Source organism: Streptomyces sp. NPDC050422 (assembly GCF_044458665.1).
In the GTDB taxonomy this organism is placed as follows: domain Bacteria; phylum Actinomycetota; class Actinomycetes; order Streptomycetales; family Streptomycetaceae; genus Streptomyces.
On the sequence record NZ_JBITIE010000020.1, the window covers coordinates 158,327 to 199,584 of the forward strand.

Annotated in this window: 40 protein-coding genes (1 of these 40 cut by a window edge); 20 read left to right on the forward strand and 20 right to left on the reverse strand. The window is 70.9% G+C overall.

Annotated elements, in window-relative coordinates; all coding sequences use genetic code 11:
* Together ACIBJG_RS29635 and ACIBJG_RS29640 are read left to right on the forward strand one after the other, a co-directional pair.
* A protein-coding gene (locus tag ACIBJG_RS29635; RefSeq protein ID WP_326733838.1) for a cation acetate symporter crosses the window boundary here: on the forward strand, positions 1-524 show its final stretch. 958 nt of this gene lie to the left of the window's left edge; only the last 524 of its 1,482 coding nucleotides appear in the window; the start codon falls outside the window, past its left edge; the stop codon is at positions 522-524.
* Positions 521-1,711 carry a sensor histidine kinase gene (locus tag ACIBJG_RS29640; RefSeq protein ID WP_399312055.1) on the forward strand — a complete coding sequence of 397 codons (1,191 nt, stop codon included), beginning with the start codon at positions 521-523 and terminating at the stop codon, positions 1,709-1,711. Before ACIBJG_RS29635 ends, ACIBJG_RS29640 begins: the two co-directional genes overlap by 4 nt.
* A gap of 18 nt (positions 1,712-1,729) precedes the next feature.
* Here the strand turns inward: ACIBJG_RS29640 and ACIBJG_RS29645 are convergent, their stop codons facing one another.
* Positions 1,730-2,242, reverse strand: coding sequence for a hypothetical protein (locus tag ACIBJG_RS29645; protein WP_399312057.1), 513 nt, complete (start codon positions 2,240-2,242; stop codon positions 1,730-1,732).
* 124 nt (positions 2,243-2,366) lie between these two features.
* Between ACIBJG_RS29645 and ACIBJG_RS29650 the strand changes: the two genes are divergently transcribed.
* On the forward strand, positions 2,367-2,564 hold the full coding sequence (locus tag ACIBJG_RS29650; protein WP_399312059.1) for a zf-HC2 domain-containing protein: 198 nt from the start codon (positions 2,367-2,369) through the stop codon (positions 2,562-2,564).
* Here ACIBJG_RS29650 and ACIBJG_RS29655 read toward each other — a convergent pair.
* Both ACIBJG_RS29655 and ACIBJG_RS29660 read right to left on the reverse strand, forming a co-directional pair.
* Positions 2,498-3,067 carry a sigma-70 family RNA polymerase sigma factor gene (locus ACIBJG_RS29655; protein WP_399312061.1) on the reverse strand — a complete coding sequence of 190 codons (570 nt, stop codon included), beginning with the start codon at positions 3,065-3,067 and terminating at the stop codon, positions 2,498-2,500. The genes ACIBJG_RS29650 and ACIBJG_RS29655 overlap by 67 nt on opposite strands.
* 184 nt (positions 3,068-3,251) lie before the next feature.
* Positions 3,252-3,713 (reverse strand): universal stress protein, encoded by a 462-nt coding sequence (locus ACIBJG_RS29660; protein ID WP_399312062.1) that lies wholly within the window; start codon positions 3,711-3,713, stop codon positions 3,252-3,254.
* A 164-nt stretch (positions 3,714-3,877) separates the two neighbouring features.
* Here ACIBJG_RS29660 and ACIBJG_RS29665 point away from each other — a divergent pair, with 164 nt between their 5' ends.
* Complete coding sequence (locus ACIBJG_RS29665; protein WP_399312064.1) at positions 3,878-4,723, forward strand: polysaccharide deacetylase family protein; 846 nt, start codon at positions 3,878-3,880, stop codon at positions 4,721-4,723.
* Positions 4,724-4,774: 51 nt separating this feature from the next.
* On the opposite strand, the gene ACIBJG_RS29670 is transcribed toward ACIBJG_RS29665, so the two are convergent.
* On the reverse strand, positions 4,775-5,434 hold the full coding sequence (locus tag ACIBJG_RS29670) for a class F sortase (RefSeq protein WP_399312066.1): 660 nt from the start codon (positions 5,432-5,434) through the stop codon (positions 4,775-4,777).
* A 314-nt stretch (positions 5,435-5,748) separates the two neighbouring features.
* Here ACIBJG_RS29670 and ACIBJG_RS29675 point away from each other — a divergent pair, with 314 nt between their 5' ends.
* On the forward strand, positions 5,749-6,447 hold the full coding sequence (locus tag ACIBJG_RS29675; protein WP_399312067.1) for a hypothetical protein: 699 nt from the start codon (positions 5,749-5,751) through the stop codon (positions 6,445-6,447).
* Between the two features lie 94 nt (positions 6,448-6,541).
* Here the strand turns inward: ACIBJG_RS29675 and ACIBJG_RS29680 are convergent, their stop codons facing one another.
* On the reverse strand, positions 6,542-7,096 hold the full coding sequence (locus ACIBJG_RS29680; RefSeq protein ID WP_399312068.1) for a hypothetical protein: 555 nt from the start codon (positions 7,094-7,096) through the stop codon (positions 6,542-6,544).
* Between the two features lie 172 nt (positions 7,097-7,268).
* On the reverse strand, positions 7,269-8,036 hold the full coding sequence (locus ACIBJG_RS29685; protein WP_399312069.1) for a hypothetical protein: 768 nt from the start codon (positions 8,034-8,036) through the stop codon (positions 7,269-7,271).
* 713 nt (positions 8,037-8,749) lie between these two features.
* Between ACIBJG_RS29685 and ACIBJG_RS29690 the strand changes: the two genes are divergently transcribed.
* From ACIBJG_RS29690 to ACIBJG_RS29700, 3 genes are all read left to right on the forward strand, one after another.
* Positions 8,750-9,709: an SCO0930 family lipoprotein gene (locus tag ACIBJG_RS29690; protein ID WP_399312071.1), complete on the forward strand. Its 960-nt coding sequence runs from the start codon at positions 8,750-8,752 to the stop codon at positions 9,707-9,709.
* 202 nt (positions 9,710-9,911) lie between these two features.
* On the forward strand, positions 9,912-10,730 hold the full coding sequence (locus tag ACIBJG_RS29695; RefSeq protein ID WP_399312072.1) for an SAM-dependent methyltransferase: 819 nt from the start codon (positions 9,912-9,914) through the stop codon (positions 10,728-10,730).
* A complete protein-coding gene (locus ACIBJG_RS29700) occupies positions 10,727-12,901 on the forward strand; it encodes a putative bifunctional diguanylate cyclase/phosphodiesterase (protein ID WP_399312073.1) in 2,175 nt (724 codons plus the stop codon). Before ACIBJG_RS29695 ends, ACIBJG_RS29700 begins: the two co-directional genes overlap by 4 nt.
* A gap of 14 nt (positions 12,902-12,915) precedes the next feature.
* On the opposite strand, the gene ACIBJG_RS29705 is transcribed toward ACIBJG_RS29700, so the two are convergent.
* A complete protein-coding gene (locus ACIBJG_RS29705) occupies positions 12,916-13,842 on the reverse strand; it encodes a LysR family transcriptional regulator (protein ID WP_399312075.1) in 927 nt (308 codons plus the stop codon).
* A 95-nt stretch (positions 13,843-13,937) separates the two neighbouring features.
* Here ACIBJG_RS29705 and ACIBJG_RS29710 point away from each other — a divergent pair, with 95 nt between their 5' ends.
* Genes ACIBJG_RS29710 through ACIBJG_RS29720 form a run of 3 tightly spaced genes read left to right on the forward strand, consistent with a single transcriptional unit; the run spans position 13,938 to position 17,339 of the window.
* Positions 13,938-14,645: a succinate dehydrogenase gene (locus tag ACIBJG_RS29710; protein WP_399312077.1), complete on the forward strand. Its 708-nt coding sequence runs from the start codon at positions 13,938-13,940 to the stop codon at positions 14,643-14,645.
* A gap of 1 nt (position 14,646) precedes the next feature.
* Positions 14,647-16,596: a fumarate reductase/succinate dehydrogenase flavoprotein subunit gene (locus ACIBJG_RS29715; RefSeq protein ID WP_399312078.1), complete on the forward strand. Its 1,950-nt coding sequence runs from the start codon at positions 14,647-14,649 to the stop codon at positions 16,594-16,596.
* A complete protein-coding gene (locus tag ACIBJG_RS29720; RefSeq protein ID WP_399312080.1) occupies positions 16,593-17,339 on the forward strand; it encodes a succinate dehydrogenase/fumarate reductase iron-sulfur subunit in 747 nt (248 codons plus the stop codon). Before ACIBJG_RS29715 ends, ACIBJG_RS29720 begins: the two co-directional genes overlap by 4 nt.
* A gap of 69 nt (positions 17,340-17,408) precedes the next feature.
* Here ACIBJG_RS29720 and ACIBJG_RS29725 read toward each other — a convergent pair whose 3' ends face one another.
* Together ACIBJG_RS29725 and uvrA are read right to left on the reverse strand one after the other, a co-directional pair.
* On the reverse strand, positions 17,409-19,175 hold the full coding sequence (locus tag ACIBJG_RS29725; protein ID WP_399312082.1) for a glycosyl hydrolase family 18 protein: 1,767 nt from the start codon (positions 19,173-19,175) through the stop codon (positions 17,409-17,411).
* 235 nt (positions 19,176-19,410) lie between these two features.
* Complete coding sequence (gene uvrA, locus ACIBJG_RS29730; protein ID WP_399312084.1) at positions 19,411-21,834, reverse strand: excinuclease ABC subunit UvrA; 2,424 nt, start codon at positions 21,832-21,834, stop codon at positions 19,411-19,413.
* Positions 21,835-21,969: 135 nt separating this feature from the next.
* Here uvrA and ACIBJG_RS29735 point away from each other — a divergent pair, with 135 nt between their 5' ends.
* The gene (locus ACIBJG_RS29735; RefSeq protein WP_399312086.1) at positions 21,970-22,461 is read left to right on the forward strand and encodes a hypothetical protein; all 492 of its coding nucleotides are present in this window, start codon (positions 21,970-21,972) and stop codon (positions 22,459-22,461) included.
* Positions 22,462-22,476: 15 nt separating this feature from the next.
* Here the strand turns inward: ACIBJG_RS29735 and ACIBJG_RS29740 are convergent, their stop codons facing one another.
* Positions 22,477-22,692, reverse strand: a complete 216-nt coding sequence (locus ACIBJG_RS29740) for a dodecin (protein ID WP_359084072.1) — start codon at positions 22,690-22,692, stop codon at positions 22,477-22,479.
* A 202-nt stretch (positions 22,693-22,894) separates the two neighbouring features.
* Between ACIBJG_RS29740 and ACIBJG_RS29745 the strand changes: the two genes are divergently transcribed.
* The 3 genes from ACIBJG_RS29745 (at position 22,895) to ACIBJG_RS29755 (ending at position 26,048) form a co-directional block, all read left to right on the forward strand.
* Positions 22,895-24,151, forward strand: a complete 1,257-nt coding sequence (locus ACIBJG_RS29745; protein ID WP_399312088.1) for an extracellular solute-binding protein — start codon at positions 22,895-22,897, stop codon at positions 24,149-24,151.
* Positions 24,152-24,345: 194 nt separating this feature from the next.
* Positions 24,346-25,206 carry a GNAT family N-acetyltransferase gene (locus ACIBJG_RS29750; protein WP_399312090.1) on the forward strand — a complete coding sequence of 287 codons (861 nt, stop codon included), beginning with the start codon at positions 24,346-24,348 and terminating at the stop codon, positions 25,204-25,206.
* The gene (locus ACIBJG_RS29755) at positions 25,203-26,048 is read left to right on the forward strand and encodes a lysophospholipid acyltransferase family protein (RefSeq protein ID WP_399312092.1); all 846 of its coding nucleotides are present in this window, start codon (positions 25,203-25,205) and stop codon (positions 26,046-26,048) included. The genes ACIBJG_RS29750 and ACIBJG_RS29755 overlap by 4 nt, the downstream gene beginning before the upstream one ends.
* On the opposite strand, the gene egtD is transcribed toward ACIBJG_RS29755, so the two are convergent.
* The 4 genes from egtD to egtA are packed head-to-tail and all read right to left on the reverse strand — an operon-like array spanning position 25,991 to position 30,367.
* Complete coding sequence (gene egtD / locus ACIBJG_RS29760; protein ID WP_399312093.1) at positions 25,991-26,953, reverse strand: L-histidine N(alpha)-methyltransferase; 963 nt, start codon at positions 26,951-26,953, stop codon at positions 25,991-25,993. The two genes, ACIBJG_RS29755 and egtD, sit on opposite strands and share 58 nt — an antisense overlap.
* Complete coding sequence (egtC, locus tag ACIBJG_RS29765) at positions 26,950-27,705, reverse strand: ergothioneine biosynthesis protein EgtC (RefSeq protein WP_399312095.1); 756 nt, start codon at positions 27,703-27,705, stop codon at positions 26,950-26,952. Before egtC ends, egtD begins: the two co-directional genes overlap by 4 nt.
* Positions 27,705-29,054, reverse strand: coding sequence for an ergothioneine biosynthesis protein EgtB (gene egtB, locus ACIBJG_RS29770; protein ID WP_399312097.1), 1,350 nt, complete (start codon positions 29,052-29,054; stop codon positions 27,705-27,707). Before egtB ends, egtC begins: the two co-directional genes overlap by 1 nt.
* The gene (gene egtA, locus ACIBJG_RS29775; RefSeq protein WP_399312098.1) at positions 29,051-30,367 is read right to left on the reverse strand and encodes an ergothioneine biosynthesis glutamate--cysteine ligase EgtA; all 1,317 of its coding nucleotides are present in this window, start codon (positions 30,365-30,367) and stop codon (positions 29,051-29,053) included. Before egtA ends, egtB begins: the two co-directional genes overlap by 4 nt.
* A gap of 147 nt (positions 30,368-30,514) precedes the next feature.
* On the opposite strand from egtA, the gene ACIBJG_RS29780 reads away from it, so the two are divergent.
* Complete coding sequence (locus ACIBJG_RS29780; RefSeq protein ID WP_399312100.1) at positions 30,515-31,357, forward strand: TIGR02452 family protein; 843 nt, start codon at positions 30,515-30,517, stop codon at positions 31,355-31,357.
* Between the two features lie 131 nt (positions 31,358-31,488).
* On the opposite strand, the gene ACIBJG_RS29785 is transcribed toward ACIBJG_RS29780, so the two are convergent.
* Positions 31,489-31,956, reverse strand: a complete 468-nt coding sequence (locus ACIBJG_RS29785) for a type II toxin-antitoxin system PemK/MazF family toxin (RefSeq protein ID WP_399312102.1) — start codon at positions 31,954-31,956, stop codon at positions 31,489-31,491.
* A 177-nt stretch (positions 31,957-32,133) separates the two neighbouring features.
* Here ACIBJG_RS29785 and ACIBJG_RS29790 point away from each other — a divergent pair, with 177 nt between their 5' ends.
* Together ACIBJG_RS29790 and ACIBJG_RS29795 are read left to right on the forward strand one after the other, a co-directional pair.
* On the forward strand, positions 32,134-33,156 hold the full coding sequence (locus ACIBJG_RS29790) for a LacI family DNA-binding transcriptional regulator (RefSeq protein ID WP_399312105.1): 1,023 nt from the start codon (positions 32,134-32,136) through the stop codon (positions 33,154-33,156).
* A 57-nt stretch (positions 33,157-33,213) separates the two neighbouring features.
* Positions 33,214-33,702, forward strand: coding sequence for a hypothetical protein (locus tag ACIBJG_RS29795; protein WP_399312106.1), 489 nt, complete (start codon positions 33,214-33,216; stop codon positions 33,700-33,702).
* Positions 33,703-33,784: 82 nt separating this feature from the next.
* Here the strand turns inward: ACIBJG_RS29795 and trxA are convergent, their stop codons facing one another.
* A complete protein-coding gene (gene trxA, locus ACIBJG_RS29800) occupies positions 33,785-34,156 on the reverse strand; it encodes a thioredoxin (protein WP_399312108.1) in 372 nt (123 codons plus the stop codon).
* Positions 34,157-34,271: 115 nt separating this feature from the next.
* On the opposite strand from trxA, the gene ACIBJG_RS29805 reads away from it, so the two are divergent.
* Positions 34,272-35,711, forward strand: a complete 1,440-nt coding sequence (locus ACIBJG_RS29805; protein WP_399312109.1) for a dihydrolipoyl dehydrogenase family protein — start codon at positions 34,272-34,274, stop codon at positions 35,709-35,711.
* Positions 35,712-35,735: 24 nt separating this feature from the next.
* Here the strand turns inward: ACIBJG_RS29805 and ACIBJG_RS29810 are convergent, their stop codons facing one another.
* Genes ACIBJG_RS29810 through ACIBJG_RS29825 form a run of 4 tightly spaced genes read right to left on the reverse strand, consistent with a single transcriptional unit; the run spans position 35,736 to position 38,684 of the window.
* Entirely contained in the window at positions 35,736-35,936 is a 201-nt protein-coding gene (locus ACIBJG_RS29810) for a helix-turn-helix domain-containing protein (RefSeq protein WP_399312110.1), read from the reverse strand.
* Complete coding sequence (locus ACIBJG_RS29815) at positions 35,918-36,040, reverse strand: hypothetical protein (protein WP_399312111.1); 123 nt, start codon at positions 36,038-36,040, stop codon at positions 35,918-35,920. The genes ACIBJG_RS29810 and ACIBJG_RS29815 overlap by 19 nt, the downstream gene beginning before the upstream one ends.
* Before the next feature lie 26 nt (positions 36,041-36,066).
* Positions 36,067-37,092, reverse strand: a complete 1,026-nt coding sequence (locus ACIBJG_RS29820) for a PA domain-containing protein (protein ID WP_399312113.1) — start codon at positions 37,090-37,092, stop codon at positions 36,067-36,069.
* On the reverse strand, positions 37,089-38,684 hold the full coding sequence (locus ACIBJG_RS29825) for a S8 family peptidase (protein ID WP_399312115.1): 1,596 nt from the start codon (positions 38,682-38,684) through the stop codon (positions 37,089-37,091). The genes ACIBJG_RS29820 and ACIBJG_RS29825 overlap by 4 nt, the downstream gene beginning before the upstream one ends.
* A 551-nt stretch (positions 38,685-39,235) precedes the next feature.
* Here ACIBJG_RS29825 and ACIBJG_RS29830 point away from each other — a divergent pair.
* Positions 39,236-41,131 carry a glycoside hydrolase family 15 protein gene (locus tag ACIBJG_RS29830; RefSeq protein WP_399312116.1) on the forward strand — a complete coding sequence of 632 codons (1,896 nt, stop codon included), beginning with the start codon at positions 39,236-39,238 and terminating at the stop codon, positions 41,129-41,131.
* The last annotated feature ends 127 nt before the right edge of the window (positions 41,132-41,258 follow it).

The following is a 41,258-nucleotide window of genomic DNA, read 5'->3' on the forward strand; positions in this document are numbered from 1 at the left end:
CCGGCGGCGCCTTCGCCGCGTTCCTGTCGACCGCCTCCGGACTGACGATGGCCGTCGCCGGAGTCATCACCCAGGACGTCCTGCCCTCACGCGGCGTACGGCACTTCCGGCTGGCCACCGTCCTCGCCATCTCCGTCCCGCTCGCCGGTTCGCTGATCGTCAGCCGGGTACCGGTCGCCGACTCGGTGGGGATGGCGTTCGCCGTGTCGGCGTCCTCCTTCTGCCCGCTGCTGGTCCTCGGGATCTGGTGGCGCAGGCTCACCCCGCCCGGGGCCGTGGCGGGACTCGTCCTGGGCGGCGGGTCCGCGCTGCTCTCCGTCGCCATCACCGTCAGCGGGGCGGTGCGCCCGCCCGGCTGGCCGCACGCCCTGCTCGCCTGGCCCGCCGTCTGGTCCGTGCCCGTCGGCTTCCTCGCCATGATCCTGGTCTCGCTCGCCACGCCGGGCCGGATACCCGCCGGCACCAACGCCGCGATGACCCGCTTCCACCTGCCCGAGGCACTCACCGCCGGGAGGCACCGATGACCGGTGCCGGATACGCCGTCATCGTGCTCCTCGCCCTGCTGCTGTTCGGCGGCGGCCTGCTGACGGGCCGGCGCACCGCACGCCCCGTCCGCACCAGCGACGTCGGCACACCCGTCGAACACGCCACGTTCGAGACCCTGCACACCGCATCGCTCGCCGCGCCCCCGCTGCGCGCCGGACTGACCGAGGAGAGCGCCCGCAGATCCGCCCGCAGGCTCCGTTCGCTGCTCGGCACCGACGCCCTGTGCCTCACCGACCGCGACCGGGTCCTCGTGTGGGACGGCGCGGGCGACCACCACGGCCGGCACGTCATGGAGGAGGTGGGAGACCTCCTGGCCAGTGGCCGCGACACCGCCTTCCGCAGCGAGTGCGAGGACCTGGACTGCCCGCTGCGCTGGGCCGTCGCGGTGCCGCTCACGGTCGACCACCGGGTCCTCGGCACGCTGATCGCCTACGCCCCGCGCGAATCCGCTGTCCTGGCGAGGGCAGCGGGCGAGGTCGCCCGCTGGGTCTGCGTACAGCTGGAACTCGCCGAACTCGACCGCTCGCGCACCCAGCTCATCGAGGCCGAGATCAGGGCCCTGCGCGCGCAGATCTCCCCGCACTTCATCTTCAACTCACTGGCAGCCATCGCCTCGTTCGTCCGAACCGATCCCGAGCAGGCCCGCGAGCTCCTCCTGGAGTTCGCCGACTTCACCCGCTACTCGTTCCGCAGCCACGGCGACTTCACCACCCTCGCCGACGAGCTCCACTCCATCGACCAGTACCTGGCCCTCGTCCGGGCCCGGTTCGGCGAACGCCTCTCGGTCACCCTCCAGGTCGCCCCGGAGGTGCTGCCCGTGGCCCTGCCGTTCCTCTGCCTCCAGCCCCTGGTCGAGAACGCCGTCAAACACGGACTCGAAGGAGCCGTCACCTCCAGCCGCATCACCATCAGCGCGCTGGACGCCGGCTCCGAGGCCGAGGTCGTCATCGAGGACGACGGCACCGGCATGGACCCGGAGCGGCTGCGCCACATCCTGCGCGGGGAAGGCGGAAAGTCCACCGGCATCGGACTGCTCAACGTCGACGAACGGCTGCGCCAGGTGTACGGGGACGAGTACGGGCTCGTCATCGAGACGGGCATCGGCGCCGGCATGCGCATCACCGTACGGCTGCCGAAGTACCGCGCCGGGGTGCACGGCTCCTGAGCCGGCGGCGGGCAGGCGTCAGTACAGGTGGATCGAGAGGTGGCCCAGCGGCAGCCCCAGCTGCCAGGCGGGTGTCCACACCTGGGCCGCCGCCCCCTCGTCCTCCGGCTCACGGGGGCTTTCGGCCGGCTCCCACGGAGGCGGGCCGATCGCGTCCAGGTCGGCCGCCAGGAGTTCGGTGTCCTCCAGCCACCGCCAGGCCGCGAGGGCCAGTGCGAGGTCCGGGCCGGTGTCGCCCGCCGCCTCCAGCGCGTCGAGCCGTGCGCAGACCCAGCCGCGCCACGGGGGCCCGTACGCCGTCAGCAGCCGCAGCTCGTCCACCCGGGCGGCGGGCAGCGCCTCGGCCACCGCACCGTCGGAGAGGAACACGGTCAGGGCGAGCGCGTCGCGCCCCGCCCGGTACTCCAGCGTCGCCGGCTCCATCAGTTCGCCGGTCCGCAGCAGTTCGTCGGCGAGGTACTCCGCGTACATCCAGGCCATCGGGATCAGCAGCCCGCCGTCACTGGATCCGCCTTGACGTTCCGGACGCATCCGGTCTCGCCCCATTCCGTTCTCGGTACGGCCCTACACGCAGCATTGAACCGGGGGAGCGCGCCCCGCGTGGCCAGAAGGACAGGATCCGTCGGACCGGATCCGTCACAGACACGAGGTTGCGATGACCGCCGACCCAGGGGAGGGACCGCACATGCGGCAGTTGCTCGGCGCCTACGTCCTGCACGCGCTCCCGGACGCGGAGGCGTTCCGCGTCGCCCGCCATCTCCAGGACTGCGACCGCTGCGCCGCCGACTACGCGGCGGTCGTGGAGGCGGCAGACCTGCTGTCCCTGCTCACGGAGGAGGACCTGCTGGAATAGCCGGGCAGGTTGTGGGAGAGCAGACGCAGAGCGTAGTAGGAACGGGACTTCACCGTCCCGGCGGGTATCCCGAGCACCTCGGCGGTCTCGCCCACGCTCAGCCCCCTGAAGTAGATCTGGACGAGCACCGCCCGGTGCTCCGGGCTGAGGGTGCGCACAGCCTTCCGTACATCGAGCGCGGACACCGCGGACTCCGCGGTGTCCTCCCGGCCCGGAGCGCTCTCCAGCACCGCGTCACTGACCTCGGCCGGCCGGGCCAGCCGTGACCTGCGGGCGTCGATCGCCAGCCGGCGCCCGACCGTGAACAGCCAGGGCCGCATCGACTCGTACGGGCCGTCGAACGCCTCCGGGTGCTGCCAGGCCCGCACCAGCGTCTCCTGGAGGAGATCCTCGGCCCGCTGCCGGTCGCCGAACGTCAGGCCCAGCAGGAAATGGAACAGGGCCGGTCCGTGCGCACGCTGCAGATCCGCGAGTGCCCGCTCATCGGTCGTCGTCGTGGTCATGGTGAACGCCCTTCCCCGCGGAGGTCCCTGCCGCCTCGCTGCTGACTGGCGTATACGAACGCATTCACGCCCCGGGGAACAGGACAAACGCGGCCCTGTGCGACGAGCGGTCGCACAGAGCGGCGAGTGGTGCGGTGAACGGTCGGGCGGCGGTGACGGGGGGCCGGCGGGAGCGGGGGCGGCCCTACGGGACCACGGTGACGGGCCAGCGCCCGGCCTTCACCAGACGTACGGCCACCGAACCGATGAACCGGTGCCCCGCCGATTCGGACGCGCCCACCACGACGGCGTCCGCCTTGAGTTCGTCCGCCGCCGTCACCAGACCGTTGTAGGGATCACCGCGGAAGGTGTGGAACTCCCAGCGGACATCCCATATGTCCTTCATCCGCTCCGTCGACTCCCGGATCTCGCTCACCAGACCCTCCGCTACGTCCCCGGTCGCATCGCCGACCGGTGCGCCGAGTGCGGCACCCGCCGTCAGTACGGGCTGGACGTAGACGAGGGCGAGCATGGCCCGCTGCCGGCGGGCGAGACCTGCGGCGTACGCCGCGGCGCGCATGGAGGACTCGGAACCGTCGAGGCCCGCGACGATCACTTTCGGGCCGTCTGTGCCACGTTCGAACTGGTGGGGCTGCTGATCTGTCACGGCAGTGAGGCTATCGGCTCGCCCGGCCGGCCCCGGCCCGGGCTCCCGAGTGCCCCGGCGCGCTGCCGGCGGTCGCGCGGACGCGCTCCCTCCATTGGGTGCAAAACCCTCCGTAACCGGTGTCGTTGAGAAGGGAGACAGAGCGGATGTGCGAGCAGTTGGTCATGAAGAATGATCAGATGCCGCCGATGCGCAGAACGCTGCTGAGGCTGGCTGCCGGGCTGGGCGCCGCCACTGTCGTGCGCCTGGTCGCGGCGGACTCCGCCGGTACCCCGTTCCGGCGTCCCGCGCCGCCGTCGGCCGCCGCGGCCGGTCCGCAGGCAGCCGCCCTGCGGACCCGGCCGCTCGCCTACCGCCTGCGACCCATGACCGCGAACAACCCGCCCCACTACCGTCCGGCCGCGCCACCGGTCCGCACCCGCCCCTTCGAGGAACTGCCCGACATCGGCCGGGCCATGGTGCTGAGCTTCGACGACGGACCCGATCCCCTCTACACCCCGCACATCCTGGACACGCTGCACAAGCACGACGTACGCGCGATGTTCTTCCTCTGCGGGGAGATGGCCCACGACAACGAGGACCTGGTCCGCAGGATCTCCGACGAGGGCCACACCGTCGGCAACCACTCGTGGACCCACCCGCTGGTCACCAAGCTCTCGCGGGCCGGCGTGACCGACGAGCTGGGCCGTACCAGCGAAGTGATCGAGAAGGTGACCGGCGCCGCGCCGCTCTGGTACCGGGCGCCCTACGGGGCCTGGAACCGGAACTCGTTCGAGGTCGGGGCCGCGCTGGGCATGGAACCGATGGCGTGGACGGTGGACACCCTCGACTGGACCGTGCCGGGCACCGACAGCATCGTCCGCCGGGTCAGGGAGGGCGCGGCGCCCGGGGTCGTGGTGCTCTCGCACGACGCGGGCGGCAACCGTTCGCAGAGCGTGGCCGCGCTGCGCCGCTATCTGCCCGGGCTGCTGGACGAGGGGTACCGGATCACGGTGCCGGAGCGCCGCTGAGGGGGGCTGCGACTGCTGCCGGGGACGGGACAGCGGCCCCCGGCAGCAGCCTCAGCGAGTGGCGACCAGGCGGGCGAAGGCCACCACGTTGCCGTCGTAGCCGTTGGCCTTCGTGTATCCGCCGCCGCAGGTGATGACCCGCAGCTCCGCCTGTCCGGTGTCGCCGTACACGCGGGCGCCGGGGAAGTCGTTCTTGGAGAACACCTCGACGCCGTAGACCTCGAACACCGCGACCCGGTCGTCACTGCGGGTGACTTCGACGCGCTTGCCCTTCTTCAGCGAGCCCAGCCCGTAGAAGACGGCGGGGCCCGCCTGGTTGTCGACGTGACCGACGATGACGGAGGTGCCGATCTGGCCGGGCGCGATGCCGTTCTGGTACCAGCCCGCCAGGTTGGGGTCCTGCGGGGGCGGTGTCCCGATCCAGCCGTTCGCGTCGAGGTCCACATCGATGACCGGTGCGTCGACCCCGATCGAGGGGATGGCCACGCGTGCGACGGGCGCGTACGCCAGCGGCTTCACGGCCGGGCCGGCCACCGGGGCGCCCGGGGCGACCTTCTGGTGGCCCACCGAGGTGGCGGCGACCGGTTGCGGCGGCCCGGGTGAGAGGTCCGCGCCGTTCCGCATCAGCGCGAGACCGGTGAGCATCGCCAGCGCGAGTGCCCCCCACGGCGAGTGTCTGATCCGTTCGGGGCGCCAGTTGTCCCGGCCCATGGTTCTCCCTTCGTCGCGACGAGGGGAACGCTAGGCGGGGGGCGGTCGCGCGGCACTCAGGGAAGTGCGAACGGGTGGCGGCGACCGGGGGGACTGCTTATCGGAGTAGTAGCCGGATAAAAATTCTGACGCTCTGTGACCTGCGGGTCCATCAGGTTCACGGGTGTTTGCGCGGTGTGTCGGATCACCGGGGTGGAGCAGTCCCGAAATGCGCTGGATCAAGGATCTGGTGAGGGTTCGTCATGGGAGGCGTTCTCGTCGATCCATCCCGGTGCACAGAGCTCCGGGGGCGCTTCCCGCTGGAGGTTCGAACGATGCGTGCTACACGCGCTCTCGTTGTCGCCGCGACCGCCGTCGCCGCTCTCGGGCTCGGTGCCCCGATGGCCGCTGCCGGTGGAGACGTCGGGAACGGCCAGAACAACGGCAACAGCCAGAACGACTGGAACGACCCGGGCGACTGGGACAACGGCAACAGCAACGGCAACGGCAACGGCAACGGCAACGGCAATGGGAACGGGAACGGCAACGGCAACGGGAACGGGAACGGGAACGGCAACGGGAACGGGAACGGGAACGGCAACGGCAACGGGAACGGGAACGGGAACGGCCGTAACAACGGTCCGAACAACGTGACCGTCGACCCCGAGCGCGTGCACCAGGGTGCGGCCATGCAGGTCAGCGCCGAGGGCTGCGGCCGGGGCGGCAGCGTCTCGTCCAACGCGTTCCGGACCACCAGGCTCTCGGCGGGCCGGGTCGGCCACGCCCGGGTCCGGATCCTCAACGACGCGACGCCCGGCTCCTACAACCTGACGGTGCGCTGCGACGGCACCGACCGGACGGCCGGACACCGCTTCACCGTGCTCAACAGCCGCGGCGCGCAGGGCGGCTTCGGCGGCTCGATGGCCGCGAGCCCGACGGAGATGGGCGTCGGCGCGGGCCTGGTCGCCTCGGCGGCCCTCGGCGGAGGCATGTACGTCATGCGCCGCCGGAGGATGACCCATGGGGCGGTCTGACCGTAAGGACGCACCCACCGGCCCGATAACCGAAGTCGCCCCGAGTCCTCCAAGAGGACCCGGGGCGACTTTCGTTCCGCCGCAGCGGTGCCGGTCAGTGCGAGCGGCTCTCCTTGCGCCGCCGCACCACGAAGACGGTGCCTGCGGCGGCCGCCACGGCCAGCGCCGTGCCGGCCACGATCTCGCCGGAGTTCATGCTGTCGATGCTGCCGCCGAGACCACCCTGCACACCGGCCGGCGAGGCGGTGGACGCCGCGGAGCTCGTCGAGCTCGTGGTGGGTGTGCTAGTGGCCGCGCTGACGGTGAGGTTCACCTTCGCCGTGGAACTCGGCGAGGTGTTGCAGGTGAACGTCACCTCATAGGCGGCGCCAGGCTTGGCGTCCCAGTCGACCGTAGCCCTGCCCGTGCCGTCCTTGGGGATGGTGACGGTGTCGAACACCCCTGAGGACGCCGTCGCCGTGGTGGAGCAGCCCTTGGCCGCCAGGGTGACCTGGCCGCCGGGCGCGATCACCGAAGGCGTGACGGTGTATCCGCTCCCGCTGTTGGACGGACCACCCGTGGTAGCGGCATACGCGGTCACGGCCGGGGCGGTCAGGGCGAGTGCTGCGGCGCCGAGCAGAGCGACGGGAGTGACACGTATTGCGCGCATGGTGAATCCTCCGGGTCCCCGAGGAGCAGCTGCGGAACGGATTTCCACAAAGCGTCAGAAATGCACCTCGATGCGGGCAACGTTAGAAGTGGCGCATTTCGCCCGCGATCGGGGTGCGCCGCTCGGGGCACCGCTGTCCCTCGAGCGGCGCACCGCCCGGGGGACGGGGCGTCTATCCGCCCGTCGCATCCGGGAACAGATCCAGGAACGGTGCGGCGGTGGCCGAGATGCCCCGGCCGAAGGGGGAGTCGAAGTCCCAGATGAGGAAGAGGAGGAAGGCGATCAGCACACTGAAGAGGCCGGCCAGCAGGAGTTCGCGGAACGAACGACGGATCTGCAGGGTGAAGATCAGTCCGACCGTCACCAGCGCCCCCGTGATCAGTCCGAACCAGACGACCCCGGGCATCGTGGCGCCGGCGCTCTGCCCCCGTGCGTTGCGGGCGTCGTCCGCCGCCGCGACCTGGTCGACCAGCGGCTGGTAGGCCTGCCCCTCGTGATCCGTCTTCGGGCGGTAGTCCGTGACGTCGGCCCGTACCCGGTCCAGGAGCTCGGTGCCCCGGTCGCTGAGCGTCCCCTTCTTGCTCATGGTCCGCCACTCGTCGTGCACGACGTAGCTGACGTAGGCGTCGACATCGGCACGGATCCGGGTGCGGACCGCTGCCGGGTATACGGAGGAGCGCGCGCTGACCTCGTGCAGTGCCTGCGCCTCCTGGCGTACGTACTCCTGGGCGGCGCCGCGGCCCTCCCAGACGCCCGCGATGGCGAGGCCCAGCACGATCGCGTAGACCACTCCGATCATCATCGTCATGTACTCGATGACGTCAGGGGTCTCGGACGGGTCGTCGTCCTCGGGCAGCCGCCGATTGCTGAGTACGGCGATGGTCAGCACGACGGCGCTGGCCGCGGCCATGGCGAGGGTGAGAACAAGCCATTCCGACATGAGTGCCTCCGGAGGTCATCGGGAACGGGGCCGCAGCACGGCGACGGCGAACACTGCGGGCGCGGTGATCATCAAAGTGAGCGTGACCAGGGAGGTATGGCGTTCCGGCGCCTTCCGAACGGGTCTGCGGTACGAGGGAAGCGCCACGGGCGCGGGGGGCGCCGGGCGTGCGGACGGTGTGGGTGACGGGGACGGGGGCGGAGTGGGCGGTGGAGGGGGCGGTTCGGGCAGTGCTGGAGGGGGTGGCGGCGGAGGTGGAGGCGGGGGTGGCGGAAGAGGCGGAGGCGGGGGTGGGGGCTTCGGCTCAGGTTTCGGAGCCGGTGGGGGAGTCGGCTCGGGTTCCGGCCCCGCATAACAGTTGCCGTCGCCGCTGGCGGACACCGCCGCACCCCCGTCACCGTCGCCGATCGAGGCGTACGCGCAGTTGTCGGCCAGTGCGGGCGTCGGGGCGGTCAGCAGCCAGGTGAGTGCGACGGCCGCGGCAAGCCGGCCGATGAGTGATCCGTACACGAGGGGGAGCATGTTCCGGGCCGTGGCCGGGCACGCCGGACAGCCGTGGGATTCCCCTGATGGAGGGGAACTGGGCACATGGTGTTTGCGGCTCCGGAAGAATCTGCGTACGCATTGAACAAAGAACGGCCCGGCGCCCGTACCTAGGGCCATGAACGACGCGAACCCGCGTCGCAACTGGCTGAAGTACCACGGGAGTTGACATGAACACCTGGCGGAACGCCTCGTTCGCGGTGACCGCGGTGACCCTGTTGGCGCTGACGACGGCGTGCGGTCAGGACAAGGGCGACGAGTCACCCAACGGGCAGAACGTGGGCAACGCGAGTCCGGCCGGTCAGGCCGCCGACAGCTATGGATCGGACAGCGGATACGGCTCCGGTGCGACGACGGAGACCGTCTCGGCGAAACAGGCCGGTCAACTGGCGGTGTGGGACAGCAAGAAGCTCGGCAAAGTCGTGACGGACAGCGAGGGATTCACGCTCTACCGATTCGATAAGGACACCGCGAACCCACCCAAGTCGAATTGCGAAGGCGACTGTGCGAAAGCCTGGCCTCCGGTGCCGGCGGGCAATGTCACAGCGGCCGCCGGAACCGACGCCGCTTTGACCGGGAAGGTCACCCGCCCCGACGGCACGCAGCAACTCACCCTGGCGGGATGGCCGATGTACCGGTACGCCAAGGATGCCCGGCCGGGCGACGCCCAGGGGCAGGGAGTGGGTGGAACCTGGTTCGCCTCGGCGCCCGACGGCGAGAAGGCGGCGGTGAACGCGGACGGCCCTTCCGGTGCGGAAGCGGCCGGCCTTGCGGGACTCTCGGTACGCAAGGATCCGGAACTCGGCGATATCGTCGTGGACAAGCGGGGCATGACGGTCTACCGGTTCAAGAAGGATGTCGCATGGCCGATGAAGTCGGCCTGCGCCGGGGCCTGTCTCTCGAAGTGGCCGGTTGTCGCGCCGCTCGAGAAGAATGATGTGAAGGGCGTCACCACGAAGGGCTTTGTCACCTTCGACCGGCCCGACGGACTCAAGCAGCAGGCCATCGACTGCTGGCCCATCTACACCTTCTCCGGGGACGTCAAGCCCGGTGACACCAACGGCCAGGGTGTCGGGGGCACATGGTACGCGGTGTCTCCCAATGCCAAGCTCGTCGGTGCGCAGAAGTAGTTCCCGGCCGGCCGTCCTGCACCGTCCCGTCGCCGAATGTCACAGGCAGCGACGGGACGGTTGCACATGCCACGGGTGTGTGACCAATAACGGACCGCTAATTTCCGTTTCCGCTCGCTCTCCTGGCGGTGGATCAGTAGCCTCTGGTCAACACTGACCATGAACATGGCCGGATCGCCGTGGCGACTTGTTGGAGACATCGATGGAGCGTCCCGCCTGGGCACCGCAAGGCATTGACATTTCGGTGCCGAGCGTGTCTCGAATGTACGACTTCTATCTGGGCGGATCGCACAATTTCGAGGTGGACCGGGAAGCGGCCCGCAAGGCCATGGAGTTCATGCCGGGACTTCCCAAGATCATGCAGGCGAACCGGGCCTTTATGCGCCGTGCCGTGCGCTTCGCGCTGGACGAGGGCGTCACGCAGTTCCTTGACATCGGCTCCGGTATACCGACCTTCGGAAACGTTCACGAGGTCGCCCAGGCGATCGACCCGCAGGCCAAGGTGGCCTACGTCGACCACGATCCGGTCGCTGTCGCACACAGTCAGGCCGTGCTCGAAGGCAACGACGGCGCGGTGATCGCCGCCGCCGACCTGCGCCGGCCCGAGGAGATCCGCGACAACCCCGAGGTCGCAAAGCTCATCGACTTCGACCGTCCGGTGGCGCTGCTGCTCGTCGCCGTACTCCACTTCATCGAGGACGCCGACGACCCCCACACGGCCGTTGCCGCGCTGCGCGACATCCTGGCCCCCGGAAGCCTCCTGGTCGTCACCCACGCCTCGTACGAAGGGGTCCCGGTGACGAAGGAGGAGGCCGGCGGCGCGGTAGGGGTGTACGAGAACATCCGCAATCCGCTGGTCATGCGCTCCCGCGACGAGGTCGCCCGGTTCTTCGACGGCTACGGGATGGTCGAGCCCGGACTGGTGTCGATGCCGCAGTGGCGCCCCGAGGCCCCCGCAGGGCAGGAGAACGAAGACCCGTACGCCTTCTCGGGCTTCGCTGGAGTGGGACGCAAGGCGTGAGCATTCCCGCCCAGGCGTCCGGAGCTCCGGACGCGGAACCCGACGGCCCCGAGGACCGGCTCCGGAGGTTCGCCACGATCTGGAGCCGGGCGATCTTCCCGTCGACGGCCACCTCCATGACCCGGCCGGAGTTCGAGCAGCACCTGCTCCCGCTGGCTCGCGCGCTCAGCGACACGCTGCACGCCCGTCCGTTCGACCCGGCACCCGCGAGCGGGGTGGGCTCCGCCCTCGTCGAGGCTCACTGCACGGACCCGGACGCGCTCAGCTCCACGCTCGGCGTCGTCGACTCGTACCTGGTGCTCTACTGCGGAAGCAACGGACCGGCCACGCTCTCGACCGAGGACAGCCGGTCCCGTTGCGCACGGATCCAGCACGCGGTCGCGGGGGGCTTCTCCCAGGCGCTGCGCGAGCGGACCCTCGCGGAACAGGAGGCAATCGCCCGCTCGGCGCTCTCCGCACGCTCGCACGCCGAACAGGCGCTGCACGCGACGGAGGCGCGCTTCAGGGCCGTCTTCAAGGACGCGGCCATCGGCATCGGGATAGCCGACCTGGACGGCAACCTGCTGGAGATCAACGACACCCTCACCCGGATGTTCGGCGGCCTGGAGAACCATGTCCTGAGCCACCGCCTCAACGAGTGGGTCCATCCGGAGGACACCCCGCAGGTCTGGAAGTACTACAGCGAGCTGGTCCGCGGCGAACGCGAGCACTACCGGGTCGAGAAGCCGTACTACCGCAACGACGGCACCGTCCTGTGGACCAATCTGACGGTGTCGCTGCTGCGCGACCCTGAGGGCCGGCCGGAATACCAGCTGGCCCTGATGGAGGACACCACCGAGCGGCGGCTGCTCAACCTGCGGCTGCGGTACGAGGCCACGCACGACGCGCTCACCGGCCTGCCCAACCGGACGCTCTTCTTCGAGCGTCTCGAGAAAGCGCTCTCAGCAGGTGACGGAAGCCGGTTCGGCCTCTGCTATCTGGACCTGGACGGTTTCAAGGCGATCAACGACAGCCTGGGCCACGCGTCGGGCGACCGGCTGCTGGTCGAGGTCGCGGACCGCCTGCAGAGCTGCGCGACCGCACCCGGTGAGATGGTGGCGCGGCTCGGCGGCGACGAGTTCGTGGCGCTCACCACGGGACCCGACACCGCGGAGGAGGTCGACGAGCTGGCCTGCCGGATCCTCGGTGTGCTCGCCACGCCGATTCGCCTCGACGGGCGCGAGCTGACCGTCCGCGGGTCCATCGGCGTCGTCGAGGGCCCGGCCGGCGAACGCAGTGCCGCGGAGGTGCTGCGCAGCGCCGACATCACGATGTACCGGGCCAAGTCCGCGGGCGGCAACCGCTTCGAGCTCGCCGACGCGGAGGCGGATGCCCGCGCGATCACCCGGCACGGGCTGACCACGGCGCTGCCGGCCGCGCTGGAGCGTGGCGAGTTCTTCATCGAGTACCAGCCGCTGGTGCACCTGGACGACGGTTCGGTGCACGGTGCGGAGGCACTGGTGCGCTGGTGCCACCCCCAGCACGGGGTGCTGGGGCCCGACCGGTTCATCGCGCTCGCCGAGCACACCGGGCTGATCGTGCCGCTCGGCCGCTGGGTGCTGGAGGAGTCGGTACGGCAGGCCAACTTCTGGCAGGAGCGGCACACCGACGGCGGCCCGCTGCGGATCAACGTCAACCTCTCGCCGGCGCAGCTGCACCACCCGCGGCTGGTCGCGGAGACCGTCAACATCCTGGAGCGCTCGGGTCTCGAACCGGGGGCACTGTGCCTGGAGGTCACCGAGTCGGCGCTCATCGGGGCGGACGAGGACCTGCTGAAGCCGCTGCGGCAGCTGGCCGAGATGGGCGTCGACATAGCGCTCGACGACTTCGGCACGGGGTACTCCAACCTGGCGAACCTGCGGCGGCTGCCGGTGAGCGTGCTGAAGCTGGACCGTTCCTTCACCCAGGGGATGCAGCACCATCCGGCCGACCCGGTGGACCTGAAGATCGTCGAGGGGATCGTCTCGCTCGCGCACAGCCTGGACCTGGCTGTCACGGTGGAGGGCGTGGAGACGGGGGCCCAGGCGGAGCAGCTGCGCCGGCTGGGCTGCGACACGGCCCAGGGCTGGTACTACGCGCGCCCCGGTGCGCCGGACCGGATCCACTCGTTGCTGCTGGCCGACGCGGTGTGAGGCGGCCGGGCCCGTCAGCCGACGGACGGGTCCGGCGGCCCCGCGGGTCCGGCGTCCGCCCGGCTGGCCAGGAGCACGCGCTGCAGCTCCCGCGCCGCTCGCGGGGGAGCCACGTCGCTGCGGTGCGCCAGTGCGATCGTGCGGCGCAGTCCGGGCGGCGCCAGCGGTGTCGTCCGCAGGTCGTGGCCGGCCCGGGTGGCGACCATGCTCGGCACGACCGCGCTGCCCAGTCCGGCCCGGACGAATCCGAGTACGGCGTCCATCTCGCCGCCCTCCACCGTGAACGACGGCTCGAAGCCCTCGGCGCGGCAGGCGGCGACCGTGAGCTCCCGCAGGTCGTAGCCGTGCCGGAACATCACCAGTGGTTCGCCCTGAAGATCCGCGATCCGGACCGTGCCGCCCCGGCCGGGGCGCGGGCCGTCCGCAGAGGAGACCACCACCAGATCCTCCTGGAGCAGCTCGACCGTGGTCAGGGCCGGTGAGGCCGAGGGCAACGGCAGCACCACCAGGGCCAGGTCGAGCGCGCCGCGCGCCAGTTCCCGTACGAGGTCGTGCGAGCCGCCTTCCTCCAGCAGCAGCTGGATTCCCGGGTGCAGGTCGTGGAAGGCGCGCAGCACGTCGGGCAGCAGGCCCGTGCAGACGCTGGGTGTCGCGCCCAGTCTGACCCGGCCGCGGCGCAGCTGGGCCAGCTCCTGGACCTCGTGCCGTGCGGTGTCGGCGTCGGCCAGGATGCGACGGGCGAGCGGCAGCAGGGCCTCGCCCGCGTCCGTCAGCGTGATGTTGCCCCGGGCGCGGCTGAACAGCTCGGCGCCCAGCTCGTTCTCCAGGGCCCTGATCTGCTGGGAGAGGGAGGGCTGCGAGACGTGCACCTCCTCCGCGGCGCGGGTGAAGTGCCGGGCCTCGGCGACCGCCACGAAATAGGTGAGCTGCTGGAACTGCATACACTCAGCCTACCGTTCTCGATAGCTCAAGCCTATGAATATGAGCCGATCCATGTCTTGGACTGATCGGGCACTTCGGCCCTAGCGTCGTGTCCATGGCATTGGCAACACGGACGGACCGACGGCCGTCCATGACGCGCACGCTCTGGGACTCATCCGTCGGCAAGAAGACGATCATGGCCGTGAGTGGTCTGATCATGCTCCTCTACTTGGTCGTCCACATGGTCGGCAACCTGAAGATCTTCTTCGGTTCCGACGAGTTCAACGGTTACGCGCACTGGCTGCGGGTGATGGGCGAGCCGTTCCTGCATCACGAGTGGGCGCTGTGGATCGTCCGTGTCGTGCTCGTCGCGGCCGTCGTCCTGCACGCGGTGTCCGCGTACCAGCTCAGCCGGCGCGACCTCAGGGCGCGCCCCAGCAAGTACGTGCACAGGAAGCCGCGCGCGAGCTATGCCACGAACACGATGCGCTACGGCGGCATCATCATGGCGCTCTTCATCGTCTGGCACATCCTGGACCTGACGACCGGGACCGTGCACACGGGCGGATTCCAGTCCGGGCACCCGTACCAGAACGTCATCGACACCTTCTCCACCTGGTACGGCAACGTCATCTACATCGTCGCCATGCTCGCCATGGGGCTGCACGTCCAGCACGGGTTCTGGAGCGCGGCACAGACCCTCGGCGCGGGCCGCGCGAGCCGCGACCGCGTCCTGAAGACCCTCGCAGGAGTCCTCGCGCTGGTGCTGACGGTGGGCTTCGTCTCCGTACCCGTCGCCGTCATGACCGGAGTGGTGAGCTGACATGAACGACTACACGGACTACGTGACCGGCGCCCCGGTCACCGACACCAAGGCCCCCGACGGCCCCGTCGCCGAGCGCTGGGACACCCGCCGCTTCGAGGCCAAGCTGGTCAACCCGGCCAACCGCCGCAAGCACACCGTCATCGTCGTCGGCACCGGCCTGGCCGGCGGTTCGGCCGGCGCGACGCTGGCCGAACAGGGCTACCACGTCGTCCAGTTCTGCTTCCAGGACTCGCCCCGCCGGGCCCACTCCGTCGCAGCCCAGGGCGGCATCAACGCGGCGAAGAACTACCGCAACGACGGCGACTCCGTCCACCGGCTCTTCTACGACACCGTGAAGGGCGGCGACTTCCGCGCCCGCGAGTCCAACGTCCACCGCCTCGCCCAGATCTCCGTCGAGATCATCGACCAGTGCGTGGCGCAGGGCGTCCCCTTCGCCCGCGAGTACGGCGGCCTCCTCGACAACCGATCCTTCGGCGGCGTCCAGGTCTCCCGCACCTTCTACGCCCGCGGCCAGACGGGGCAGCAACTGCTCCTCGGCGCCTACCAGGCACTGTCCCGGCAGATCGCCGCGGGCAACGTCGAGCTGCACCCCCGTACCGAGATGCTCGACCTGGTCATCGTCGACGGCAAGGCGCGCGGCATCGTCGCCCGGGACCTGGTCACCGGGAAGATCGACACGTACTTCGCCGACGCGGTCGTCCTGGCCAGCGGCGGCTACGGCAACGTCTTCTACCTGTCGACCAACGCGATGAACTCCAACGCCACCGCCATCTGGCGCGCCCACCGGCGCGGCGCGTACTTCGCCAACCCCTGCTTCACCCAGATCCATCCCACCTGCATCCCGCGCACCGGCGACCACCAGTCCAAGCTGACGCTGATGAGTGAGTCGCTCCGCAACGACGGCCGCATCTGGGTGCCGAAGGCCAAGGGCGACGACCGCCCCGCGAACGAGATCCCCGAGGGCGAGCGCGACTACTACCTGGAGCGCGTCTACCCGGCCTACGGCAACCTCGTGCCCCGTGACATCGCCTCCCGCGCCGCGAAGAACGTCTGCGACGAGGGCCGCGGCGTCGGACCCGGTGGCCAGGGCGTCTACCTGGACTTCGCCGAGGCCATCGAGCGGATGGGCCGCGCCAAGGTCGAGGAGAAGTACGGCAACCTCTTCGACATGTACGCGCAGATCACCGCGGAGAACCCGTACGAGACCCCGATGCGGATCTACCCGGCCGTGCACTACACGATGGGCGGACTCTGGGTCGACTACGACCTCCAGACCACGATCCCGGGCCTGTTCGCGATCGGCGAGGCCAACTTCTCCGACCACGGCGCCAACCGGCTCGGCGCCTCCGCGCTGATGCAGGGCCTCGCCGACGGCTACTTCGTTCTGCCGTCGACCATCAACGACTACCTGGCCCGCAACCCGCACCACGACGAGGTCGACGCCTCCCACCCCGCGGTGGAAGAGGTCGTGGCCGAGACCGAGGACCGGCTCAGCCTGCTGCTGGCCGTCGACGGCGACCGGACCCCCGACTCCTTCCACCGGGAGATCGGTGAACTCATGTGGGAGTACTGCGGAATGGCCCGCACCGAGGAGGGGCTGCGCAAGGCGATCGACCGGATCCCGCAGATCCGCGAGGAGTTCTGGCGCCGCATCAAGGTCCCGGGCACCGGCGACGAGTTCAACCAGTCGCTGGAGAAGGCCAACCGCATCGTCGACTACCTGGAGCTCGCCGAGCTCATGTGCCTCGACGCCCTGCACCGCGCGGAGTCCTGCGGAGGCCACTTCCGCGAGGAGTCACAGACCGCGGACGGTGAGGCCGCCCGCCGAGACGAGGAGTTCTCCTACGGTGCGGCCTGGGAGTTCACGGCCACCGGTGACGCCCCCGTGCTGCACAAGGAAGACCTGGTCTTCGAGTACGTCCACCCCACTCAGCGGAGCTACGCATGAAGCTCAACCTGCGCGTCTGGCGCCAGAAGAACGCCGACGCCCCCGGCGCCATGTCCACCTACGAGGTGGACGGCATCTCGCAGGACATGTCGTTCCTGGAGATGCTCGACACCCTCAACGAGGAGCTCATCCTCGCCGGCGACGACCCCGTCGCCTTCGACCACGACTGCCGTGAAGGCATCTGCGGCGCGTGCAGCCTCGTCATCAACGGCGACGCCCACGGGCCGGAGCGCACCACCACCTGCCAGCTCCACATGCGGTCCTTCCAGGACGGCGACACGATCGACATCGAGCCCTGGCGGGCGTCGGCCTTCCCGGTCGTCAAGGACCTGGTCGTGGACCGTTCGGCGTTCGACCGGATCATCCAGGCCGGCGGCTACATCTCCGCCCCGACCGGTACCGCACCCGACGCGCACGCGACGCCCGTGCCCAAGCCGGACGCCGACTTCGCCTTCGAGCACGCCGAGTGCATCGGCTGCGGTGCCTGTGTCGCGGCCTGCCCCAACGGCTCGGCGATGCTGTTCACCTCGGCGAAGGTCAACCACCTGAACGTCCTGCCGCAGGGAGCCCCGGAGCGCGAGACCCGGGTCCTGGACATGGTGGGGCAGATGGACAGCGAGGGCTTCGGCGGCTGCACGCTGACCGGTGAGTGCGCCACGGCCTGCCCGAAGGGCATCCCGCTGCCGTCGATCTCCGCGATGAACAAGGAGTGGCTGCGGGCGACCCGCAAGGTCCACCGCTGAGGCGTTGGACCGGTTCCCGGCCCCGGAGGCCGCTCGCTTCCGGGACCGGGGGCCTGTCGTACGGTCCGGTCAGGAGGTCACGGAGAGGTCGTCCCCGTAGACCGTGCCCTGGCCGTACCAGCCGTGCAGGTAGACGGTCACCGTGCCGCTCGCCCCGGTGGTGAAGGCCACCGACTGCTTGGCGTATCCGCTCGACGAGCCCCAGGTGCTCGCCGACGCGCCGCCACGGACACCGAGGTAGCCGTAGTTCCCCTGCACCCAACCCTGAAGCGTGTACTTGGTGTTGGGCGCCAGGGTGAGCGTCTGGGTGCACTCGCCGGTCTGCGAGGAGGTGGCCGCCGCGGCGAGTGCGTGCGAACCGCCGTGCACCGGGGTGGAGACGACCGCGCCGCCGGACTCACAAGTCCAGGGACCGAGCGAGCCGGTCTCGAAGTCGCCGTTCACCAGCGAACCCGTGCCGCCGCCCGGACCGGACACCGTCAGGGTGAAGCTCGCCGCGTGGCTGAGTGTGCCCGCCGCACCGGTCACGGTGATCGAGTACGTGCCGGGCGCCGCCGAGGCCGACGCGTTCACGGTCAGGGCCGACGTGCCCCCGGCCGTCACCGACGTCGGGCTGAGGGATGCCGTCACTCCGGCCGGCGCCCCGCTCGTCGTCAGAGCGACGGTCTTGGCGCTCCCCGAGGTGACCGCCGTCTTCACGGCGGCCGTGGCCGAGCCGCCCGGCGCGACCGTCGCCGAGGCGGGGGTGACGGCCAGCGAGTAGTCGTCCGTCACCGGACCCGTGCCACCGCTCGTGAACGGGGCGAAGGTGTGGCTGAAGTACCAGGTGTCCTGCGCGATTCCGGAGCAGGTGTCGCTGCCGCCGGTGCCGGGGCAGCCGCCGTTGTCGCGCTGGAGTGCCCAGAACGACAGGGTGCTGACGCCCTTGGAGACGGCCCAGTTGTAGACCGAGGTGGCGTCGGCCGTCGTGAACGTCTCGGCCGGGCCGTAGTCGTCGATGCCCGGCATCTCGATGATGCCGGTCATGCCCCACAGCTGGGTGTCGGTCTTCGACGGGTACAGATCGGCCAGTTGGCCCTTCAGGCCGGTGATCGACGTCTGGGTGTCCTGCGCCATGTTGTGCGATGCGCCGTCGTAGTAGTCGAACGTCATGAGGTTCACGACGTCGACCTTGGCGCCGTTGGACACCGCGTTCTCCAGCACCGCGAGACCGCTGTCGGCCAGACCGCTCGTGGTGGTGGGCAGGGTGTACGAGATCTGCACCGAGCGCCCGTTGGCGGCCGCCCAGTCCTGGACCTTCTTGATCGCCTTGTTGCGGCGGTCGATCCCGGCGCTGTCCTCCAGGGAGTTGTCCTCGATGTCCATGTCGAGACGGGACACGTCGTAGGTCGTGATGACCTTCTCGTACGCCGCCGCGATGGCGTCGACGCTCGTACAGCTGTCCGCGATCTCCGTGCCGCCGTTGTCGGCCGAGTAGCCGCCGAACGACGGGATCACGTCGCCGCCGCGCGAGCGGATGGTGGTGAAGTCGGCGCCGAACTCGGACTGGGCGATGGGGGTGCCCGAATCGCCGTTCCAGTAGGGGGTGCAGGAACCGCGGGCCTCCGTCTGGATGAAGGCCATGGTCAGGTACTTGGCGCCGGACGCCTGCGAGAGCGCGGCCGGGCTGTCGCCGTTCCACGCCTCGAAGTACGGGGCGAAGACGTGCGCGGGCAGGGGAGTGGCGGCGGTTGCGGCGGCCTGTGCGCCGGCGCCTGATCCGAGGACCAGGCCTGCGGTCGCGACGACGGTGGCCAAGGCGCTCAGGACGGCGCCGGCAGTTCTTGGACGTCTCATGGGGCAGCTCCCAGCGGGGTGGGACAACGGGGTATCGCACGGGTCTGCCGCGCCCGGTGAGGGGCGCGGCCCGTTCCTGTGATTCCCGGCCGGGGTCACGTGCCGCACGGCGAGGAACGACCGTGTGGCATGCCCATGATTGGTCTGGACCAGCTAACTGTCAACGTTCTTTACTGTTTCATTCCTCTTTGCTTGCCGGAGTCGACAACTGGCCTGGAAGGGGCGGGAGTTGTGGTCAGTCGAGGTGAAGCGCCGCCCGCAGGTACCCGGCCGTCCGGCTCTCCTGTGCGCGGGCCACGTCCACGGGCGGACCGGCTGCCACGATCCGGCCGCCCCGGTCGCCGCCGCCCGGACCGAGGTCGATCACCCAGTCGGCGCCCGCGACCACGGCCATGTCGTGCTCCACGACCACCACGGTGCTGCCCGCGTCGACCAGCCCGTGCAACTGCCGCATCAGCACCTCGACATCGGCCGGATGCAGCCCCGTCGTCGGCTCGTCGAGCAGGTACAGGGTGTGACCCCGACGGGCGCGCTGCAGTTCCGCCGCCAGCTTGATCCGCTGCGCCTCGCCGCCCGACAGCTCCGTCGCCGGCTGCCCGAGCCGCAGATAGCCGAGACCCACGTCGAGCAGCGTCCGCAGACTGCGCCCCGCCGCGGGCGTGTCCGCGAAGAACTCGGCCGCAGACTCCACCGTCAGGTCCAGCACCTGAGCGATGTTCAGCCCGCGCAAGGTGACGTCGAGCGTCTCCGGGTTGTACCGCGCGCCGTGGCAGTCCGGGCAGGGCGCGTACGTACTGGGCAGGAAGAGCAGCTCCACCGAGACGAACCCCTCGCCCTGGCAGGTCTCGCACCGCCCGCCCGTCACGTTGAAGGAGAACCGGCCGGCCCGGTAGCCCCGCTCACGTGCCACGTCCGTCGCGGCGAACAGCTTGCGCACGACGTCGAAGAGCCCGGTGTACGTCGCCAGATTGGACCGGGGGGTACGGCCGATGGGCTTCTGGTCGACCTGGACGAGGCGGTCCACCGCCGCCAGCCCCTCCGCCGAGGCGCAGCCGGGTGCCGGCCGCTCCACCTGCTCCTCCGGGGCGTCCATGCTCTGCCGGTCGGCCAGCACGCCCGCCAGCACCTGACCGACCAGCGTCGACTTGCCGGAGCCGGAGACACCCGTGACGGCCGTGAACACCCCGAGCGGGAAGGCGGCGTCCACACCGCGCACGTTGTGCCGGTCGACCCCGTGCAGCCGCAGCCACCCCGAGGGCGTGCGCACCTCGCGTACGGGGACGGGGGCGTCGTCGAAGAGGAAGCGCCGCGTCGCCGACTCCGCGACATCGGCGAGCCCGGCGGGCGGGCCGCTGTGCAGGACCCGGCCGCCGTGCTCACCGGCCAGCGGCCCGACGTCGACCAGCCAGTCCGCCTGCCGCACCACGTCCATCTGGTGCTCCACGACGAACACCGTGTTCCCGGCCTCCTTCAGCCGGCCGAGCACCGCGAGCAGCGACTCCGTGTCCGCCGGGTGCAGCCCGGCCGACGGTTCGTCCAGGACGTAGACGACGCCGAAGAGCCCCGACCGCAGCTGGGTGGCCAGCCGCAGCCGCTGCAACTCGCCGGAGGAGAGCGTCGGAGCCGTACGGTCGAGGCTGAGATAGCCGAGCCCCAGTTCGGTGACCGTCCCGATCCGGGCCAGCAGATCCCCCGTCAGCACCCGGGCGGTGTCGCCCCCGTCCGCTGCCGACAGCACCTCGGCGAGGTCCGTGAGCGGAACGCCCGCAAGGTCGGCGATCGTACGGCCCGCGAAGGTCACCGCCATCGCCTCGGGCCGCAGCCGGCTGCCGCCGCAGACCGGGCAGGGCGCACTGGTCAGAAAGCGCTCGGCCCTCTCCCGCAGCGTACGGCTCCGGGAGTCGGCGAACGTGTGCATCACATAGCGCCGCGCACTCATGTACGTACCCTGGTAAGGGCGTTGGATCCGGCCCGCGTCGCGCACCGGATGGACGGTCACCACCGGCTGCTCGTCGGTGAACAGGATCCACTCGCGGTCGGCCGGATCGAGCTCGCGCCACGGCCGGTCGACGTCGTAACCGAGCGCGTCCAGCACGTCGCGCAGGTTCTTGCCCTGCCACGCTCCCGGCCAGGCGGCGATCGCTCCGGCCCTGATCGACAGCCCAGGGTCGGGGACCAGGAGATCCTCGGTGGTGCGATGGATCCGGCCGAGACCGTGGCACCGGGGGCACGCCCCGGCAGCCGTATTCGGCGAGAAGGCGTCCGAGTCCAGCCGCTCCGCCCCCGGCGGGTACTGTCCGGCCCGCGAGAACAGCATCCGCAGGGAGTTGGACAGTGTGGTCACCGTGCCGACGGACGACCGGGCGCCGGGCGCGGAGCGGCGCTGCTCCAGCGAGACGGCGGGCGGCAGGCCGGTGATCTCGCCGACCTTCGGCGCGCCCACCTGGTGGATGAGCCGCCGGGCGTAGGGCGCGACGGACTCGAAGTAGCGGCGCTGGGCCTCCGCGTAGATCGTCCCGAAGGCCAGCGAGGACTTTCCGGATCCGGAGACGCCCGTGAAGACGGTGAGGGTGTCGCGCGGGATGTCGACCCGGACGTCCTGCAGATTGTGCTCGCGTGCGCCGCGGACCCTGACGTACGGATCGTGGGGGGTGGGCATCGGGGCGGGGCTCCGTACGGTTCGGGGCGGGCTGACCGGGACAAACGGTTCGATTCTAGGTGCCGGGGCACGGTCGTGAAGGGGTGCCGCCGTGCCAGGTCGTCGAACGCCGCCACGTCTTGGTTTGCTGGGCACATGAGAGACGACGACGCCCGGCCCCTGGCCGTATTCGATCTGGACGGCACGCTCGCCGACACCGCGCACCGCCAGCACTTCCTGGAGGGCCCCCGGCGTGACTGGGCGGGCTTCTTCTCGGCCGCCCCGGCCGACCCGCCGCTGCCCGAAGGCGTACGGCTCGCAGTGAGCAGTGCCGAGGAGTGCGAGGTCGTCTACCTCACCGGCCGGCCGGAGCGCTGCCGCAAGGACACCGTGGCCTGGCTGGCCCGGCAGGGGCTGCCCGAGGGGCGGCTCCACATGCGGCGCAACGACGACCGGCGGCCGGCCCGCAGGACCAAGCTGGAGATCCTGCGACAGCTGGGCCGGGGCCGCACGGTACGGATGCTGGTGGACGACGACGAGCTGGTCTGCGACGCCGCCGAACTGGCCGGATTCACGGTGGTGCGCGCCCGCTGGACGTCCGCCTCGGCCGCCCTGAAGGACGCACAGGAGCGCGAGGGGCGCACCTGACCGGGGCCGGAGCCATCACTCCGGGTCGTCGAGCCGGAACCCCACTTTCAGGCCGACCTGATAGTGCTCGATCCGGCCATCCTTGATCTGTCCGCGCACCTGGGTGATCTCGAACCAGTCGAGATTGTGCAACGTTTCCGAAGCTCTTGCGACGCCGTTGCGGATCGCCGCATCGATGCCGTCATGGGAGGTTCCTACGATCTCGGTGACGCGATACGTGTGATTGGACATGGTATGTCTCCTCTCGCCCTTACCAAGGTGCCCCACCTCGGCGGGGTTCGCGAGAGGTCGCGGAGCGTCGGTCCGTCCGGAACCGGTCTTGACCAAAGGATTGGTCCATACCAAAATCCAGCCACGCCCGTGCGAGCGCAGCCCGCAGTCCCCCACACCGGGTCCGCAAGTCTGTCCTGCCGTTTCGCAGAAGGTGACCCCCGTGAAGAACCGCGTGCTCGTCGGAGCCATTGCCCTGATTTCCACCGCTGCGCTGGGCGGGTGCGGAATGATGCCCGGCTCGGGCGGTTCGGGCGACAAGAAGGTCACGATCTGGCTGATGAAGGACAGCGTCACCGCCGACTTCCTGGACCGCTTCAAGAAGTCGTACGAGGACGAGCACTCCTCGGTCGAACTGGAGTTCAAGATTCAGAGCTGGAGTGGAATCGGGCCGAAGGTTCTCGAAGCATTGGCCGGCGAGGACACCCCGGATGTCATCGAGGTCGGGAACACCCAGGTCGCTCAGTACGCGGAGAGCGGCAATCTGCGCGATCTCACTCTGGAGTCCATGCGTGACCTGGGCAGCGAGGACTGGCTCCCCGGCCTCGCCGAGCCGGGCAGTATCGGCGGCGTGCAGTACGGAATCCCGTGGTACGCCGCCAACCGTGTGGTGATCTACAACAAGGACCTGTTCGAGCAGGCGGGAATCAAGAGTCCGCCGAAGACGCGCAAGCAGTGGATCGAGGACAGCGAAACACTGAACCAGGACGGCAATCAGGGCATGTACCTGCCAGGTCAGAACTGGTATGTGCTCGCCGGATTCATCTGGGACGAGGGCGGTCAACTCGCCGATGACAAGAGCGGCGACTGGCAGGGCGCGCTCGGCACCCCCGCCGCGCTCAAGGGCATGGACTTCTATTCCCGACTTCAGGCGCTCGGCGACGGGCCCAAGGACGCGGACGAGGAAAAGCCCCCGCAGAGCGATGTGTTCGCCGAGGGAAATGTCGCGCAGATCATCTCCACCCCCAGCAGTGCGACCCTGATCGAGAAGGCGAACCCCGAACTCAAGGGAAAGCTGGGCTACTTCCCGATACCCGGCAAGTCCGCCAAGGCGCCCGGTTCCGTATTCACCGGCGGCTCCGACCTGATCATCCCGCAGAAGGCGGACCAGCGCAGCGCCGGGTTCGACGTCATCAAGGCGCTGGCCGGGGCGAAGTGGCAGGAGGAGCTCGCCAAGACCATGAGTTACGTGCCGAACAAGCCCTCCCTGGCGCATGTCATCGAGGGCGAGGAGAGCACCGCGGCCATGGCCGCAGGTGCCGCGCGCGGTCACGCCACCCCGAACTCGCCGCAGTGGGCGGCCGTCGAGGCCGACAACCCGATCAAGCCGTACATGACGGCGGTCCTCCAGGGCGGTGACCCGGCGACCGAGGCCAAGTCCGCGTCCGAGAAGATCACCGGGCTCCTCGCGGGCAGCTGACCCGGCAGCCGCCGCACGGGCCGGGGCAGGGTGGCGCGGCCGCGCACCGCGGGATTCAGCCGTCGCACATCCACGCTCCCCATGGCGGACACGTCGAATCCAGCCGGTCACGGAAGAAGTAGGAGGGGCCGGGCCACCGCAACCCCGCGGAGGCCCGGCAGCCGCCCTTGCCGACCCCCGTCCCGGAGTCCGTCATGCATGTGCTGCCCGCCGCTTCCCCTGCTTCCCCTGCTTCCCCTGCTTCCCCTGCTTCCCCTGCTTCCCCCGCCTCCCCGTCCGTCCCGGTACAGCGGTCCGGCCCGGCCGCCCCCGCCGGCCCGCCGCGCTACCGGGTCTCGCTCGCCGTGGACCAGACGGAGGTCCGCGCAGCCCAGCGCCTGCGCCACCAGGTCTTCGCCGCCGAGTTCGGCGCCCGGCTCGACGGCCCGGAACCCGGCCTGGACAGTGACGCCTTCGACGCGTACTGCGACCACCTCCTGGTCCGGGAGACGGCCACCGGCGAGATCGTCGCCACCTACCGGCTGCTCCCGCCCGAGCGTGCCCGCATCGCCGGACGCCTCTACGCCGAGAGCGAGTTCGACCTCACCCGGCTCGGCCCCGTCCGCGACGACCTGGTCGAGGTCGGCCGCTCCTGCGTCCACCCGGCCCACCGGGACGGCGCCGTCATCGCCCTCATCTGGGCCGGTCTGGCCCGCTACATGGAGCGCAGCGGGCACAACTGGCTGGCCGGCTGCTGCTCGATCTCCCTTTCCGACGGCGGGACGGCGGCCGCCCGGGCCTGGGAGACCGTACGGACGAAGCACCTGGCGCCCGAGGAGTACCGGGTCTCGCCGCACCGCCTCTGGCAGCCCCCGGCCGTGCTTCCGGACGGTCCCGGAGGGCTGTCCTCGCTCCCGCCCCTGCTGCGCGGCTATCTGCGGCTCGGCGCCCGCGTCTGCGGCGCGCCCGCCCATGACCCCGAGTTCAACGTCGCCGATCTGTACGTCCTGCTCTCGCTGCGCGCCACCGACCCCCGCTACCTGCGCCACTTCCTCTCGTTCGCCCCGCAGAGTTGAGCACCTGGCTGTCCGCCTCGCCCTGCACCCCGCGCGGCTGTGCCACCCACGAAGGCCCTGCCCGGCACCCGCTCCCGGCCGCGGCCCTGCTGGCCGTCGGCTGCGCGCTCACCCTCACCGGCGCGTTGTGCGCCCCGCTCGCGCTGCTCCTGGGCCGCACCCACCGGGAGCGGCTGATCCGGGGCTGGGCGTACGGGGTGGTCCGCGCCTTCGGGGTGCGGGTGCGCGTGGTCGGCCGGACGGACGCGCACCGGGGCGGGCCGGGGGTCCTCGTCGTCGCCAACCACATCTCCTGGCTGGACATCCCGCTGGTCGCGGCCGTGTGCCCCGGCCGGATGCTGGCCAAGAGCGACATCAGGCACTGGCCGCTGCTCGGGCCGCTGGCCGCGCTCGGCGGCACCCTCTTCGTCGAGCGCGAACGGCTGCGGGCGCTTCCCGCGACCGTGCACGCCATCGCCTCCGCGCTACGGGGCGGGGCGGCGGTCGTGGTCTTCCCGGAAGGCAGCACATGGTGCGGCCGCGGGCCCGGCGGCCGGTTCCGGCCCGCCGCCTTCCAGGCGGCGATCGACGCCGAAGCCGCGGTCCGGCCGGTCCGCATCCGCTACCTCGGCGCTCCCGCGGGGCGCCGGGCCCCGGCGGGAGCCGCCGCGTTCGTGGGCGACGATCCGCTGGCCGCCTCCCTGTGGCGGGTGGTGCGGGCGGCCGGGCTGACCGCCGAGATCCACGTCATGGAGCCGATCCCGGCGGGCAGCGTCCACGGTCGCCGCGCACTGGCCGGGCTGGCTCAGTCCACGGTGGCCAGCGACAGGGCGAACCTGCCTGCCGAGTCGGTCCACCACTGACTCAGCCGAAGGCCCGCAGCGGCGAGTTCACCGCGTACACCGTCCTTGCGGAACTTCGCCGACACCTCCGTCCGCATCTCCTCACCGGCCTCGAACGACACCAGCAGATCCAGTTCCGGGATCTTCACCGTGAGTGCCCGGCGGGCCCGCAGCCGCATCTCGATCCACTCCTGCTGCGGGCTCCACCGGGCCACGTGCTCGAAGTCGTCCAGGGCGAAGTCCGCGCCCAGCTCCCGGTCGACGACCGACAGGACGTTGCGGTTGAACGCGGCCGTCACCCCGGCCGCGTCGTCGTACGCCGCGACCAGCACCTCCTCGTCCTTCACCAGGTCCGTACCGAGCAGCAGCGTGTCACCGGGGGACAGCAGCGACCGCACCGACGACAGGAACGCGGCCCGCCCGTCCGGGAGAAGGTTGCCGATGGTGCCGCCGAGGAACGCCACCAGCCGGGGACCCGGCGTGTCCGGCAGCGAAAGCTCCGCCGTGAAGTCGGCGATCAACGCGTGCACCGACAGCTGCGGCCGCTCCTCCAGCAGCGCGTTCGCCGCACCGCGCAGCGCGCTCTCGCTCACGTCGACCGGCACGTAACTGTGCAGCTCCGGCAGCGCGTCCAGCAGGTGCCGGGTCTTCTCCGAGGAACCCGAGCCCAGCTCGATGACCGTCCGGGCACCGGAGGCGGCCGCGATCTCGGCCGCCCGGTCGATCAGGATCTCCCGCTCCGCGCGCGTCGGGTAGTACTCGGGCAGCCGGGTGATCTCCTCGAACAGGTCACTGCCGCGGGCGTCGTAGAACCACTTGGGCGGGAGTGTCTTCGGTTGCCGGGTCAGACCGTTCAGCACATCGGCGCGCAGCGCCGCGTCCGTCGCGTCCACCGGCAGGGTTCGGGTCAGCAGGAAGGGACTCACTCGGTGGGCTCCTTGAGCGGGGTCAGCAGAACATCGGCGGGGGACGCGGTCAGCAGCGTGCGGTCGGGGACCTCGCGCCAGCGTGGATCGTCGTCGTACGGCTCCGAGGCGACGACCGCGTGCCGGCCGGGCTCGGCGAGATACCACAGGGTGTCCCCCCAGGCCGTCGCCGCGATCGTGCGGCCGTCAGTGAGCAGCAGGTTGAGCCGGGAGCCGGGTGCCGCCCCGGCGACCTCCAGCACGGTGTCCGCGACGGCCTGCGGGAGCGCGTCTCCCGATGCCAGCCGGTGCTGGATCAGGGCCCAGACCAGGGCGGAGTCGCAGCGCGCGGTGAGGCGGAGCAGTTCGGCCGGGGGCAGCGTCGCCGCGAGCGGTGCCACGGATCCGGGCCAGCCCTTCACCGCGCCGTTGTGGCTGAAGAGCACACTTCCGCCGCTGAAGGGCGCGGCCGCCGCCTCGCCGTCCGGGTCCGCCTCGGTGGCGTCCCGGACCGCGGCGAGCAGGGCCCGGCTGTGTACCACCCTGGCCAGATCGGCGAAGGTCTGGTCGCCCCAGACGGGGCCCTGCCGGCGGTACCGGCCCGGCACCGGGTCGCCGTCCGCGTACCAGCCGACACCGAAACCGTCCGCGTTGACGGTGCCGTGCCGCTGCCGACGCGGCTCCCAGGACTGCCGGACCAGCGAGTGCACCGGCTGTGTCAGCACCGCTCCTAGGGGCACCGGCGGGCCCACATAGGCGATATGACGGCACATCAGAGATCCCTGGCCGTGCGGAATCCGGAGAAGATCTGGCGCCGCACCGGCAGGTCCCAGTTGCGGAACGTCCCCCGGCAGGCCACCGCGTCCACCGCGAACGAACCGCCGCGCAGCACCTTGTGCTCCGGACCGAAGAACACCTCCGAGTACTCGCGGTACGGGAACGGCGCGAAGCCCGGATAAGGCAGGAAGTCGCTCGACGTCCACTCCCACACATCGCCGATCAACTGCCCGGCACCGGAGGGTGAACGCCCGGCGGCGTACGCCCCCGCCGGTGCGGGCCGCAGATGGCGCTGCCCGAGGTTGGCGCGCTCCGGCGTCGGGTCCTCGTCGCCCCACGGATAGCGCCGCGAGCGCCCGGACGCGGGGTCGTGCCGGGCCGCCTTCTCCCACTCCGCTTCGGTGGGCAGCCTGCGGCCGGCCCAGCGGGCGTACGCGTCCGCCTCGTACCAGCTCACGTGCAGCACCGGCTCGTCGGCCGGGACCGGCTCGGTCACCCCGAAGCGGCGGCGCAGCCACTGCCCGGCGTCCCGGTGCCAGAACAGTGGCGCCGTCAGTTCGTGCTCACGCACCATCGCCCATCCCTCAGGCGCCCACCAGCGACGCTCCGCGTAGCCGCCGTCCTCGATGAACGCCCGGAACGCGCCGCAGGTCACCGGTGCGGTGTCGATGAAGAAGCCGGGCACCTCGCGCCGGTGCGCGGGCCGTTCGTTGTCGAGCGCCCACGGCTCGGTGGACGTACCCATGGTGAACGGCCCGCCGGGAACCAGGACTTCCGGCGGCAGCGAGGTGGAACCGATGGCCGGCGGCGGCTCCGGCGCGCTGAGAGCGGCAGGGCCGGTCCGCAGCTGATGGGTGATCAGCATGGTCTCGTCGTGCTGCTGTTCGTGCTGAGCGATCATTCCGAAGACGAATCCCGACCGCACCAGCGGCCGGTCACCCAGGGGTGTCGAACCCAGTACGTCCAGCGCCCGGCCGCGTACCTGTGAGGCGTACGAACGGGCCTCGGCAGGCGCCAGCAGAGGCAGGGAGGGCCGGGTGGCCCGGGGGTGCTCGAAAGCGTCGTAGAGGCCATCGATTTCCGGGCGCATGGCCTCGCGGCCCGCGACGCCGCGCAGCAGCCACAATTCCTCCTGGTTGCCGATGTGCGCGAGGTCCCAGACCAGGGGCGACATCAACGGGGAGTGCTGTGCGGTGAGTTCGTGGTCGTCCACACTGTCGGTCAGGAGGCCGGTGCGCTCGCGGGCGGTGAGCAGCGCGGTGAGCGCGCGTTCACGGAGTACCTCGGGGTCCTGGACGTCCGGGTCGTGCGGGCCGTACGGCGGGGGTGCGGGGGAGTCGGTCATGAGAGGGTCCCCTTCGGATGGGCCGAACCGTGGCGCCGGTCCGTGGTGAGCAGGTCCCGCAGGTCGTCGGCCGGACATCGGCCTCGTGCGACATAGCGGTCCCGGAAACCGGCCACCGCGTCCTGTACGGTCCTCGTCGCCCCCATGCGTGGCAACGCCTCCAGGGCGAGGTCGAAGCAGGTGGCCGCCGCCGCCCGCAGTTCCGGATCGGTCAGCCCGTCGCGGGCGGCCCCGGCCCAGAGCGGATTGCGGGGCGCGGCCAGTGGGCCCGCCGTCTCGGCCAGGGGTTTGACGGTGCGGTACACGGTCTCGGCTGCCTCCGGGTCGTCGAACAGGGCGGTGGTGACGGCGAGCGGCACGAGCCAGCCGTCGTCACCGGACTGCGCGTCGATCATGCGCAACTCCAGGTGCCCGCGCGGGCGTACCGGCGGGAACAGCGTGGTGATGTGGTAGTCGAGATCTGCCCGGACGGGGCGCCGCGGCTCCCCACGGCGGATCCAGTCACGGAAGGTGAGCCCCTCGGGCACCTCCCAGGGCCCCTCGCCGCCGCGGATGCACAGGACGGGCGTGTCGAGCACATGGGCGGCCCAGGCGTCCCGGGGCGGCAGTTGCCCCGCCGGGGCCAGGGTGCGCAGCGGATCGAGGTCGGCCCACAGCGACTGGCGCGTCGACCGCCACGGCGCCGGCTTGCCCAGCCGGAACGGCGAGTTGGCGAACGCGGCCACCAGTACCGCGCCCAGCAGATGGGACAGCTGCCAGCGCCGCCCGTACCCGAGCGGTCCCGGCTCCTCCTCTCCGGCGTCCAGGCAGACCTGGACGGACGCGGTCGTGCACATCATGGCCCGGCCCGCCGGGCCCGACCGGTCGAGCGCGATCTCCATGGCGTCGTAGCGGGGCTGGTGCAGCAGACGGCGCGGCGGATGCCAGGGGTCGACGCCGATCCCGGCCGGAGCGAGGTCCAGCCGGCCGAGGGTGTCGCGTACGGCGACGAGATCGGCGGCCGTGTCGTTGACGCACTCCATCAGGGAACCGGCGGGGCGCGAGCTGAGCTCCAGCTGGCCGCCGGGTTCGAAGGTGAGCGCCGCGTTCAGCGGCAGCGCCCGGACGGCCGTCGCCGCCGCGTCGAGACGGTGCGGCGCGACAGGCAGATCGGGCCGGTCACGATCGTGCAGGAGCCATTCGAGCTCGACCCCCACGATGCGGGGCGGTCCTGTCTTGAAGCAGATACAGCGCAGTAAATCCTCCGCCTCGCCCTCGCCGATGGGCGTGGCCTGTCCGGGCGGACCGTGTTCGCCGGGTGTGTCGGGTGACATGCCGGGCCTCCTGTTCCGGTGCGACCGTTCTACCCAAACCCCTGCCGGGAGATCGCACAAGAGTGCCCCTGTGCGTCGGAAATTCACTTGCGTTCATGCGGTGGGGCCGTTGACGATGCCCCGTATGCACCATAAGGGGGAGGGCCGGTGAGCGCCCGGCTGCGCGGCATCGCGCGAGAGACCGAGACCATCGTCGAGGCGGGTAGCTACCGCACACCGCAGGGCCGCGAGGTCAGCATCGAGCGTGCGCTGACGGCCGCCCTGTCGGGTACCAGGCTGTACGGCCCCGAGCCGGTGCACGTCGCCGCACTGGACGGAGACCGCACACCGCGCATCGAGGTGACCGGCGAGAGCAGCCTGCAGGCGGCCGCCCGGCTGACCGGCGAGCAACCGGGCAAGGTCGCCGTCCTCAGCTATGCCTCCGCCCGCAACCCGGGCGGCGGCTATCTCAACGGGGCACAGGCGCAGGAGGAGGCCCTGTGCCGCGGCTCCGCCCTGTACGCGACGCTGCTCCGGGCCCCCGACTACTACGCCCACCACCGGGCCGAACGCAGCGCCTTCTACACCGACCGCGTCATCCACTCACCCGGCGTGCCCGTCTTCCGCGACGACCGGGGCCGGCTGCTCGACACCCCGTACGCTGCGGGATTCCTCACCTCACCCGCACCCAACGCCGGGGTGATCCGCAGCCGGACCCCGGAGTCGGCGCACCGCATCCCCGCCGTCCTCGCCTCACGCGGCGAACGGGTGCTGGAGGTCGCGGCGGTGCGGGGCTACCGCAGGCTGGTGCTGGGAGCCTGGGGGTGCGGCGTGTTCCGCAACGACCCGGCCGAGGTGGCGGGCGCCTTCCGCGCGCTGCTCACCGACGGCGGACGTTTCGCGGGCCACTTCGAGCAGATCGTCTTCGGAATCCTCGACCGCAACGACGATTCGCCCACGAGATCTGCCTTCGAGCGTGCGTTCGCTGCCGAAGGCCAACCCTCAGGCTGAAGTTGAGCCATAGGGTTCGTCGTCAGCCGGCGCACCGGGTCTGGACCGTTCGGGTCGGCGGCCCGTCACGTCCGCATGGAACAGCCATGGCCGCGTGGAGCAGCCACGGCCGTGACGGGCGCCGTCACCCGTCACCTCCAGCCGTAGCGCTCCCGCAGCCGCTCGACGACCAGATCGAACCTGTCGCGGTCCAGCGCGCACGCCTCACGCCGCATGCCGTCCTCGTGCACCCGCAGCACCCGGTCCAGATCGACCCACGACGGACGGCCCGAGCTGTCCCAGGGGCCCGCTCCCAGCGCCACCCATTCCCGGTCCTGGTCGTGCTGCTTGCTGGACAGCTGTACGGCGAGCAGCGTCCCCGCCGTCTCGCGCGCGACCACGAGAACCGGACGGTCCTTGCCCCGCCCGTCGTTCTCCTCGAACGGCACGAAGGTCCAGACGATCTCGCCCGGATCGGGGTCGCCGTCCCGGTCGGGGGCGTACGAGGTGCGGACCGGACCCACATCGTGCGGGTCGGCCTGGGAGGTGGCGGCGGGGCCGGTCCGGCCGGGGAAGGCGGCCGTACCGTCATTACTGTCGCTGCGGTGCTGGATGGTCATCGCAATACCGTAGGACCTGCACGGCCCCTCGCGTGGAGCGGGTCCGCCGTACGGGCCGCGGACCGCGACCACGAGCCCCCCGCTTCGGGCGGGTCCGGGGCTCCACCTGAGGTCGACACCCGGTCACGACCCCGGCGCGTTCCCGTGCCGAAGGGGTCTGGAAGACTGCCCGACGCCATGAGTCAGTTACCCGAGCAGCCCGCCGAAGGCCCCGTCCCGACCAGCGCCGACGTGGCGCGGCTCGCGAGGGTCTCGCGGGCCACCGTTTCGTACGTGCTGAACAACAACACGGCCGTACGGATCAGCGATCCGACCCGCCGCCGGGTGCGGGAGGCCGCCACCGAACTTGGGTACGTACCGCATGCCGCCGCCCGTAGCCTGCGCGCCGGACATTCACGCATGGTGCTCCTGCCGACCGCGAACCTCCCCTCCACGCCGCTGCACCACCGCTTCCTGCACGGGCTGGAATCCGGCCTGCGACGCCTCGACTACACGGTCGTCCAGTACGGCTCCATCGGCCTGGACCCGGACGAAGCCGCCCGGGCATGGGCCGAACTGAGGCCCGTCGCCGTCATCGCGCCGGGCTCGGTGCCCCTCGCCCCGCCGGGCATCGCCGTACTCCGCCGCTCCGGCGCGAAAGCGGTGATCACCCTCGGGCCGCAGCCGGTGCCCGGCGCACACGCGCTGATCACGGACCAGCGGGAGGTGGGCGGCAGCGCCGTCCGGCATCTGCTGGAGCGCGGCCGACGCCGGATCGGCGTGGTGATGCCGGAGGATCCCGCTCTTGAGCCGTTCGCCGGCCCCAGACTGGCCGGTGCCCGGCAGGCCGCGGAGGCGGGCGGGGCCCTGATCGAGGAGCTCCCGCTGCGGTACTCGGAGGAATCGGCCGCCACCCTGGCCGCCCGCTGGCCCTCGCTCGCTCTGGACGCCGTCTTCGCGTACGACGACAGCTACGCGATGCTGCTGATGCGGGCCCTCCAGGACGCCGGCATCGAGGTGCCCACCGAGACCGCGGTGGTCGGCGCGGACGATTCCATGCTGGGAAGGCTGCTCCGGCCCAGGCTCAGCAGCGTACGGATGGAACTGGCCACGGTGCAGCCGCTGGCCGACCTCGTCGACCGGCTGGTGCGGCACCCCGGCACGGAACCGGAACGGCACGACCTGCTGCGGGCCCGGACCGTCCACCGCGAGTCCAGCTGAACCGTTTGCCAGCGCGGCGACATGCGCGGCGGACGCCCCTTGCCTAGCGTCATGACCATGAGCCATCCGCAGAGCTACGAGATCCTGCTGGTCCCCGCGTTCACCGACGTCAAGGGCACGGCGGACAACGCAGCCGGTACGAAAACGGCCGACACGAAGAGCACGAAGTCGTCCGGGGCCGGGGATTCCGGTTCCACGGACGCCAACGCCAACGCCACCCCCGATGCCAGCGCCAACACCAGCGCCAACACCAGCGCCAACACCGACACCAGCGCCGATGCCGAGGACCCGGACACGAAGGACGCGGCCCGGGAGAGCTCCGGCAGTCGCGCTGTCGGGAGCCCACCGCCCGGCGTCGCCATCCGCTCGGCGGTCGTGGCGGCCACGGGGGAGACGGGCGAGTCGGGATACCCCCGCTACGCCGGTGACGGGATGGTGGCGGACATCGACCCCGCGACACACACCGTCGAGGCCCTGCTCATCGACGGATCGGAGCTCGACTACGGACTATCGGTCCGTGTCTCGGAGCGGCACGTGGACGGCTGAGCCGCACGTTTCCCGGCACCGCAGCAGTCAGGGCCCGGCCGTCACCGGCCGGGCCCTGACGTACGCGTGCCCCGGGCCTCGCCTACTTCTGCTCCTTCTGCTGTTCCTCGACGGACTTGCGGACCTCGTCCATGTCCAGCTTCCTGGCCTGACCGATCACGTCCTCCAGGGCCTCCGCGGGCAGCGCGCCCGGCTGCGAGAAGACGGCCACGTTGTCCCGGACGATCATCAGCGTCGGGATGGACCGGATCTCGAAGGCCGCCGCCAGCTCCTGCTGCGCCTCGGTGTCGACCTTGGCGAAGACCAGGTCCGCGTGACGCTCGGACGCCGAGTCGTAGACCGGTGCGAACTGCCGACACGGGCCGCACCAGGAAGCCCAGAAGTCGATCAGGACGAACTCGTTCTCGCTGACGACCTCATCGAAGTTTTCCTTGGTGAGCTCTACGGTGCTCATGCTGTGCTACCTCTTCCTGTGCCCGTATCGACGTGTCCGGGACAACGGTGCCTGTGCTTGCGCTATTCCGCCTGCCCATGTGGCCGCCGTGCACACCCATGACCAGAATGGGGCCATGACACATGCTGTGGAGCCTGTCGCGTACGACGTCGTGGTCATCGGTGCGGGCCCGGTGGGGGAGAACGTGGCCGACCGCGCCCGGGCCGCCGGGCTGACCGCCGCGATCGTGGAGTCCGAACTGGTCGGTGGCGAATGCTCGTACTGGGCCTGCATGCCCAGCAAGGCCCTGCTGCGCCCCGTCGTCGCCCGCGCCGACGCACGCCGCGTCCCGGGCCTCGCCGCCGCCGTCCAGGGGCCGCTCGACACCGCCGCCGTTCTCGCGCACCGCGACACGTACGCCTCGCACTGGAAGGACGACGGCCAGGTCGCCTGGCTGGAGGGGATCGGAGCCGATGTTCTGCGCGGTCACGGCCGGCTGACCGGCCCGAAGGCCGTCACCGTCACGGCGCCCGACGGCACGGAGCACCGGCTCACCGCCCGCCACGCGGTGGCGGTCTGCACGGGCAGCCGCGCCGTCGTCCCCGACCTGCCGGGCATCGCCGACGCCCGTCCCTGGACCAGCCGGGAGGCGACGAGCGCCAAGGAGGTGCCCCGCCGTCTCGTCGTCGTCGGCGGGGGAGTGGTCGGCGTGGAGATGGCCACGGTCTGGGGCGCCCTGGGAGCCGACATCACCATGCTGGTCCGCGGAAAGGGGCTCCTGCCCCGCATGGAGCCGTTCGCCGGTGAGCTCGTCGCCGATGCGCTGACCGCCGCGGAGGTCGACCTCCGTACGGGCGTCTCGGTCACCTCCGTACAGCGCTCCGCACCCGACGGACCGGTCACCGTGGAACTCGACAACGGCGAACGGATCGAGGCCGACGAGATCCTCTTCGCCACCGGCCGTGCCCCGCGCACCGACGACCTGGGCCTGGAGACCGTCGGCCTGAAGCCGGGGTCCTGGCTCACCGTCGACGACAGCTGCCGGGTCGAGGGGACCCCGTGGCTCTACGCCGTCGGCGATGTCAACCACCGGGCCCTCCTGACCCACCAGGGCAAGTACCAGGCCCGCATCGCGGGCGCGGCTATCGCCGCCCGGGCCCAGGGCGAGCCGCCTCTGGAGACGGACCGCTGGGGCGCCCACGCGGCCACCGCCGACCACGCGGCCGTCCCCCAGGTCGTCTTCACCGACCCGGAGGCCGCCTCGGTCGGCCTCACCCTCGCCGAGGCGGAGCAGGCCGGTCACCGGGTCCGGGCCGTCGACCACGACCTCGCCGCCGTCGCCGGCTCCGGCCTGTACGCGGACGGCTACCGGGGCCGGGCCCGCATGATCGTCGACCTGGACCGGGAGATCCTGCTCGGCGTCACCTTCGTGGGCCCGGGCATCGGCGAACTGCTGCACTCGGCGACCATCGCGGTCGCGGGAGAGGTCCCCCTCGACCGCCTCTGGCACGCGGTCCCCGCGTACCCGACGATCAGCGAGATCTGGCTCCGGCTGCTGGAGACGTATCGCGGGTAGCGGAGGACGCCGAGAGAGACGGCCTCATGCCACGTCCGGGCGCGTGGGGGCGGGGCGCGCCGACCGCGTTTCCACCCAGCCGTGCCGGACGGCATGGCCGCCGAGCTGCATCCGGGTCCGGACTCCGGCCAGGTCCATGAGGCGGCGCAGGCGCCGGTGCAGCGTGCGCGGCGACAGGCCGAGCTGCGTCGCGGCCGTCGGATCGGTCAGTCCATGAACGTCCACTCGGTGTGGGTGTGTGTCGACAGCCGGAAGGCGTCACCGGGCCGCTCCGCGTCGAAGACGGCGCGGTAGGGAAGGCTGCCGGCCGGCACCTCCACCCACTGCATGTCTCCACTGACCGGGTTGTCGTGGATCAGCTTGTCGCGTAGTAGCGGGCGTCGATCCGGGCGAGGTCCCGCTGGGACGGCTTGTCGACCAGGGCCCGGTCCGGCACCTGTCCGGGGTAGTCCCGGGTCAGGTCGTAGACGAACGGCGTGTACTCGGTCTGCTTCACGGTCAGTTCGAAGTTGCCTGCCTCGGCCGTCGCGATGAGGGCCTTGCCCGCGTCGCGGTGCACGGTGGCGACCGGGATGCTCGACTCGCCGACGTACTCCGTCAGCCCGCCTACACCGTCGTTGACCACGATCAGCGCCTTCGCACCGGCTGCGACCGCGGCCCCGGTGCGCTCCTGCGGCGAGACCTCGTCGCTCCGCCTGATGACGACGACCTTGCCCCTGGCGTGGATCTTCTCGTACGCGGTCGCCGCGCCGTTGCACCCGTAGACGGCGTTCAGCGTGTCCGTGGCGGTGCCCAGGGCGCTGCCTGCCTGCACCGTCGCCTCGAAGCGGAGCCGACCGCCCAACGTGCTCAGGCCGAGCTGCGGCTCACCCTTGCGCCAGCGGGTGATCAGCATGAACTCGCCCTGCTTCATGGGTTCCGTCGGGGCGACGTAGACGTCGTCGTACGCCGGCGGCACCACGTACGCGCTGCGGTAGTCCATGTACGGGTCGAAGCCCTTGTAGTGGACGTTGAAGTCGACCTTGCGCTGGCGGTCCTCGGTGCGCTGCGGCGCATCGGTCTGCAACAGGTGCGACGTGCGCGCGTCGAGTACCACGTCGGCTGAGCCGTCCTTGAGCACGGTCTCCGGGTCGACCAGCACGGCCAGGCCCGAGCGGTCCGACCTTTCACCGGTCACGTCGACGTACGCCGCGACCGTGTACAGGCCGGGTGCCATGCGCATGGTGGTCGAGCCCTCGACGTACACGTTCCAGGGCCAGGAGTCGCCCGCGAGGTTGACCGTGACCCACTCTGCGGCGGGTTTGCCGTCCCGCCCGCCCAGTTTGATGTTCAGGTCGTAGCGCTCCTCCTCCTTGAGCAGAGCCACGGAGGTGCGGGTCACCGGCTTCCCGGTGGTCGCATCGGTACCGATGACGTAGCCGACGTGCCGGCCGGGGCGGATCGCGGGTCACCGGTCACCGGGACGGTGGCGGTGCCACCCACCGGGACGGTCACCGTCGTGGCTCCCAGCGTGAACGGGCCGCCGTCGTCGGTGAGCGCCAGGTTCAGCCTGACGTCGGCGGGACCGGTGTTGGTGAACGTCAGGTCCTTCGTGACGGCGACGTCGCTCGGCTCATGCGGCCAGGTGTGGTTGCCGAAGAAGAGCGATCCGGTGGCGCGCACCGTCGTGTGCACGGCGGCGGCCACGTCGACCCGGCCGGTGCCGACCTCGTACGGCGAGTACCCGTCGTCCAGGCCCTTCGCCGTGCTCATCAGATGTTCCTTGAGCTGCGCGCCGGTCCAGTCAGGGTGCTGCTGGGCCAGGATCGCCGCCGCACCGACCACGTGCGGGGTGGCCATCGAGGTTCCGCTGAGGGTGCGGTAGAGGCCCTCGCCGCCGTCGGTCATCTCCTGTGAACGGGCTGCGGTGATGTCCACGCAGGGCGCCGCGATGTCCGGCTTCATGCCGCCGGAGTAGGCCAGTGGGCCGGTGCTGGAGAAGGACGCGAGCCGGTCCTCCTTGTCCGTCGCGGCCACGGTCAGCGCGGAGGCGGCCACGCCCGGCGCCGAGACGGTCTCCGGGCCGGCGTTGCCCGCGGCGATGACGAACAGCGTGCCGTACTGCGCGGACAGCGCGTCCACCGTCAGCGACATCGGGTCGCTGCCGTCCGTCGGATAGGAGTCCCCGAGGCTCATGTTGACGACGTCGGCACCGGATTCGGCGGCCCACTGCATGCCGGCCATGGCCCAGGAGTCCTGGCCGTAGCCCTCCACGCCGCCGAGCACCTTGCCGACGAACAGGTCGGCGCCGGGGGCGACGCCCTTGTTGTCGCCTCCGGAGGCGGCGCCCGAACCGACGACCGTGCCGGCCACATGGGTGCCATGCCCGTTGACGTCGGTGACGGCCTCACCCGGCACGAAGCTGACCGTGCCGTCGATCAGGCCGGCGAAGTCGGGGTGGTTGACGTCGATTCCGGTGTCGAGCACCGCGACCTTGACGCCCTTGCCGGTGTACCCGGCCGCCCACGCCTCGGGCGCACCGATCAGCGGCACGCTGTCCTTCAGGTTGACCTTCACGCGGCCGTCGAGCCACAGCTTCGCGACCCCCGCACCCAGCGTCGTTCCGCCCTGCGGCGCGACGGCGGTCCAGAAGGTGTGGGCCTGCCTCTTCTCGGTTCTGAGCGCGGCGCCGTGGATGCCGCTGAGCCTGCGGGTCAGTTTGCTGCCGCGGGGCGCCGTCGGCTCGGCGGCCGAGCGGCTCCTCGACTGGGTGTACGTCGCGATCAGCGGCACCGCGGCCGACTTCGCGTCGTCGTACCCCATCTCGATCAGGTCGGTGACGTTGAACAGCCGGCGGTCGAGCTTGCCGGCGCCCAGCAGCGGTGCCGCCTCGTCCGGGACTACGAGCAGGTCGCCCTGGATCTCCTGGATCCTCACGCCGCCGACGGCGTTGTCCGGTCGGTCGACATCGGCGGTCTGTTTGCCGTCGGCCATGGTGGTGACGGTGACGACGTCGCCGGTGACCAGGGTGACCTTGTGGTTGCCGTGGGTCTGGCGGGAACGGTGGGTCTGCTCGGGACGGCCTGTGCGGGCGCCTGCAGAGCTGCGAGGCCCGACGCCATCAGCGGCACCGCGACAGCAACCGAGAGCAGTTGCCGGCGTCTGCGCCGGAAGGCGGAGGAGCGAAAGGGGGAGAACATGTCATCGGTCTATCTGTGCGGAACGCACGACGTGAAGGGCTGATGGCGGCAAGTCCTCGCCATGGCAGTGACTTGCCTGCGATGAACGGCTGGAATGCGGGCAAGTCGCCATTCCGGGCGGCGCCGTTCCACGGTCACCGACTGCAGCTGGAGGACGCTCTCGTGGCTCGGACCTGCTGAGCTGCGTGCTCTTCGAACTGCCTCGCTCACGCGACCGTTCGCATCCCTGAGCTCGCGCTTGAGGATCTTTCCGGTGGCGTTGGCCGGACCGCACGGGCCCGCGGCGCCGCCCCACCCCACGGGCCCGGCCGTCTCGCCAGGACGGGGCGGCGCGGGCGGCATACGATGAGCCATCGGCGTCGAAAGGGGTGCGAAATGGATGAATACCCCCTAATCGAGAACCATGGTCTCATCGGTGATCTGCAGACCGCGGCCCTCGTGTCCACCGACGCGACGATCGACTGGTTCTGCTGCCCGCGCTTCGATTCGCCCAGCATCTTCGGCGCACTGCTCGACCGGCGGAAGGGCGGCCACTTCACCCTCAGGCCGGCCTCGGGGACGTACACCAGTAAGCAGCTCTACCACCCGGACACCGCCGTGCTGGTGACGCGCTTCATGACCGAGGCCGGAACCGGCGAGGTGGTCGACTTCATGCCGGTCACCGGCGCGACGGCGACGGACCGGCACCGTCTGGTCCGGATGCTGCGCTGTGTCCGGGGCAGCATGACGTTCGAGGGGGAGATCGCTCCACGCTTCGACTACGGCCGTCAGCCGCACGAGCTGCACCTCACGGAGCACGGGGTCCTGTTCACTTCGAAGGACATGGACCTCGCCGTCCATGCCGTCCGGGAACCGAGGGACGAGCGGCTGCTGAACATCACCCCGGACGACAACGACCTGCGCTTCACCCTCACCCTGCGGGCGGGGCAGCAGCGAGGTCTGGTCATGGAGTCGGCCCCCGGCGGGCCGCCGCGTGAGGTCCCCGTCGCCGAGTTCGGCCAACTCTTCGACGACACCGTCCGGTTCTGGCGCTCCTGGCTGGGCCGTTCCACCTACGCGGGCCGGTGGCGGGAGGCGGTGGAACGTTCGGCCGTGACGCTGAAGCTCATGACCTACGCGCCCACCGGCGCGCTGGTGGCCGCCCCCACGGCGGGCCTGCCCGAGCAGTTGGGCGGAGAGCGCAACTGGGACTACCGGTTCACCTGGATCCGTGACGCGTCGTTCTCCGTGTACGCCTTGCTGGGCCTGGGGTTCAGGGAAGAAGCGACGGCGTTCATCAGCTGGCTGCACGACCGGGTGAAGGAGGAGGCCGGCCAAACGGGCGGCACCGGACCGCTGAACATCATGTACCGCGTCGACGGCTCCAGTGACCTGGCCGAGGAGACCCTGGATCACTGGGAGGGGTACGGCGGCTCCGCCCCGGTCCGCATCGGCAACGGAGCGGCGGGCCAACTGCAACTTGACATCTACGGTGAGGCGTTCGACAGCATCTACTTCGCGCACCAGCACGGCATGCACCTCGACCACCGGGGCTGGACCGCGCTGCACACCCTCCTCGACTGGCTGGTGGAGAACTGGGACCGGCCCGGAGAAGGACTGTGGGAGACCCGCGGAGGCCGGAAGGACTTCACCTACGGCCGCGTGATGTCCTGGGTCGCCTTCGACCGAGCCGTCCGGATCGCCTACGACGACGGCCGCCCCGCTGCCCGCGGCCGCTGGCTGGAAGCCCGTGACGCGATCTACCGGCAGGTGTTCAGCCGGGGATGGGACCCGAAGAAGCAGGCCTTCGTGCAGCATTACGGCGACGACGTACTCGACTCGTCGCTGCTGCGCATGCCGACGGTCGGCTTCATCATGCCGGACGATCCGATGTGGAAGTCCACGCTGGACGCGATGGAGCGCGAGCTGGTCAGCGACAGCCTGGTCTACCGCTACAACCCCGAGGCGTCACCGGACGGGCTGCGCGGCTCCGAGGGAACGTTCTCGCTGTGCACGTTCATGTACGTCGACGCCCTGGCGCGGGCCGGACGCACCGACCTGGCCAGGCTCGTGCTGGAGAAGATGCTCACCTACGCCAACCACCTGGGCCTGTACTCGGAGGAGATCGGCCTGACCGGACGGCAGTTGGGGAACTTCCCGCAGGCGTTCACGCACCTGGCGCTGATCGACGCCGCCATCACCCTGGACACGAGACTCAACGGGGAACGCGGGGGCGGGGCACCGGCGTCGAGGCGCTTGTAGCCACCGTGCGCGTGTGACGCCTGCCCCGCCCACCGTGCGCGTGTGACGCCTGCCCCGCCCACCGTGCGCGTGTGACGCCTGCCCCGCCCACCGTGCGCGTGTGACGCCTGCCCCGCCCACCGTGCGC

Excerpts from the sequence above, each read along its gene's own strand:
- ACIBJG_RS29720 (WP_399312080.1), top strand. The coding sequence starts at position 16,593 with ATGAAGCTCAACCTGCGCGTCTGGCGCCAGAAGAACGCCGACGCCCCC.
- ACIBJG_RS29710 (WP_399312077.1), top strand. The coding sequence starts at position 13,938 with ATGGCATTGGCAACACGGACGGACCGACGGCCGTCCATGACGCGCACG.
- ACIBJG_RS29645 (WP_399312057.1), bottom strand. The coding sequence starts at position 2,242 with ATGCGTCCGGAACGTCAAGGCGGATCCAGTGACGGCGGGCTGCTGATC.
- egtC (WP_399312095.1), bottom strand. The coding sequence starts at position 27,705 with ATGTGCCGTCATATCGCCTATGTGGGCCCGCCGGTGCCCCTAGGAGCG.
- ACIBJG_RS29665 (WP_399312064.1), top strand. The coding sequence starts at position 3,878 with ATGAAGAATGATCAGATGCCGCCGATGCGCAGAACGCTGCTGAGGCTG.
- egtA (WP_399312098.1), bottom strand. The coding sequence starts at position 30,367 with ATGTCACCCGACACACCCGGCGAACACGGTCCGCCCGGACAGGCCACG.
- ACIBJG_RS29690 (WP_399312071.1), top strand. The coding sequence starts at position 8,750 with ATGAACACCTGGCGGAACGCCTCGTTCGCGGTGACCGCGGTGACCCTG.
- ACIBJG_RS29735 (WP_399312086.1), top strand. The coding sequence starts at position 21,970 with ATGAGAGACGACGACGCCCGGCCCCTGGCCGTATTCGATCTGGACGGC.
- trxA (WP_399312108.1), bottom strand. The coding sequence starts at position 34,156 with ATGAGCACCGTAGAGCTCACCAAGGAAAACTTCGATGAGGTCGTCAGC.
- uvrA (WP_399312084.1), bottom strand. The coding sequence starts at position 21,834 with ATGCCCACCCCCCACGATCCGTACGTCAGGGTCCGCGGCGCACGCGAG.
- ACIBJG_RS29805 (WP_399312109.1), top strand. The coding sequence starts at position 34,272 with ATGACACATGCTGTGGAGCCTGTCGCGTACGACGTCGTGGTCATCGGT.
- ACIBJG_RS29640 (WP_399312055.1), top strand. The coding sequence starts at position 521 with ATGACCGGTGCCGGATACGCCGTCATCGTGCTCCTCGCCCTGCTGCTG.
- ACIBJG_RS29815 (WP_399312111.1), bottom strand. The coding sequence starts at position 36,040 with ATGCAGTGGGTGGAGGTGCCGGCCGGCAGCCTTCCCTACCGCGCCGTC.
- ACIBJG_RS29695 (WP_399312072.1), top strand. The coding sequence starts at position 9,912 with ATGGAGCGTCCCGCCTGGGCACCGCAAGGCATTGACATTTCGGTGCCG.
- ACIBJG_RS29680 (WP_399312068.1), bottom strand. The coding sequence starts at position 7,096 with ATGCGCGCAATACGTGTCACTCCCGTCGCTCTGCTCGGCGCCGCAGCA.
- ACIBJG_RS29705 (WP_399312075.1), bottom strand. The coding sequence starts at position 13,842 with ATGCAGTTCCAGCAGCTCACCTATTTCGTGGCGGTCGCCGAGGCCCGG.
- ACIBJG_RS29790 (WP_399312105.1), top strand. The coding sequence starts at position 32,134 with ATGAGTCAGTTACCCGAGCAGCCCGCCGAAGGCCCCGTCCCGACCAGC.
- ACIBJG_RS29655 (WP_399312061.1), bottom strand. The coding sequence starts at position 3,067 with ATGACCACGACGACGACCGATGAGCGGGCACTCGCGGATCTGCAGCGT.
- ACIBJG_RS29715 (WP_399312078.1), top strand. The coding sequence starts at position 14,647 with ATGAACGACTACACGGACTACGTGACCGGCGCCCCGGTCACCGACACC.
- egtB (WP_399312097.1), bottom strand. The coding sequence starts at position 29,054 with ATGACCGACTCCCCCGCACCCCCGCCGTACGGCCCGCACGACCCGGAC.
- ACIBJG_RS29650 (WP_399312059.1), top strand. The coding sequence starts at position 2,367 with ATGACCGCCGACCCAGGGGAGGGACCGCACATGCGGCAGTTGCTCGGC.
- ACIBJG_RS29670 (WP_399312066.1), bottom strand. The coding sequence starts at position 5,434 with ATGGGCCGGGACAACTGGCGCCCCGAACGGATCAGACACTCGCCGTGG.
- ACIBJG_RS29750 (WP_399312090.1), top strand. The coding sequence starts at position 24,346 with ATGCATGTGCTGCCCGCCGCTTCCCCTGCTTCCCCTGCTTCCCCTGCT.
- ACIBJG_RS29675 (WP_399312067.1), top strand. The coding sequence starts at position 5,749 with ATGCGTGCTACACGCGCTCTCGTTGTCGCCGCGACCGCCGTCGCCGCT.
- ACIBJG_RS29685 (WP_399312069.1), bottom strand. The coding sequence starts at position 8,036 with ATGTCGGAATGGCTTGTTCTCACCCTCGCCATGGCCGCGGCCAGCGCC.
- ACIBJG_RS29725 (WP_399312082.1), bottom strand. The coding sequence starts at position 19,175 with ATGAGACGTCCAAGAACTGCCGGCGCCGTCCTGAGCGCCTTGGCCACC.
- ACIBJG_RS29740 (WP_359084072.1), bottom strand. The coding sequence starts at position 22,692 with ATGTCCAATCACACGTATCGCGTCACCGAGATCGTAGGAACCTCCCAT.
- ACIBJG_RS29825 (WP_399312115.1), bottom strand. The coding sequence starts at position 38,684 with ATGGCCGACGGCAAACAGACCGCCGATGTCGACCGACCGGACAACGCC.
- ACIBJG_RS29795 (WP_399312106.1), top strand. The coding sequence starts at position 33,214 with ATGAGCCATCCGCAGAGCTACGAGATCCTGCTGGTCCCCGCGTTCACC.
- ACIBJG_RS29830 (WP_399312116.1), top strand. The coding sequence starts at position 39,236 with ATGAGCCATCGGCGTCGAAAGGGGTGCGAAATGGATGAATACCCCCTA.
- ACIBJG_RS29785 (WP_399312102.1), bottom strand. The coding sequence starts at position 31,956 with ATGACCATCCAGCACCGCAGCGACAGTAATGACGGTACGGCCGCCTTC.